This is a genomic window from Rhodococcus sp. ARC_M6 (assembly GCF_022810305.1).
Taxonomy (GTDB): domain Bacteria; phylum Actinomycetota; class Actinomycetes; order Mycobacteriales; family Mycobacteriaceae; genus Rhodococcus_F.
This window is the reverse complement of sequence record NZ_JALGQH010000004.1, coordinates 173,015-230,685: the sequence shown is the minus strand read 5'-3', so window position 1 is coordinate 230,685 and position 57,671 is coordinate 173,015. Positions and strand designations below refer to the sequence as shown.

The window sequence follows — 57,671 nt, the reverse complement described above, 5'->3', positions numbered from 1 at the left end:
CGAACACCGGTGAGATGGTCCAAAGACCCTTTTTAATGCACCTGGCGACTCTGACGCCAGGCCCTTCGTCACGGAACAATTCGAGGTGAGGCCCGCACTCGAGCCCCGACACACATCTTTGAATTCCGGTTCAAGCATCGGCACCAACAATCTGCGTGGAGGAATTGATGAGAGCCTTGGTCTCAGCTGCAAGTAGACACGGTTCGACGGACGAGATCGCCGAAGCACTCGCCGCCGCCCTCCGCGACAACGGTGCCGAAGTCGACCTCATCGAACCGGCCGCAGTCCACGAAATCACCGACTACGACACGATCGTCCTGGGCAGTGCGATCTACCTCGACCACTGGATGAAAGACGCAAAGAGCTTCGCGGAACGATTCGCCGACGCACTGCGCCTTCGACAGGTCTGGTTGTTCTCGTCCGGCCCTGTCGGCGACAATGACCCACCTGTCGGAGATCCGGCCGGCATCCCCGACTTGTTGAAAATGACAGGTGCAGTCGAACATCGCTTGTTCGCGGGCAAACTTGATCGTAGCGAACTCGGTTTCGGTGAACGAGTCGCCGTGAGGGTCGTACACGCTCCGGAGGGCGACTATCGCGATTGGAACGCGGTGCGCGACTGGGCAGAAGTGATTCTCGGTACGCCGAGATACACACGGCATTTGGAACCGGAAGGAACACCATGAATACGCGTGCACCCATCGTCGTCGGAGTTGACCGCTCCGACAGTGCGTTGAATGCCGTGTGGTGGGCAGCCCGCGAAGCCGCGCTGCGCCGTCGACCATTGCATTTGGTTGCTGCAATGCCTGGCTCCGCGAACACATTTCGACACGCAGTGCAGTTGGGAGCACCCGACTTTCCGGATCAACGGTACGAGGGCCGGGAACGGCTGTCGAAAGCGCATACAGTTGCGCTGGACTCTGTCGCCGACGCAGCAGTTGACAACAAAGCTGTGGGCAACACCCGAATCGCCGTGGTCGAGCATCTACGATTCGGGAACGCAGTCGAGATCCTTCTCGGTGAATCACGATACGCGGCAATGCTTGTCGTAGGCTCGCACGGACTTGATCAACTCGCCGACGGAATCCTCGGATCCGTCAGCGCCGCAGTAGTACTGCATGCACAGTGCCCGGTAGCGGTCATTCGTTACCTTCCCGAATCAGAACGACCACCACTCGACGGTCCCGTCGTGGTCGGTGTCGACGGCACTGAAAACAGTGAACCGGCAATCACGGAAGCGTTCGAAACGGCGTCCCTCCACGGAGTAGATCTTGTTGCCGTCCATGCGTGGAGCGATTCCCGTCTCTCAACAGCATTCCGCTCCGACCCCGACGGTGTTGCCTTGGACTGGAACGCGATCTCCACGGCCGAACATGCCGTGCTCTCCGAAAGACTTGCCGGTTGGCGGGAAAAGAATCCGGATGTCGCGATCCGGCAGGTTGTGGTGCATGACAGACCCGCCCGGCAATTGATCACCGAATCGAAATCTGCACAACTGGTTGTTGTCGGCAGGCGCGGTCGTGGTGGGTTCACCTCGATGCTCCTCGGTTCCACCAGTCGACGCCTCATGCATACGGTGGTGTGCCCGCTATTGATCGTGCACTCACCCCGCACACCTTGAACGAACATCCCAAACCCCCTGCACATCATATTGATCGGCTGAAAACATGACGATTCACTTCGATCCGTCCCATCACACGGATTCGATGACCAGCTCCGAACAACATGACCTGACCGTCCAGCGTCTCACCGCAGAGTTCTGCAACCTCATCTCCTCGGAATCCATCGGCATCGTCGTCGACGGTTGCGTGGCTGACTTGTCGTGGGCGTCAAAGCTTGCTCTGCCGGAACTGAGCGAACGCCTTGCGCGACAACGGATCATCGATTATCTCGACTGCAAGGAAAAAAACTTCGAGTAGACGAGTGAGGCGTCATGAACTCTGTAAGCGGCAGAAGTGCATTGGTCACCGGCGGTGCACACGGGATCGGAACAGCCATCGCCAAGTCCTTGTCGGAAGCAGGAATTGGAGTTCTCATCGGCGATCTCCTCGACAGCGACTGCGAGGAGCAGGCCGCGAAGTTGGGCAGCCGAGTCGCATTTCAACATCTCGACATCACCCAAACCGAAAGCTGGGAATCCGCGCTCGAAACCGCGGAAGAAACATTCGGGCCACTCATTGCTCTCGTCAACAATGCCCGACTTCTCGAGTTCGGCAGCATTCAGGAGCAACATCCGACCTCGTTCAGACACGTCCTGAACACCAACCTGTACGGCGCTTGGCTTGGAATGCACTGTGCTGCTGGGGCACTGATCAAATCTGGGGACGGTGTCATCGTCAACATCTCCTCGACCGCCGGATTGACCGGTTACGCCAATATCGGAGCGTATTGCGCGAGCCAATGGGGACTACGTGGTCTTACGAAAGCTGCAGCGCTTGACCTGGGCCCGCACAACATCCGAGTGTGCTCCGTCCATCCGGGACAGATCGACTCGGAAATGACTCCGGGATTCGGTTCCGTGCCCGTCACACAGCAACCGATCCCCCGGATCGGAAGACCGGAAGAAGTAGCCGCGATGGTTCGGTTCATCGTCTGCGAAGCAACGTATTCAACCGGCACCGAGTTCATCGTCGACGGAGGATGCACAGCCGGAGTGCCACCGCCGATTCCTGACGAAGAGTGACACTCTTCAATATTCTTGCGATCCAATGTCAGGACAACGCTCATGGGATTAACCACAATCAACGGATTACCCGCACACCCGCTTCTTATTCATTTCGTCGTTGTCCTGGTACTGATCTCCGCGATACTGCTGATCGTTGCGGTGTGCTGGCCCGCCGCCAGAGTTCGGTTGGGTTTGGCCCCGGCGGTGGTAGCGCTGGTCACGCTCGTGTTGGTCCCGATCACGACCGACGCCGGTCAATGGCTCAAGGATCAGTTACCACCCGATCCCCTGATCGACGCCCATGCCGAGCTGGGTGAACAGATGCTGTTCTGGTCCATCGCGGTATTCGTTCTTGCCGCTATCTGGTGGATCATTCATTCCAAACGATTCACTGAATGGCGAGCTGATCGCCCGTCAGCGCCGGTGTGGAAGGTGATCATGATCGCCGTTGCCGTCGTATCTGTTCTGGTCGCTGCAGGTTCGATGGTTCAGGTCTATCGAATCGGTGAAAGCGGCGCGAAAGCCGTGTGGAGTGATCAGATCGGATAGGGAGAATCTCTCTAGTCCGGGAGCAGCGGGACCGCGATGTCCGGGTCGCGGCCCAGCAGCACGCCGCGAGTGAGAGCGGCCGAGCCGAACTTCTTCCGAACGCTGTCCATCGCCGAGTCGAGGGCGGCCGTATCGGGACCACCGTCGAAGGGTAATTCGAGCTGCTCAGCGCCGTCGTTATCCAAATTCGATACGGCGACGCCAATCAACGTGATGCCTTTGTCCAAGATCATCGGTGCCGCGTCGGCAAGCAGGACCCTCGCAGCGTTCAACAATTCAGCTGTGTCCGCGGTAGAGCGTCGCAGTGTCTGAGAACGCGTAGCCCGTGTGAAATCAGCGAAGCGAAGTCGGAGCGTGATGGTGCGTCCGGTCCGCGTCGATGAGCGCATACGCCGGCTCACCCGATCTGTCAGCGACATCAGCGAGGCCTCCAGATCGGATCGCGAATGCATCCCGCTGCCCAACGCGTGCTGCGCTCCCATCGAACTGCGGCCTGCGTAAGCACGAACCGGCCGCGGATCTTGGTTGTGCGACAGCGCATACAGGTGACGCCCGGCGCCGCGGCCCAGAATCGAGATGATCGACGACTCGTCGTGCCGAGCAATATCCCCGACCGTTACGATGTCGAAATCGCGCAGCTTCTGCGCGGTAATTTTGCCGACGCCCCACAATTTCCCAACCGGTAGCGGATGAAGAAACGCAGTCTCACCGTCCGGTGGAACCAGCAGCAGCCCATCGGGTTTGGCGAATGCACTTGCGACCTTCGCCAAGAACTTGGTGCGGGCAATTCCCACGGTGATCGGCAAACCTACCTGCTCAGCGACATCGCGGCGAAGGTTCGCACCGATTTGCAGCGGTGTTCCGACGATCCGAGCCAGTCCCCCGACTTCGAGAAACGCCTCGTCAATCGAGATTCCTTCGACCAGCGGCGAGGTGTCGTGAAAGACCTCGAAAACATCTTTGCTCGCCTGCGAATAGGCTTCCATACGCGGCGGAACGACGATTGCCTGCGGGCACAGTGCCCGCGCCCGACCACCACTCATGGCAGTTCTGATACCGAAGGCCTTGGCCTCGTAGCTCGCCGCAAGGACCACTCCGCCGCCCACGATCACGGGACGACCGGCCAACCCTGGATCGTCCCGCTGCTCGACCGAGGCATAAAACGAATCGAGATCGGCATGCAGGATCGTGGCGTCACCGGACCGGTGCTCGCCTCGGGGTCCTGACAACGACGAGTCCACGAACCCAGGTTCCCACGAGGGTCCGACACTGATGATGTTCCTCGTCCCTCGACGATGCTTGACTGCGATACGGGAGCGTCGAGGACGGCCGCAATTCGAGTTTTACATCATGTTTCGAGTGCTGAAGTTCGATCCCACACCGCGCAGAAACAACTCGGCTGGAAGGGCCCGCAGCATGAGGTCTCGAATAACGGTAGAGCCAGCGCCGCGAGTGAGGATTACTCGAGCAGATTGGCGCGAGCGCGCTTGAAGGCGATGTGTTCTCCGGGTGCGCAGGTAATCGTAGGTCGCCACATCATCAGCATGCGCGCCGAGCGCAACGGCATCCTCGAGAGCCTGGCATGCGCCTTGACCGAGATGCGGTCCCATCGCATGCGCGGCATCACCCACGAGCACAACACTTTTCCGAACGAAGGACGGTAGTGCCGGAAGATCCCTGATGTCATGCCGAAGAATTTGATCCGGCGCGACAGCAGAGATAAGTTGAGGAATCGGACCCGGCCAGTCCAGAAAGTCGTCCAACGACGGGTCCGGCGTTTCCTTCGACAGTCGGGTGGCGGCGAAGACGTACAACCGCCCATTCCCCAGCGGAACGATTCCGAATTCGGTTCCGGTGCCAAGGATCCCACCAACATCGACATCGCCGACGTCATCAACGATCCACCTCCACGCGCGAATGCTCAGCGACTGCGGTACTGGATACTCAGGGAAAATCGTTTGTCGCGTGAGGCTGTCGATTCCGTCGGCGCCGACGATCAGATCGAAATTCTCAGTGCGATCACCACATCGAATCGCACCACCCACCTCAATCCCCGTGACCGGGGAGCCGAGCCGTACAGTTACCGACTCTGGAAGTGCTGTGCGGAGAACATCGACCAGATCGGCGCGATGCATCGCCACGAAGTTGCCGTGCATCGCGCGAAATCTCTCCTCACTGGTCCGCATCAACCACCGCCCCTGGCGATTACGTATCCCGCCTACCCAGCCTGGGGCGGCTCTCCTTCGGATGTCATCGCCTACTCCAAGGTGATCGAGTGCAGCGAGTGCGTTCGGCCACAAAGTGATTCCGGCACCCACCTCGGTAAGGGCCGGAGCTTGTTCGAACACTGTGACCGACCGGCCCGCGTCCGCAAGGGCTAGCGCCGTTGCCAGACCCCCGATACCGCCTCCGATGATTCCCGCTGTTCGCATCGTCGATCCTCTCCCCTTCGATTTGCCACAAATGTAGATGTGAGATCGCCTATCCGACAGCGTTCTCCCCATCGGCGAGTTCACCGTGCCCTGTTCGCAGTGTGGGGAATTTGCGGTCAGCCCTCCTGCAGCGACGACTCCATCCGGCGCTACGCCACCAGACAGCCATTGGGAGCATCTCGTTCACTCAGGTCGTCGTGGACAAGATTCAATTCTCCTGGCCTGCAAGGAGAATCGGGGCGGTCGGTTAACAGAGAATAGAATCTCGGAACGGTCGATTCAGCGTCACAAATCGCTCGAAATCAGCTCACATCAGGCCAACAAAGACGGTCACAAAAGTGATCTGCATCACATATAGGAGCAATTCTGTAACGTTTTCCGCGCCCGATTAACGGCAATTGACCTGCAAAAACACCAACCGATGCACATCCGTTGCAAAAAACTGCGCAAACACGCCGACCCGTGACCAATCCGTAATTGTTCTCTATCGTTGTTCTCAGCCCGAGCAACCGGGCAGCACCGAATCGCCGGCGCCACATCCCACCCCGCGATATCGGACAACATCATTCCTAGTGGTGGGAATTGAGACGGTCACCGTCTTCCAACGGCGGGACCCGAAAGGATTCACCCCGAATGACCAAGAACACCGTTACCCGCACCATCGCAACCGTCGCCGCAGCCGGAGCACTCGCAGCAGGAGCCCTCGGACTCAGCGCCGGCACCGCATCCGCCGCCACCCACGACTGGTCCGGCGTCGCAGAATGCGAATCATCGGGCAACTGGGCTGCAAACACCGGCAATGGCTTCTACGGCGGACTGCAGTTCACCCAGAGCACCTGGAACGCCTTCGGCGGATCCGGCAGCGCCCACAACGCCAGCCAGGCCGAGCAGGAACGCGTCGCCGAAAACGTCCTCGCCGGCCAGGGCGTCGGAGCATGGCCCGTCTGCGGTCAGTACCTCCGCTAACCCCACACCTTCACATATTTCTCGTCACTGCCCGGTGACCGTCGACGCCCGACGGTCACCGGGCAGTACCATTTCTTGACCGACATCACGTCTCGAAACAAACACCTACCATGCGAATTCCCCTGATCTGCAACGGTCAGGTGGTGACCAGGATGGCTGCGTTGCCCCACGTCTACGAAATACAGCGGACGAAATCCAGCGCCGATGCCGCTCTGATCGGGAAATGCCTTCGGCCCTACGTACGGGGCGAGACTGGGTCAGCATCAATCGTGGCCAGGTTGTCGAACTCGACCAACTCATTGAGGGCGACCGGGAATGACCGGCCCGACCACTTCGTCATTGAGCCGGGACATACTCATCGAGAAACTGCTGCGCCATCTCGGCAATCGCCGCCGCGTGGGCATGGAACAGGTAGTGGTGGCCGTCCATAATCGTGACCTGCTGGATCGCCGGGTTGCTAATTGCCGAGCGGTGCGAGGGTTCCCACTCCGGTTCCACCGCGAGGGAGGAGGCTGCGAGGATCGACAGGGCCGGTAGCGTCGACGGGAACACCGTACCCTCGGCCCCTCGCACGTTCTCCGCCCCGCGGGCAATCTCGTCCAGCGCGGTCGGGTTCAACACCCACGAGTACGCACGGAGGTACAGATCCTGCTGGTCCGAGGTGTACTGGGCCGCGTCGCCGAGACTCTCCCGGTAGTCAGCCACCAACTCCAGGTAGTCGGTGCTCTTGTCCAGGGCGATCAGATCTCGGATGCCGCCCACAGCGCTGACGCCGGCCATCCAACTTGGCCAGTCCGGGGAGCCCTGAGCACTGTCCGAGGTGTAGCGCTCGTCGTCCAAACCCACCACAGCTGCGACCTCGTCTGGGTGGTGGGTGGTCCACCACATCGCGTACAGACCCGAAATCGAGTGGGGCATCAGAACATAGGGACCACTGAGTCCCAATTCTCCGAGCGCGGCCCGGGTCTCGTCGACGATCGCCTCGCTGGTGCGGGGCGTGTCGGTGCCGTCGCTGAGGCCCAGCCCGAAAGGCTCGACGGTGACGACCGTGTTCTGCTCAGCCAGGCGCCGGGCCAGTGGGCCGAAGCTGAGGATCGGTTCCGGCGTGGCCAATCCCGGCATCAGGACGATAGTTCGCGACCCCGAACCCTGGACTGCGACGCTCATCCGGTGCCCGTTCACGTCGACATACCTGTGCTCGGGGCCGATCAACTGCTCGATGGCCTCCCTGTCGCGGGGTGTCTGCCACCAATGGACCGTCGCTGAAATTACAACGGCAACAACAACTACCGAGATCAACCCGACGAAGATCCATCCCGCTACACGAAATAGCATGCGCCATAGCCTCGGAGGCGTCGAATCCGCTACCCCACTCCGTAGATCGTCGTCGGCCTGCACTCCTGATTCCTCGTCGACGGTAGACGCATCAGGCTTCCCAAGTGTCCCCATGTCGTCAACCTAACCGACACCACTCTCACCGCGGAGCGTTTTACTACAATTTGTAGTAGATAGGCTTCCGCGCTATGTGCGCGCAGATGCGGTAAACAATGCGACCCCCTTCCACACTCCACCCCAACGAGGCACGATTGAGGTAGCCCGACGACTGGAACGCAGACACCGACGATCGGAGGCAACCGTGACCGACGTGCCTACCCGCCCCCGAACTTCTGCGTCGATGACTGCGTGGCAGGTATACAACCCTGGACCTGTCAAAACACATCCACTGATCGAAGCCCGCCAGCCGATACCTGCCCCTGCCGCCGACCAACTGCTGGTCCGCGTCCTCGCCTGCGGGGTGTGCCGCACTGACCTTCATGTGGCCGAAGGCGACCTCCCGATTCACCGTGCCAACGTAATCCCCGGACACGAAATCGTCGGTCGGGTCGAGGAGGTCGGAGATGCAGTCGAAGGTTTCATCCCTAATGATCGCGTCGGAATTCCGTGGCTGCACTACACGTGCGGGCGATGCGAGTTCTGCCTTCGCGACCGTGAGAACCTGTGCCCCAACTCCACGTACACGGGCTGGGATGTCGACGGCGGGTATGCCGAATACGCCTTGGCAACAGCAGGATTCGTACTCAAATTGCCCACCGGATATTCCGATGCAGAATTGGCGCCACTCCTCTGCGCCGGCATCATCGGGTTTCGCGCACTCCAACGAGCTGATGTCCCTGAGGGTGGGCGATTGGGAATCTACGGCTTCGGCGGGAGTGCCCACCTCGCGGCACAGGTAGCAATGGCACGCGGAGCGGAAGTCCATGTCATGACGCGGAGTAAATCGGCTCGCGCATTGGCCACCGAGTTGGGTGCCACCTCAGTGCAGGATGCGTATGAACCTCCGCCAGTAAAGCTCGACTCGGCCATCCTGTTCGCTCCCGTCGGCGACCTAGTTCCGACCGCCATGGAGGCATTGAATCGGGGCGGAATCCTGTCAATCGCCGGAATCCACCTCTCTGATATTCCGCGATTGAACTATCAGAAGCACCTGTTCTACGAACGTGAAATACGTTCGGTCACAGCGAATACAGGGGGCGATGCTCGGGAGTTCCTCGAGTTTGCCGGCGAGCATCATCTCGACGTCACCACCACCGAATATCCGCTTGCCCAAGCCAATTCGGCCTTGGCCGATCTGGCCGAGGACCGAGTCACCGGCGCTGCAGTCTTGATGCCCTGAGCGCGACAACTTCAATTCGGGAGGACGAAATGAACGCACCAATTGTCGTCGGAGTTGACGGATCCGAGCGCGCGTTGGACGCGGTTCGATGGGCCGCGCGTGAGGCACTGCTCCGCGACCTGCCGCTGCACCTGGTTGCCGTGATGCACACCGAATCGAATACCTTCGGAAATGCCTTCACCCTTGGCACACCGAAGTTTCCAGACCAGAGAAACGAAGGAAGGGAACGACTTTCCGACGCACACTCGGTTGCTGCACAGCTTAACGACGACCGTCTGATAATTACCGACCACTTGGCCCGCGGGCACCCGGTCGAAGCTCTCCTGGAGCAGTCCACGGACGCCGCGATGCTGGTCGTGGGATCGCGTGGCCAGGGCCGCTGGGCCGACGGCGTGCTCGGCTCCGTCAGCACCGCGACCGCAATGCACGCACGTTGTCCGGTAGCCGTCATTCGAGGAGTCCCGCCACACCCCGAGCCACCACTGGACGGCCCTGTCGTGGTCGGCGTCGACGGCACGGAGAACAGTGAACCCGCCATTGCCGAGGCTTTCGAGACCGCCTTTCTGCACGGAGTTGATGTTGTTGCGGTTCATGCTTGGGACGATTCACATCATTCAACAGCTTTCCGCTCCGCTCCCGACGGATCCGCCCTCGAATTACCTGCCATCGAGACTGCCGAACACGCGGTACTCGCTGAAAGGCTGGCCGGCTGGAAGCAAAAGTATCCGGATGTCGCGGTTCAGCGAGTTGTCGTGCGCGACAGTCCCGCACACCAACTCATCGCCGAATCGAAAGCTGCACAACTGGTGGTCGTCGGCCGACGAGGGCGTGGCGGTTTCACCTCGATGCTCCTCGGCTCCACGAGCCGGAACCTTCTACATCGAGCGGAGTGCCCACTGTTGATCGTCTCTTCTCACACATTCCCCTGAGTTGAGCCGAAAGGCCTCCACCATTTCCGCCGAATTGGCGGTGGCGGAGGTGCCGGCGCAGATATTCGGATTCAGTCTCGTCCGGCTCACGAAGCGGCAGTACACGGAAGCCGTGCATCATGATCAATGTGGGATCGAGGTCCGACGGTTGTGCCCGCGCTTCTCGAACAAATCCGAAGAGCGCACGCAATGCTTCTTCTCCGAAGTCCGTCGGAGTGAAGGGCAGGTCGCCGAAATCCTCGTAGCTGCTGGGAAGTCGATACACATCGTCGTATTCACCTGCCCAGAAAGGACGTTCACATTGTAGTAGTTCGCGATCACCGTCCTCGAACGAGCAGTCCCCGCCGATTCCACTGAGCTCTCGCCGATTGCCGAAACTCGTCCACGAAATCCAGATACACCGAATTGGTGACGCTCGTGAACTGCAAACGCATCGTGTTCCGATTACCGAATTGGCGAAGATTCCGCGTGAGGAAATCTCCGTCGCGGCAGTTGACCACGACACTCTCTCCGAACGTGCCGACGTAGATTTGCCCCTTGCCGACATAGACAGCACCATCCAGCGTGATGTCCGACAGCGACTCTCCAATCCGTCCGGGAAGACACACCTCGGCGACGGCACGCGACTTGTCAACCGAACCCAATGATTTCGTTTCGAGGTCGTCGCGCGGATAACCCCGCGAGACCCCGGCAATAACTGCTTTCCCCCCATAGTCACCAGTATCGCTCATGGCGAATTCGCGTGTCACACTACAAAGCGATAGCCCATCCCAGCCTCGGTGATCAGGTGTTTGGGGTGTGCCGGGTCGTCTTCGAGTTTGCGCCTCAGTTGAGCCAGGTACACACGCAGGTAGTGGGTTTCGGTGTCGTAGGCCGGACCCCACACCTCGCGCAGTAGTTCCTTCTGCCCCACCAGTTTCCCGCGATTACGGACCAGCATTTCGAGCATTCCCCACTCGGTGGGTGTCAGGTGGACCTGTTCGCCTCCGCGGCTGACGGTCTTGGCTGCCAGATCCACGGTGAACGACGCCGTCTCCACCGACGGCTCCGACGTATCAGTCGCGGATGTCCCCCGCCGTGCCGCTGCGCGTACGCGAGCCAGAAACTCGTCCATCCCGAAAGGCTTTGTCACGTAATCGTCGGCGCCCGCGTCGAGTGCCTCGACCTTATCGGCCGAGTCGGTTCGCGCCGACAACACGATGACCGGCGCGGTGCACCAGCCGCGCAGTCCGGCAAGCACTTCGGTGCCGTCCATGTCGGGAAGCCCGAGATCGAGTACCACGACGTCGGGTGGACGTTCCGCAGCGGCTCGCAATGCGCCGGCACCGGTCGACGCCGTCACTACGTCGTATCCCCGCACCGACAAATTGATGCGTAGTGCCCGCAAGATCTGCGGTTCGTCGTCAACTACCAGTATTCGGCTCATGACTCGCTTCCATTCGTACCTGCCGCGGCCAATTCCACGATCATCGTCAGCCCGCCACCCGGAGTATCGGTGGCACTGACCGTTCCACCCATCGCGTCAACGAAGCCCCGCACTACTGAAAGTCCGAGCCCGACGCCACCGGTATTGTCGCGGTCCCCCATCCGTTGGAACGGCTGGAACATTGCTTCGGCTTCGCCTCGCGGCACCCCCGGACCGGTGTCGGCGATGCTGATCACAGCCTGATTACCGATCCGTGCAGCGCCCACCCGTACCGGTGTGCCTCCCCCGTAACGCAGAGCGTTGTCCACGATGTTTGCAATCACTCGCTCGAGCAGGCCTTGATCGGCTTGCACTGCAACGGTTCCGACATCCACGATCACGCTCCGAGCCCGGGAGTCGGATCGTCCGCCGATACCGAGTCCGAGGAGCGCCCGGTGCACAACTTCTTCCAGATACACCGGCCGCAAGGTCGGCTTCACCACTCCGGCAGCCAATCTCGACGAATCGAGGAGGTTACCCACCAACGCGGTGAGCTGGTCGGCGGATTCTTCGATAGTTGCCAACAGTTCCGCAGTGTCTTCCGGTGAGAATTCGATGTCGTCGCTGCGCAGGCTGGATACCGCGGCCTTGACGCCGGCCAGCGGTGTCCGAAGGTCATGGCTCACAGCCGAAAGCAGTGCTCGGCGCAGTTGATCGGCCTCGGTCAACGCCGCCGCTTTGCTCGCTTCGATAGTCAGCACTTCTTGACGAATCATGCCGACAGCCTGATGCGCGACCACGGTCAGCACGCGGCGGTCACGGGCACTCAACTCGGGACCGGAGAGCAGCAGCAAGTACTCGCCGTCGTTGACCTCGCATACCGTGTCGGCTTCCGACTCCGTCGTCGGCGGTTCAGTTCCCACAGCCTCGATGACGCCCTCGTCGAGATGAACAACGGAAACCCCACGCTGCCGATAGATTTCGCGAGCCTTCTCCAAGAGTGTCGATAAATCAGCACCGCGCAGCACGGAACCCGCGAACAGCGCAAGAAGTTCGGCTTCCTCGGACGCCCGCTTCGCCTCCCGGGCCCGTTTGGCTGCAGCATCAACCAGAACTGCCACTGCCACAGCAACAATCAATAGCACCACTGTTGTGATGAAGTTGTCGGGCTCGGCAATCGTGAAACTGTATTTGGGGTCGGTGAAAAAGTAGTTGAGCAGCAAGCCAGAGATCAGTGCAGAAAGGATGGCCGGTCCAACGCCGCCGAGAAGTGCGACCAGGACGACCACAACAAAGAACAAGGCGTTCTCGCCGTTCACCCCGGAGAACCGGTCGACCAAGCCCATCATGCCCGCCGCGACCGTCGGAACCACCACTGCCGCAATCCACGACAGCAGGCGACGCTCCGAGCGTCCCAGAATCGAAATCCGGCGTCGGGCAGTTGCCTCCTCGTGAGTGACCATGTGAACGTCGATACCGCCGGACTGCTGGACTACGGCGGCGCCGATACCCTCGTCGAGAATGCGGGCCAAGCGCGAGCGCCGCGACGTACCCAGAACGAGCTGAGTGGCATTCTCCTCGCGCGCGAACTCGAGAAGCGTCGACGGCACGTCATCGCCCACCACCGTGTGGAGGGTGGCACCCACACCGTTTGCCAGCGCCCGCACCTTCCCCATCTCCGGTGCCGAGACACCGGTGAGGCCGTCGCCCCGAACGACGTGGACCACCATCAGTTCCGCACTGGATTTCGAGGCAATTCGGGATGCGCGTCGTACGAGGGTTTCCGACTCCGATCCCCCGGTCACTGCGACGACGACGCGTTCCCGCGCTTCCCAGGTATCGGTGATCTTGTTCTCTGCGCGATATTTCGCGAGAGCCGCGTCCACCTGATCGGCAACCCAGAGGAGTGCGAGTTCTCGTAGTGCCGTGAGGTTTCCGCGCCGGAAGTAATTTCCGAGAGCCGCGTCGACACGTTCGGGCGAATACACATTGCCGTGAGAGAGTCTGCGCCGCAGCGCTTCCGGAGTGATATCCACGAGCTCTACCTGAGCGGCACTGCGCACGACGTCATCGGGCACGGTCTCTTGCTGCACCACACCGGTGATATGCGCGACGACGTCGTTGAGACTTTCGAGGTGTTGCACATTGACTGTCGACAGGACGTCGATTCCGGCGTCGAGCAGTTCCTGCACGTCCTGCCACCGCTTGTGGTTCTTGCTCCCCGGAGTGTTCGTGTGCGCCAACTCATCGACCAATACCAGCGACGGGCGGCGCGCCAGGACTGCTTCGACGTCCAATTCCGGCATCCGAGTCCCGCGGTACTCCACCAACTTGGGCGCGATGATCTCCAAGTCACCGATCTGCGCCGCCGTGCGGGCGCGGCCGTGTGTTTCCACAACGGCCGCAACCACGTCACAACCACGATCCCGACGACGATGAGCTTCGCCGAGCATCGCGAAGGTCTTTCCGACGCCAGGTGCGGCGCCGAGGTAGATGCGCAGCTCACCTCGCTTGCGCTTACCGACCTTCTCAGAAGAACTCACGTGACAATCATCCACCAACGGGAGGTGTGGCACACGCTGGTGCCGTCAATCCGAGCGCCAGATTCAGTTCGAGAACGTTAATGCGTTCCATACCCAGGAACCCGAGTTGTCGTCCATCGGTGTGCTCCGCAACCAACCCTCGCACCTGGTCTTCGGACATCCCGTTGTTTGCAGCAACGCGGGGAACTTGCAGCGCAGCATAGGCCGGGCTGATGTGCGGATCGATGCCCGAGCCTGAACCGGTAACCGCGTCAACGGGAACGGATGCCGGGTCGACGCCTTCGCGGGCTGCGATAGCGGCTCGACGCTCGATGATGAAGCCGGCCAGGATCTCACTGCTGGGCCCCTGATTGGACGGCAGGGCAGCGGCGGGATCGCCGGTAGCAAAAGGATCCTCGTCGGATACCGAACCCACAACCCGGTTGTGGAAGAACGGGTCCTGCTGACCTTCGGCAACCTGCGGATCAACACCCACCCAGGCGCTTCCGACAACACAACCCGACGCATCGGTAACCGGGGAACCTTCGGCCGAGCCGGAACTGATCCGGCCCACTCCCCACACCGCGGCGGGATAGACCACGCCGAGAATCACAGTGAGGGCGAGCAAGACGAGAAGCCCCGCCCACGCCTGCTTGGCAAAACCGATAGTGAAACGCATGTCTATCTCACCCAATTCCGGGAATCAAACGAACAACAAGATCGATCAGCCAGATGCCGACGAACGGCGTGATCACACCACCGAGCCCGTAGACGAGCAGGTTGCGTCCGAGCAGCTTCGACGCCGTCGTCGGACGGTATCGAACGCCCTTGAGGGACAGCGGGATCAGCGCGATGATCACCAGCGCGTTGAAGATCACCGCAGAGACGATTGCCGACTCAGGTGTCGCCAATCGCATGATGTTCAGTGCGTCCAACTGCGGGTAGATGCCACTGAACAGTGCCGGCAGGATCGCGAAGTACTTCGCGAGGTCGTTTGCCAGCGAGAACGTGGTCAGAGCGCCACGGGTTATCAGCAACTGCTTGCCGATCTCCACGATCTCGATCAGCTTGGTCGGGTCGGAATCGAGATCGACCATGTTGCCGGCTTCTTTTGCCGCCGACGTACCCGTGTTCATTGCGACGCCGACATCCGATTGTGCCAGTGCCGGAGCGTCATTGGTGCCGTCGCCGGTCATTGCGACCAGTCGGCCGCCTTCCTGCTCCTTGCGGATCAGCGCAAGCTTGTCCTCGGGAGTTGCCTCCGCCATGAAGTCGTCGACACCTGCTTGGTCGGCAATAGCCTTGGCAGTCAAGGGATTGTCACCGGTAATCATGATGGTGCGGATGCCCATTGCGCGCAGTTCTGCGAACCGCTCGGCCATACCGGGCTTGACGACGTCCGAAAGTGCGATGACGCCCAGAACTGAAGCGCTACCACCTTCATTGACTGCCACGACGAGTGGCGTTCCACCGGCCTGAGCGATCTCGCTTACCGTATCGGTGACTGCGACATCAACGGTTCCTCCGCCGAGAGCCACCCAATTCAGTACTGCATCGGATGCACCCTTACGGATTTCACGTCCCGGAAGATCCAGCCCACTCATCCGCGTCTGCGCCGTGAACGGAACAAATTGTGCGTTCTCCTCGCCGGCGGTGGGCTCACTCGCCAGACCGAACTGCTCGCCGCACAAATCGACAATGCTGCGACCTTCGGGGGTTCCGTCGGCGAGGCTCGACAACCGTGCTGCGGCAGCAAGATCGGCGGCCGAGACACCCGGAGCCGGATGAAGTGCCGTCGCTCGGCGATTACCGAACGTGATGGTGCCGGTCTTGTCCATCAACAGTGTGTCGATGTCGCCGGCAGCCTCCACCGCGCGACCGGACATCGCCAGCACGTTGCGCTGAACCAGGCGATCCATGCCCGCGATACCGATCGCGGAGAGGAGCGCACCGATCGTGGTCGGAATGAGGCAGACGAGAAGTGCGATCAGCTTGACCGGATCCTGCTCGTGCCCGGCGTACAGACCCATCGGACCGATGGCCACGACGGCCAGAAGGAAGATCAGGGTCAACGACGCGAGGAGGATGTTGAGCGCAATCTCGTTGGGTGTCTTCTGACGAGAAGCACCCTCGACCAGTGCGATCATCCGGTCGACAAACGACTGCCCCGGTGCCGCAGTGATTTCCACGACGATGCGGTCGGAGAGAACCGTCGTACCGCCGGTGACCGCGCAACGGTCGCCACCGGATTCCCGCACAACGGGAGCGGATTCACCGGTGATAGCGGACTCGTCCACCGACGCGATGCCCTCGACGACGTCGCCGTCACCGGGGATGACCTCGCCGGCCACCACGATCACGCGGTCACCGACCACCAGATCGGTGCCGGAAACCGATTCGATCGCACCACTCACAGTGATACGGTGGGCTGTGGTGTCCTGCTTCACCTTTCGCAGGCTTGCTGCCTGCGCCTTGCCGCGTCCCTCGGCCACGGATTCGGCGAGGTTGGCAAAGATCACCGTGAACCAGAGCCACAGTGTGATTACCCAGGAGAACACCGACGGGTCGGCGACGGCCATCATCGTCGTGATGACGGAGCCCACGAACACAACGAACATCACGGGGTTACGCGCCAAATGCCGCGGGTCGAGCTTGCGTACGGCCCCGGGCAAGGCCGTGATCATCTGCCGAGGGTTGAAGGCACCGGCCTTGACGTGATGGCTCGAGCCTTCATTCTCGACCTTGTCTGCCACTACAGGCTTCTCTTCGATATGCACACTCATTGGAGAGCCTCCGCGATTGGGCCCAGTGCGAGGGCAGGGAAGAACGTCAGTGCGGCAACAAGAACGACGGTGCCGGTGAGAAGTCCGGTGAACATCGGTCCCGAGGTGGGCAGGGTGCCGGCCGTCGCGGCCACCTTCTTCTGCGAGGCCAACGCTCCGGCCAGAGCAAGCACGAAGATGATGGGCAGGAATCGGCCCAGCAGCATGCAAATACCGAGAGCGGACTGGAACCAGTCACTCGTGACAGTGAGGCCACCGAACGCACTGCCGTTGTTGTTCGACGCCGACGCAAAGGCATAGAGCACTTCACTGAATCCGTGGATCGATCCCGGAGTCCCCGGGTCTCCCCCGTTGCCTTGATATCCCAGCGTCGATCCGAGGATCACCGTGATGCCGGTGCCGATGAGGACCAGTGCCGGCATGACCAGTATCGACAAAGCTGCCAAGGTAATTTCGCGTCGGCCGAGTTTCTTGCCGAGGTACTCGGGGGTGCGGCCGACCAGGAGTCCACCGACAAACACTGCGATCAGTGCCATCACCAGGATGCCGTAAAGGCCGGTTCCGACGCCACCGGGAGCAATCTCACCGAGCAGCATGTTCAGCAGTACCGCGCCGCCGCCGAGAGGCGACATGCTGTCGTGTGCTGAATTGACTGCGCCGGTGGATGTTCCGGTGGTCGCGACGGCAAACAGCGCAGACCCCGGAATGCCGAAGCGAACTTCCTTGCCTTCCATCATCGATCCGGCCGCGGTGGCGGCAACGCCACGAGCGCCCGACTCTGCGGCCAGCGTGACTGCGAGCAGTCCGCTCCACAGAATTCCCATCACTGCGAGCAAGGTCAGCCCTTGACGACGGTCAGCGACCATCGTTCCGAAAGTCCTTGTCAGGCAGACGGGAATCAGCAGGATCGCCAGGATCTCGACGATATTGCTCAGCGGCGTGGGGTTCTCGAAGGGATGCGCCGAGTTGGCGGCAAGGATTCCGCCACCGTTGGTGCCGAGTTCCTTGATCGCTTCCTGCGACGCAACCGGCGCCAGAGCATTGGTGACGGAGTTGCCGTCGAGCCCGGTGGATGCAAATCCACTGTGGAAGGACTGGATAACACCCTGGCTCAACAGGATCAACGCAATCACGAAGGCGAATGGCAACAGGATGCGCAAGCACCCACGGGTGAGGTCAACCCAGAAATTTCCGATCTCACCTCCCCGGGATACCCGAATAAAGCCACGCACCAGTGCAATTGCCACAGCCATACCAACAGCTGCCGAGACAAAGTTCTGCACAGCCAAACCGACGGGCTGGACAAAGTTGCTCATCGTCGTTTCGGGTGTGTACGACTGCCAGTTGGTATTGGCCACAAAGGAAATCGCGGTATTGAAGGCTACGGCCGGGCTGACCCCGGACAAGCCGTCATTCAGGGGCAGCACACCCTGAATTCGCTGCAGGAAGTAGAGGAACAACGCGCTTGCCAGCGAGAATCCCAACACACTGGCGGCGTATCCGTACCACGTCTGCTCGGCGCGCGAGTCGATCCGACCGAAGCGGTAGATCACGCTCTCCACCCGCAGGTCGCGAGTCGAGGTGTAGACGCGTGCCATGTAGTCGCCGACGGGGACGTAGGCGGCCGCCAGGACTACAAGCACAAAAGCAATCTGCAGGCCGGCTGCAAGAGCGGGCGACATCAGAACCTCTCAGGATCTATGAGTGCAACAAGTAGATAGATGACCAGTGCCGCGGCTACGGCAATCAGCAGCGCGCTGACAACGCCGGCGACGGTCATTTGGGAGCACTCGACTGCAGGGCGCGCAGAACCAGCGCACACACGAGAAAACCACCGAGAATCAGAGCAACGTAGGCCAGATCGGCCATGAGCTTCCCTCTTCGACATCGAAATCCGTGCTGCAGTACATCGCAGCCATGACGCACGGTCCTAGAAGACCTAGTAGACCGCGGGCGCTCCTCCAGCTTTGACCTCGAAAACCTGGCATTGACGCTCTCTGACAATCCGTTTACGCGGCGACAAGGCGTCTTGATGAGATCTTGACGCGCAAAGGCACCTCGTCAATACTGAAATTCGTTACTGTTCGTTCGAACGAACAGTCCACCGAAAGGGAATGCGATGACGTCAGGACCGCACACCGAACCGAGCTATGCCCCATCTCTGGTCGATCAGGTGGCAAGTCTGGCGTCCGGCGCGACCACGTCCGTCGCCGCTACAACCTCGACCCTCGACCGCATCGACGCGTCGCAGTCCACCTTGAACGCATTCAAGATCGTGCGTCGGGAAAAGGCCCTCAAAGAAGCTGCCGACGCCGATCGTCGTCTCGCGCTGGGCGAGCGTCTCCCTCTGCTCGGTGTGCCCATCGCAGTCAAGGACGACGTCGACATTGTCGGCGAGCCCACCGCCTTCGGTTGCCCCGGCGAATTCCCCGTCAAGACAGAAGATTCCGAGATGGTTCGACGCCTCCGCGCCGCCGGCGCCGTGATCGTCGGCAAGACCAACAGCCCCGAACTGGGCCAGTGGCCGGTGACCAGTGGCAACGCCTTCGGATACACCCGCAATCCGTGGTCGCAGCACCATACTCCCGGTGGCTCGTCCGGTGGCACCGCAGCCGCCGTTGCCGCCGGATTGGTCAGTGCCGGAATCGGTTCCGACGGTGCCGGGTCGATCCGCATCCCGGCTGCCTGGACCCATCTGGTGGGCATCAAACCGCAACGAGGCCGAATTTCCACCTGGCCCGACGCCGAAGCGTTCTACGGACTGACCGTCAACGGACCACTCGCCCGAACCGTCGCCGACGCGGCACTGCTCCTCGACGTTGCAGCCGGAAATCACGAGGGCGATCTGCACAGACCGACACCCGTGACCGTCAGCGATGCTGTCGGACGCGACCCGGGCAAGCTGAACATCGCACTGTCCCTGCGCAATCCGTTCACCGCCACTCCGGTCGCCCTCGACCCTGAGGTCCGCCGAGCAGTGTACTCCTTGGCCGACACTCTGCGCAGCCTCGGACACCGCGTCGTCGTGGACGATCCCGCGTACGGACTGGTATTCGGCTTGAACTTTCTCCCACGCTCACTCGCCGGCGTGTACGACTGGCTCCAGCGCCTCCCGGATCCGTCGCTGGCAGATCCCCGAACTCTCGGAAATGCGCAGAACGGCAAGCTACTTCGCGGCGCACCGCTTCGTGCCGCACGCGCAGCCGAACCTCGGATGCGACGACGCATCGGAGCCATATTCGAGAAGTACGACGTAATCCTGGCGCCCACCACAGCAACGCCGCCGATCAAGGCAACCGCTATCGACAACATCGGTGCCTGGGAAACCGACAAGGTGATGACAGGAGCCTGCCCCTACGCCTGGCCGTGGAATGTTCTCGGCTGGCCGTCGATCAGTGTTCCCGCCGGGTTCAGCAAGGCCGGCCTGCCGATCGGCGCTCAGTTGATGGGCAACGAGAACACCGAACCGCTGTTGGTCTCCCTCGCAGCGCAATTGGAGTCGGTGCTGCGCTGGGATCAGGTTCGTCCCGAACCGTGGTGGTGAACCACATGAGCACACTCGATGTTCGCACCCGAATTCTCGATGCCGTTCTCCACATCGTCATCACCGACGGAATTGCCGGCGTCAGCAACAGGCGTATCGCCGCCCAGGCCGGGGTATCACTGGGATCGATCACGTACCATTTCCCGGCCCAGTCGGACATGCTGCGCGCCACCCTGTTCCGGTTCGTGACCGACGAAACCACACGATTGCTCGCACTGGCCGAGAAATACCGGTTCGCCGGATTGAGCATCGAAGACGCTGCCGCCATGACCGAGAGTGTCGCGCGCGATCTTTCGTTCTCCGCCGAGCGGATAGCGCCGTTCGAGATGTATATCGCCGCCGGACGTGATCACGAACTACACCAGGTGGCGATGGAATGCTTTGCCGCGTACGACAATCTGGCGGTCACGATCCTGACCGCACTCGGGGTACCCAATCCGCAGCCTGTCGCTTCCGCCATGGTCGCGTTGATTGCCGGCATCCAATTGAGACAGCTGGCAACAGGTATCGACGACCAGGACATCACGTCGTCGATCCTGTTGATCCTGAGAGGTGCTTCGCACCCGTGAGCCTTTTTGGTAGTTCGCCCTACCAGAAAGGCGCACCGGGGCGTAGCCCCTAGAAGCCCAGCTTGCCCAGCTGCTTGGGATCGCGCTGCCAGTCCTTGGCAACCTTCACGTGCAGCTCGAGGAAGATCCGCACACCGAACAGCTTCTCGATCTGCAGGCGAGCGCTGGTTCCGACCTCACGCAGTCGGGCGCCGCCCTTACCGATGACGATGCCCTTCTGGCTGGGCCGCTCGACGTACAGCAGAGCGTGGACGTCGAGCAGTTCGCCCTGCTTCTCGGTGCGGCCTTCACGCGGAATCACTTCTTCGATCACAACAGCGAGCGAGTGCGGCAATTCTTCGCCGAGGCCCTCTAGTGCAGCCTCACGGATGAGTTCTGCCATGAGGACTTCTTCGGGCTCGTCGGTCAGTTCGCCGTCCGGGTAGAAGGCCGGGCCCTCGTCCATCAGGCTTGCCAGCACGTCAACGAGTATCTCGACCTGCTCGCCGGACTGTGCCGAGACCGGCACAACCTCGGATTCGGGACCGAGCAGCGTGGACAATGCCAGCAGCTGCTTGCCGACGTCGTCGCGGCTGACCTTGTCGATCTTGGTGACGAGGCCGACCAGCTTGGTCTTGGGTGCCATCTGACGGATCTGCTGCAGGATCCAACGGTCGCCGGGACCGATGGTCTCGTCGGCCGGGATGCACAGGCAGATGACGTCGACCTCGGAGTACGTATCGCGCACCAGGTCGTTGAGTCGCTGACCGAGCAGAGTTCGCGGCTTGTGCAGGCCCGGCGTGTCCACAAGGATCAGCTGGGCATGCTCGCGGTGCACGATTCCACGGATGGTGTGGCGTGTCGTCTGCGGCCGTGACGAAGTGATGGCCACCTTGGCACCGACCAACGCATTGGTCAGCGTGGACTTACCCGTGTTGGGACGGCCCACGAAACATACGAACCCGGACCGGAATTCCTTTTTACTCATACTCGTACCACTCCTCGTTGAACTTCTCGCTCAGTCATCGTTGTCTTCTTTTTCTTCGTTTTCCGAGCGAGGTGCACGCTGCACAAAAACCGTGCTGATACGTACCCGTCCACGACCGGTGTTGGTTCCTTCGCCGCGCAATATCAAGCCGTCGTACTCCACCTCGGACCCGGGCAGCGGCACCCGGCCCAACACGTAACCGATCAGCCCGCCGACGGTTTCGACCTCGTCGTTCTCGAGTTCCAGATCGAACAGTTCGCCGAGATCCTCGATGGGGAGCCTCGCCGAAACCCGGAACATTCCGTCGCCGAGATCCTCGACGGGCGGTGTCTCGTCCTCGTCGTACTCGTCGGCGATTTCACCGACAATTTCTTCGATGACGTCCTCGATGGTGGCGAGTCCCGCGATTCCGCCGTACTCGTCGACGAGAATCGCCATGTGGTTGCGATCGCGCTGCATCTCAGCGAGCAGGCTGTCGAGTGGTTTCGAGTCCGGCACAAATACCGCCGGACGCATGACTTCGCAGACGTTGACGCTTCGCCCACCGTCGGGCAGGTGATACGTCTGCTTCACCAAATCCTTGAGGTAGACGACGCCGAGAACGTCGTCGACATTTTCACCGATGACGGGCAACCGCGAATGTCCGCTGCGCACGGCCAATGACGTTGCCTGCCCGGCACTCTTGTCGCTTTCGATCCAGACCATGTCGGTGCGAGGCACCATCACTTCGCGGGCCGAGGTGTCACCGAGATCGAAGACCGACTGGATCATCCGACGCTCTTCGTCATCCACGACGCCGCGGGCCTGCGCCATGTCCACCAGTTCGCGCAGTTCGATTTCGGACGCGAACGGCCCGTTCCGAAATCCCTTACCCGGCGTCAGAGCGTTACCCACCAGGATCAGGATTCGGCTGACCGGACCGAGCAGAACACCGATCCACAAGAGCGGCAACGACGCTGCCAGAGCGATGGAGTACGCGTGCTGACGACCGAGAGTCCTCGGTCCGACACCGATCACCACGTACGAGACCAAAACCATGACGACGGCCGTTGTTGTCAGTGCCCACCCCATCGACATCACATCGATGAGCCCACCCACCAACACGACCGTCGCGGTGATCTCGCACAGAATGCGAAGCAGCACCATCAGATTCACGTACCGCGGACGATCGGTGAGGATCCGTTGCACGCGAGCGGCGCCGGCTCGCTCTTCCTTGGCCATCTCGTCGATACGCGCCGACGAAATGGTGTTGAGAGCGGAATCCACGGCGGCAAATATTCCGCCGACGGGGACCAGAGCAACCGCCAGGACAAAGAGCGCGATGGCGCTACTCACTACACAACCCCCGCGAGAATATGATTATAGGTCCGCGCCGTCGACGAACCCGGTCTTGCCGAGCAACTTCTGATCTCGTTCGGCCATCGCAGCCTCGCGGTCGATACGACGCAGGTCTTCGTACCATTCTTCGAGGAGACTGTTCTGTAGTCCGAACATCTCCTTCTCTTCTTCCGGCTCGGCGTGGTCGTAGCCGAGAAGGTGCAGCACGCCATGGACGGTCAACAGCGCAAGTTCGTGGGCCAGTGAATGCCCGGCCTTGTCTGCCTGATCGGCCGCGAAGGACGGGCACAGGACGATATCGCCGAGCATGGACGGTCCGGGATCCGGAGAGTCCGGACGTCCACCGGGCTCGAGTTCGTCCATCGGGAAGGACATGACATCTGTCGGGCCCGGCAGATCCATCCACCGGACGTGCAGATCCGCCATCGTCGCGGAGTCGACGAGAACCATCGACAGCTCGGCCGCTGGATGGACATCCATCCGAGCGATCACGAAACGGGCAACGCTGATCAACTCCGGTTCGGAGATGTCCATGCCCGATTCGTTCGAGACCTCGATGCTCATGTGCGACGCTCTTTCCTGGGAAAAGTAGGGGTTGGTGCGTCGCTCAGCCTACCGTCGCGGTGAATGAACATGCGCAGCGCGGCGCTGCGCCCGATTACTGAACGTCGCTTCTCTGTCGTGATCGGACTCGTGGCGCTCATAGGCGTCGACGATGTCGCCGACCAATCGGTGACGCACGACGTCACTGCTGTCGAGCTTCGCGAAATGAATATCCTCGATGCCCGTGAGGATTTCGGCAGCGGCCCGCAGACCGGAGCGTGCTCCCCCGGGCAAGTCGACCTGCGTGACGTCTCCGGTAACGACGATCTTGGAACCGAATCCGAGGCGTGTGAGAAACATCTTCATCTGCTCGGCCGTAGTGTTCTGCGCCTCGTCCAAGATGATGAATGCGTCGTTGAGAGTGCGACCGCGCATGTATGCGAGCGGCGCAACCTCGATGACTCCGGCTGCCATCAACTTGGGGATCGCTTCGAGATCCATCATGTCGTGCAACGCATCGTGCAGGGGACGCAGATACGGGTCGATTTTCTCGTGCAGTGTGCCTGGTAGGAAGCCCAACCGCTCGCCCGCTTCGACGGCCGGACGCGTCAAGATGATGCGCGAAACCTGTTTGGCCTGCAGCGCCTGCACGGCCTTGGCCATCGCCAGGTACGTCTTGCCGGTGCCGGCGGGTCCGATTCCGAAAACAATGGTGTTCTCGTCGATGGCATCGACGTACCGCTTCTGGTTGAGCGTCTTGGGCCGAATGACCTTGCCACGACGCGAGAGGATATCGAGGGAAAGCACCTCGGCCGGAGATTCACCGACAGGGTGGGTGAGCATTCCGACGATTCGACGAACGGCGTCGGGCGCAATGGGTTGGCCACGTCCGGCGAGTGAAGCCAATTCCCCGAACACACGCTCGGCGAGTGCGACGTCGGCTGGTGTACCCGACAGCGTGATCATTCCGCCGCGGACGTGGATATCAGCCTCGAGCACATGCTCGAGTGCGGTCAGATTTTCGTCTGTCGACCCCAGGATCTGGCGCACGGTCTCCGGCGCCAGGTCAATGCTCGATCGGACAGTGCGCTCTGCAGGCAAAGCGCGCTCGGTAATGGTGGTTGCACGGTTCCTGCCGAATTCACTGTGTTCACTCACGTGGAGAATATGGCCTGCTTCCTGGTCCGAAAGAGCCCACTCGACTCGTGAGACTCGATACTTCGAAGTCTAGCGCCGGAGTCCGACACGGCCCACTTGTTAATCCGCAGGGCGAACCGGCGTCGGCAATTCTCGGCTCCCTGTCGTCGATTCCCGAATCCATGTCGCGGCTTCGACAACTACCTCTACGCTGCGGTCCGGGCTGATCCCGGCAAGTACGAGACAGGCAATCGCGAAGGACTCACCCGAGTCCGTGATCACCCCACTATTTGCCTGATCGAACAAGGTGATCGTAATCGCCTCGGTCATCGCGACCAGTGTTTCGGCCGGCAGATAAGTCGAGAAGGTCCCGTCGCGCTGGCCACGCTCCATCACCTCGACGCTCAGAGCCCGCGCAGGTTCCATGAGCTCGAAAATTCGCTGCTCCCCCAGTTCTCTACGCGCGAAGTTCAGCAGCACCCGAAACCGATCGCCGACCGGCCACGCCAGTAGAGCAAGAACGGCAGTCGCCACATCCGGACGCTCCGGCGGTTCGCCGGCCCCCTGTAGTGCAGTCACCAGATCCGCCGACGCCTCGTCCACGATGCCGTTGATCAACGCTTCTCGGCTCTCGAAATGAGCGTAGACAGTGCGTCGTACAACGCCGGCTGCCTTCGCCACGTCGTCCATGCTCGCGTCCGGATCGGCGGCGAAAGCAGAAATTGCGGCCTCGATGATGCGGTTGCGATTTATCCGGGCCTGGCTTCGCCGCTGGCGCGTCCCCGATGCAGCAGTTCCCGATTGCGTCACGCACTCTCCACCTTCCCAGTGTGATCTAGGTCAATGATAGTTGCACAACCGTGTGCAAGTTATTAACTTACACATCACTGTGCAATTACTTTTCGGAAACGGAGTCCAATCGTGACTACCTTGCAGACCACGCCGGTCCCAGAGATGGACCAGCCCTATTCCCGACGATGGGCGGCACTGGGCGTCCTCTGCCTGAGTTTGCTGATCGTTGTCATGGCAAACACGGCCCTGATCGTCGCGGCCCCCGACATGACTCGCGATCTCGGACTTACCAGCACCCAATTGCAATGGGTCATCGACGGATACACCGTCCCCTACGCGGCATTGATGCTGCTGTTCGGCGTGATCGGCGACAAATACAGCCGCCGCGGCGCACTCCTCGCCGGGCTCGCCGTCTTTGCGGCCGGCGCAGTGTTCGGCAGTATCGCGGACACGACCACCGCAGTCATCGCGGCACGGATGATCATGGGCGTCGGAGCCGCGATCATCATGCCCGCGACGCTCTCCCTGTTGGTCGCGACATTCCCCAAATCGGAACGATCACGAGCCATCGCGGCCTGGGCAGCCACATCTGGCCTGGCTATCGCACTCGGACCACTACTCGCCGGCTGGATTCTCGAAAGTCATTCCTGGAGCGCCACATTCCTGATCAACGTCCCGATTGCCGCTGCCGCCGCAATCGCCGCAGTCCTACTGGTCCCGCCGAGCAAAGCCGAGAACCTCGGCCGCATCGACTGGGTCGGCGGCGCACTCTCCGTCGTCACCATCGGCTCGCTCGTGTACTCGATCATCAACGGCTTCCACTTCGGTTGGAGCATCGGACCCCTCGGCGCAGCAGGCCTCTCGCTTGTCGGCCTGGCCTTGTTCATCACGTGGGAACTACGCCACCCGCAACCACTCCTCGACGTCCGTAAACTCGGACAGCGAATGGTCGGCGGCGCGACACTCGCAGTCCTCCTCCTCTTTCTCGCCGCATTCGGCGCGATCTACTACGTCTCTCAGCAGTTCCAGTTCATCCTCGGATACGGCGCACTCGAAACGGGTGTTCGACTCCTGCCCTTGGCAATTGCCGTCTCGATCGGCGCTGTGGTCAGCGGGCGAATCACACCACTCATCGGTGTTCGCGCCACGATTGTCGGCGGAATGTCGATCGCTGCGGCCGGTGTTCTCGTACTCACGCAGGTCGACGGCGATTCCGGATACTGGATGTTCGCGGTGCCGCTGATTCTGCTCGGACTGGGCATCGGCCTGAGTGAGCCGCCTGCCACCGACGCCATCATGGACAACTTCTCCGAAGATGACCTCGGCGCTGCGGGCGGGCTCAACGACACTGCCATCGAACTCGGCGGCTCGTTGGGAATCGCAATTCTCGGATCGATTCTCGCGGCAAGCTACAAGGATTCGATTGCCGGTTTCATCGAAGGCATGGCTGTCCCACAGCTGACCGGGGAACTCGCGCAGCAGGCCGCCTACGCAATGGAGGTCTCGAGAGAATCCGTCGGAGGTGCTTCGCTGGTTGCCCAAGAGATGGCCGGCAACCCGTTGGCTGCCGCGCAAGCTCAGCCACTGCTCGACGCGGCCGGTAGCGCCTACGCCGACGCGATCTCGGCGGCCAGTTGGGCCGGCGGTCTCGCGTTACTCGTGGGCGCAGTCGTCGTCGCGTTCATTCTTCCTGGCAAGAAGAAAGCTTTGTCAGCGTGACATGTTCGGAGTCAGCAGGTCTTCGGCAAGGATCAACTCACGGGAGAGCCGCCAACTCTCCGTCGAGGGCGAGAGAAACGCGTCGTGCCCCTCGCCTTCGACCACGTGCAACGCCACCGGATCGCCGAGCGCATCGGCCGCTGCCACATAGCGGGCACTAACCTTCGCTGACACCTGCAGATCTTCCTCACCCGTCACGCAGATAACGGGTACACCGATCGGCAAGCGATGTTGAGGTGACGCACTGCGATACAGATCAGGATCGGATTCGAACGGAACTCCGAAAAGGTCCTCGATGTAGCTGATACGCCGGCCACGCTCCGCCGCCGACGCCAAATCCAGCGCGGCAGCTTGCGCGACAACCCTCGCGGGGCGCGTGAACACGTCGTTCTCCCCCGCCAACCAGACCGCGAGATGCCCGCCGGCCGAGTGCCCGACCAGTCGAATCTGCTTGAGGTCGAAGTCAACCGAGGAAGCGTCGGCAACCATCCCGGGGATCGCGTCGTACGCGGCTTTCACATCCGCCGACATCTCCGGCCAGCCGCCGCCCGCCCCGAGGCGCCGGTATTCGATGTTCCAGACTGCGACTCCGCTGCGAGCAAGTTCGACGGCAAATGCCGTACCGAGACTCAGTCCGTACTGCCCACTCCAGTAGCCGCCATGGATCTGCATGACAACTGGGACAGGACCGTCTGCGCTGTCGGGCACATAGAGGTGCCCGAACTGCTGACTGTGGGAACCGTAGGAAATCTTGATGCGAGGCACAGGAAAAAATCTAGCTCAGCCGAGCGCGCTGCCTGCGGCCCACTGATCCCACGAGAGGCTCCAGTCGCCGTTCTGCCACACCTCGAGCGGTGCGCCGCCGGTGTTCTTGATCTCGACTACGTCGCCGGGCTGCGAGAAGTCGAAGAACCACTTGGCATTGGCCGCACTGAGATTAAGGCAACCGTGCGAGGTATCGGTGTTGCCCTGAGCCCAGACGGTGCTCTCGAGCTCGTGCAGGTAGATGCCGTCATTGCTGATGCGGGTCGCCCAGTTGATGGATTCCTTGTACCCGAGTCGCGAATTGATGGGCAGGCCGTAGGTCGACGAGTCCATGATGACCGGGTTGGCCTTGTCCAGGACGGTGTAGGTGCCAGGCTGTGTCCAGAACGAAAGTGTGATGCCGCCAATGGTTTCGGTGCCGCCCATGCCCATCGAGGTGGGCATTTCCTTGACTACCTGACCGTTCTCGTAGACGGTCACCATCTTGGTGTTGTCGTCGGCAATCGAGACATGCGAATCACCGATATTGAACGCAACGGTGTCGTCCTGCTCGCCGTAGAGCCCCTTACCCAGTTCCTTGCCGTAGATGTTCGCGTTCACCGAAACCGTTGTGCCAGGCGCGTAGTAGTTCTGCGGGCGCCAGTGAACGTTCTGACTGTCCACCCAGTACCAGGATCCCAGCACCGGCGGATTGGTGGTCACCGTCAGAGACTTCTCGGCTGCAGCTTTGTCACCGATCGACTCGTCGAAGTGAACAGCGACAACGGTGCCGACGCCGTACGTGCCCCCGTCGGAGATGGATGCTCCACCGGTGGTGTTGATGTACGCCCGCGTCTGATTGTCGGGCGCGACGGTCGTGAGCGTCGTATTCTTTGTTGTTGCAACATCATTCGCGTCGACGGCAGCAACCGTCAAGTCGTAGGTCTTGCCGTATCCGAGCGGCCCACTCGGCTTCCAGGCCGTCTCGTCCGGCGTGATGATTCCGGCGACGTCCTTACCCTCGGGGTTGGTGAGGGTGACACTCGTCAATGTTCCCTTGGCAACCTCGACGGTGACCGGATCCAGCGGATTGATCGGAGTACCGCCTTCGGCCGGTGACACCGTGACAACTGCGTCGCTGGTGACCGTGGTGGTAACTCCGGCGGCCGGCGGACTTGCCGTGTCGTCAGTGGAGACGGTGCACCCCGCTGCCAGCATCATTGCCGCGACGACCGCCACCGCACCGGCAACTCGCTTGTGCGTCTGTGAGCGCATCGTGCCTCCTGCAAATCTCCGAACGACTACCTCCGACGAGATGCCGTCGGCCACTCAACGATAGTGCCCACATCTGACACACCGCTGAGTGCAGGATCCGAACCACTCGAGATTGTGACTCACGGAACCCTGAACTGGGCCAGGTAGCGCTCCGGCATCTCCATGTAGGGCGTGCGGAACTGCGCCCACCGCGGCAGGTCGGCCATCGAGTAGATGTCCTGCTGGTTGTCCGGACGACGCGGCCACGACGGAACGTTCACCCAGAGTCGCATCAGGTGCCGCCGCTGGTCGACATTCTCATGGTCCTCGTACGGTGTGCGTCCATGGACGATCAGTCGGTTGTTGAGGAACTGGATGTCTCCGGGCGCAATACTCATGTCCAGGTAGAACTCCGGTGAGGAGGACAGTTCGCAGAACAGCTCCAACGCAGCTTCTTGCTCAGTCGTGATGTCGAAGTAACCTGCCCGGGCGGCGTCGCGGGTCTGGGCAATGTGGACACACGAGCTGAAAACGCCGTCGTTCTGGGAAAAGAGCGCAACACTATCCGAGGTCACGATTTTGCCGTCGCCGCGTTCGGCATCCATCTGCCCCCGCATCACCGGCATACCCTCGTAGAGCACACGGGCAAGGTCGGCGTTCGTCTCGATCATGCGGTCGTGGACCGCCGCCGCACTGGCGATCCTGCTGGCTCCGCCGTCCTTCGCCTCGCGCAAGCAGAGAAGCGAGACCACGTCATGTCCGTCGCAATGCATGTTCATCGACTGCGCCGACCGGTAACCACGGACCTGTTCGTCGACCAGGTCGGCCACGTTCAGCACATGGCCCAGGATCTCGCCATTTCCCGACTGCGGGATGATGACGCCCAGGTGAGCGCCGAGGCCGCAGTAGATCCGCGCCAGGTCGTCGTCGCAGTACCGTTCGCGTGACAGCCCGCGGATGAGCACGAAGCCCAAGCCCGACCACAGTTCGTCGCGCAGTCGAGACAGGAACCGTCCAACGGTGTGTAGCGGGAAAGTGTCGACGGTGATGTCGGCTAGGTCCAGGTCGCCGCGGGCCTTCAGTGTGGCCAATGCTGCGTCGATCTCGGTGAGCTCTGCTGCGGACAATTGCCGCAGGCCGTCCTGACGGTAGTCGATGGCGCTGCCGAGCCAGGCGCGGCGACCGCCGACCGGCGAGAGGGCGTCGTTCATAGTTCCTCCTGGATAGAGCGTGGAATTTTCAGGATGAGAGACGGGATGGTGCAGGTTGCGGGCCTCGAACCAGGTTCCCCGGCAAGGCACCGGTGTGCTGCCCGCCGCGGGTGACGACGGTGCCGTTGACGATGGTGGCGGTGTAGCCGCGCGCGTCCTGCATCAGGCGTCGGCCGCCAGCCGGTAGATCACGGACTACGCGCGGCAGCTCCAATTCGAGTTTCTCCAGATCGATGACGTTCAGGTCGGCTCGGTAGCCCGGCGCGATGAGGCCCCGATCCTGCAGGCCCATCACCTCGGCGCATCGCTTGGTCATCACATGGATCAGATAAGGAAGGGACAACCGTTCCCCCTGGACGCGGTCCCGGCCCCAGTGTGTGAGCAGGTGGGTGTAAATGCTGCCGTCGCAGATAACCCCGAGATGGGCACCACCGTCGCCCAAACCTGGAACGGCGTGGGCATTGAGGAGCATCTCGCGAGTCGGCTCGAGGGTGTAATCGGCGTAGTTCGAGAATGCCAAATAGAGGATATTGCGGCCGTCCTTGTCCAACAGCTTGTCGTAGACGAGGCTCTCGGGAGCGACACCCCAACGTTCGGCCTGCGCACCGATGCTGCTGCCGCGGGCGGGTTCGTAGTCGAAACCCTCACCCATCTCGTAGAGCTGACCGAAGTCGCGTACCCGCATTCCGATCGCCATATCCGGATCGGGGTCGTTACTCTCGGCGAGGATGCGCGCCTTGACCTCCGGTCTGCGCAGTTCGCGGACGCGGTCGGCAAGTGGCCAGTCAGCCATCGCCAGGTAGGTCTCGGTCGAGTAGAAGGGACTCAGGGTCAGCTCGAGACCCAGCAGGACACCCAACGGCCGCGGCAGGACCTGCATCGTGGCCTCGCCGCCCGCTGCGTTGAACGTGTCGAACTTGTCCACGACGGTGCGCCAGATCTTTGGATTACCGTGACTTTGGACCACCGACATGCTGAAGGGTCGGCCGAACTCCTTCGCCTGTCGCAAGCCCATGTCCAAGACTTGCTCCCAGTTGTCGTTGTACTCGATGACGAACTGGATCAGGCCCGCACCGGCTCGTCCGAGGGCAGCGGCCAGTCCGGCGTACTCTTCCTCAGTCGCGGCCACGGTCGGCGTGAGCTGGCCGTCGCTGGAACGGTGGAACATCGTCTGTGACGTGCCGAACCCGAAAGCGCCGGCACGGATCGCTTCCTCGAGAAGAGCAGCCATCTTCTCGATCTCCTCCGACGTAGCCGGTTCGCGGTGAAATGCCCTCTCCCCCATGACATAAGTGCGTAGGGCGGCATGCGGGACGTAGCTGCAGATGTCGGCGTCGAACTGACGCCGACTCAGGTAGTCGAGGTACTCGGGATAGGTGGTCCACTGCCAGTCCAACCCCTCACTGAGTACGACGTTCGGAATATCCTCGACACCTTCCATGAGCTTGATCAACATGTCGCGCTGCTCGGGCTTACACGGCGCAAATCCGACACCGCAGTTGCCCATGACTACAGTCGTCACCCCATGGTTGGTCGACGGAACCAGCCGGTTCTCCCACGTGGCCTGACCGTCGTAGTGCGTATGTACGTCGATGAATCCCGGGGTGACCAGTTGACCACGCGCATCGATCTCCTCGCGGCCGACGCCGGTCACGTCTCCTACTTCGACGATGACGCCGTCAGAGATAGCTACATCAGCGTGCTGTGGGGGTCGGCCCGAGCCGTCGACGACTGTGCCGTTTCGGATAACGAGATCAAAATTGTTCATGTCCACCTCTTCGCGAGTCACGATCCTGAACGCCCTCGCTGAGCTTGATCGCAAGTGCCGCAATAGAACTGCTCCCTCGATGCCCAGCGAACACGCATCAGATTAGCCGTGTGGCTAAGTTTGGCAAGGGCTTGTTCCATCAGGAGGGAAAAACAACGAGCGGGGCAGATCCGACACCCCACTACAGTGAAGATTGCTCTTCCAACCGAACGATCGATACGGGGCCCCGCTGTGACAGACACGACCACTTCGTCGGCCCGTGAGCGAGTAATCGCCCGTCTTGTTGCGGCTGCCCGCCCACTGTTCGCGGAGAAGGGGGCGAGCGACGTCTCGCTCCGAGAAGTTGCAACGGCTGCGGGGGTCAATTACGGACTGATCCACCATTACATCGGTACGAAGGACGATCTCCTCAAGATCGTGCTGCAACGAGCATCAGCCGAATGGGCAGACTATTTCGTCGACGCACCGACCGTTGACGACGCCGTCTCCACCATCATGAGACCGAAGTCGTCCGAGTATGCCCGCATGGTCGCGCAATCGATCCTCGCCGGCGGCGCACCCGAGACGCTCCTCGGTCAGTCTCCAGCGCTGGCCGCACTGAGCCAACGCATCGCGGGAGACATCGACCGTCCGTCCACCTCAGGCGATGACCCTCGAATCCTTGTTGCCGCGATCACGGGAATGGCTCTCGGCTGGGGTGTGTTCGGGCGGTTCGTTCAGGAGATCGCCGGACTCGGCGACCAGGACGAAGACGACGTCACCGAGGCGGTCTACGCATTGCTCCGCCGAGCAATCGACCAACAGTGATTGCGACTCACGGAACTCTCACCGTCACCGGCATGTCGTCAGCCCAGGGTTGCCGGTTGACCATGTCCGCAACCCGAACCGTGCCCCGTTCGAACTCACCGGTGGCGGCGTCCAGCAACCGATAAGCCTGGGTCTGCTTGTGGATCGGCTGAGCGTCCAAGACCAGCACCCGCAATTCACCGGGATCGAAGGCACACAGGCCACGGAGAGTCTCCATGAGCTGCTCGGAATGCAAGTGCCCGTCACCGAAGTTCCAGCCGAGAAGGACGCCGGCCACCGTCTCGCCGTCGAGTTCGACGTACTCGGTTGTGGGTTGGTCGGCGAGGAGTCGGGGCAGCAGAGCGGCGTGCGCGCGACCGTGCGTGTGGATCGCACGGAACGCGAAGCCGGTCAGGCGCGTGACTCGGGCTTCGTCCTCGCCGCCGTAGATCTTTTCCAGCTGTCGGTGCGGCAGCATCGCGAATCGGATGGTGCCGTCGGTCAGCTTCTGTTCTCCACTGGGCGACAGGCACCAGACGGTGGTGTCCCAGTTCCCCGCGTAGTACCGCATCCCGAGCAGGAAGCAGATCCGCTCTGGGAACAGGTTGCCGAGGATCACGAGAAGGAAGCTCACGGCCGGGATCAGCAGGACCGCGGGATGCACCAAGTCGTCGAGTCCCAGAGATGCCTTGTTCACGAACAGAGTCAGCACCGCGAAGATCATGAATACGTTCCACTCGAGCGGCGTCCCCATCGGGATCGTCAGGATGATGTGCAGATGGAACAGGATCATCACGATCGCGGCAACCGTCGTGACGGTGCCGCCGCTGGAAAGGATCAGCACGAGTGGAACGCCGAATTCGATCGCGGTTCCGCCGTGGGCGAGCAACTTCGAGAGCCGCGATGGGCGCAGATCATCAGGGTACGACTGGGTGAAGAGGTGCTTGATGCGCTTCGTTCGCCACAGCGGACTGTTCGCCTCCATCGCCTGCACGACCGACGGGAAGTGCACGTTGAGTTTCGAGACCGCCGCACCCCACCAGATGCACAGCAGCACGAACTTGGCTGCCACCAGGGAGTCGGGGAACGGTACGAGGAAGGTCATGGCAATCGCGCCGTAGACCTCGGCGCGGGCGGCCAGGAAGATCGTCCGGTCACGCAGTCCGATGAGAGCGAGTAGCCCCAACACGACGGCTACCTTCTGCCAGGGCAACTGAACCGTCCCGGCAGCGGTCGCGGAAACCAATGCCACCAGCAGCGAGACGAGCAGCGCGGCGTACAAAATGATGTCGGCGACGCCGCGCCGGTCTCCAGCGGTGAGCGGAACTCGCCTCGGCCACGGAGGCATCCGGATGGTTCCCCGGCGGAACCAGTAGAGGAACGAACCCAACGGCGGCAGAAATCGCAGGTTCAGGGGCCCGAATCCGCAGCCCAGACCGGTGACCTCGAAGAGGATGCACCAGAGCACGACCTTCTGCCACACGACCGGCATGGCCCACCACTCACTGACGTTGAACAGTCCGTCCACGCCGGGTGTGGTCAACGCGAAGAGTGCCGCGCCGAGGATGAACAGAGCAATCTTCAAGAGATATCCGACGTACACCACATCGGGCGTCCCGAAACCTTGTGAGAGGTAGTTCTCCGAGAGAATCCGCATCTGGGTGGGTCGCCGCCCGTCGCGCAACTCGTCCGCATCGATGTCCGGTTCCACCGGTAGCAGGAATCCCATAGGTCCTCCGTTGCGCTCACCGCCGCCGACACTACGTCGACGCGGTTGGCGACCGGGCCTCGTCGCGGCCGGTCCTGGTGGAGAACGTATTCCCAGTAGACACTTCTGCACAAGTGTCTACAAGAAGATTTCACAGAAGTCCCAGACGTCCTATGATCGAGCCGCCATGAACCCCCACTCCAGCGCCATTCGCGACCGCATCCTCGACGCCGCTGAACGCTGTCTCGCGCGCGACGGGATCCGCCGTACCACCGTGCGCGCTGTGGCTCAGGAAGCCGATGTCAGCCGCGCCTATCTGTACCGGTTCTTCAGCGACAAGGCGACACTGCTCTCGGCGGCCCTGATCCGCCGCGGCGCGGACTTCTGGGACGACGCAGCAGATCGAATTACGCGGCAGGACAGCGTGTCCGGCATGCTGACCGAGGCTGTTGTGCTGTCGAGGCAGGCCCCTTTAGGGCCGCTGGCCGTTGAACTGGCCGCCCGGGAACCGCGCGAGTACGCCGAGATCGTGGGCACCTACTCTCGCGACGTGGTCGCCCAGTTGTCCGACTTCTGGGTGGACCGACTACGCGACGCCCAGCAACGGGGACTGGCCCGCGAGGACCTCGACCTACCCGCGGCGGCGGAATGGCTGATCCGGATTCTCGTCTCCCTGGTGGGGACGCCGGGGTCAGCAGTCGACGTGGACGATCGGGAGGCTCTGTCGGCCTACCTGGAGGCGTTTCTCGGTCCGGCATTCAGCCCGAAATGAGCTTTGCCGGGCACATTGCTCCGCATACCTGCAGATCGGCTCAAGGTCGAGCTTGTTGCCATAGATTACCGCCGATCGAGTTCACGCTCTTGTGCAGCCCACGCCGTCGGACTCAGACCGAAGTATCGACGGAACCAACGCGAGAACGCGCTGAGGTCCGAGAACCCGAGTGCTGCGGCAGTATCGGTAAAGGTCCGGTCACCCCGTGCGAGATGTCGTCGCGCAAGATCCTCACGCACGGAATCGACGACAGACGAGTAGGTCTTACCCGACTTGGATAAGTGTCGATACAAGGTGCGCCGGTCCATGCCTAGACTGCGCGCGATCCGACTCGCTGTGCACCCCCCACCAGGTAGGAGCGCCTCGATCATATCGCGCACACGGTCGTCAACAGACGAGTCCTCCCGCGGCGCGAGCAGATCCAGATACTGTCGTGCATACGGTCGAAACAGTGGATCCGACAAGGGATTCGGCGTGTCCAGGTCACTCGAATAGAGCACCAGACCGTTGAAATCTCGCTCGAACGCGACGTTAGGTCCCAGCACGCGGTGGTGGATGTCGAGTGTCGTCGGCGCATCGTGGACGAAGCAGGTAGACAGCGGACTCCAATCATCTGGCAGAAATGTGCCGAGTATCCGGGAAATGGCAGCGACGGTCAGTTCGATCGACTGACGCCCGAGTGCCACATCAGTTTCCGACTCGATCTGCAGAGACACAAGTCCATTGAACTCGACGAGCCGTGGTCGAATGGCCTCGTTGTGAAACTGCATGTGACGCAACACTGTTGCCAGGGCACTCCGGACGTCGGGCTCTTCCCTGGCAACCAACCCGATCAGTCCGAGATTCGAGACTCGTCGTCCCTCTGCCATCCTGACTCCGAAGCTTTGACACTCCGTAACCACGGCCGTGCGCTCGAGTAACTCGTCTACCACTTGAGCAGCGAGCCACGCGTCCGGCGTGGCGAGAGTAGCCGGGTCGATACCCACCGCCCGCATCGTCGGATCCGGATCCGAACCTAGAGACTGCGCTACCTCCACGTACCCGTTCAGAACTGAACTTCGCACCTTCAGCACTTTCGCCATCGACTCCCTCTAATCGCCCCAAGATGCCAAGGAAAATGTCCCAATGGGACAAGACTAATTGACCCAATCGGTCTATCGTGACATGAGTCACCGAGCTTGTCACTCCCGTCGGTAAGTCAGGAGCACTACGGCTCGGATCGCTGTTCTGGGCACCACCCAGCATCGCCGACACCGCCCCGATCGAACACATTGTCAGCACAAGGCGGCCGACTCGACCCACGTCGGCCCGAACATACTACGCCGCAACGGTTCTCGAACGCCTGCTGTTTCAGGACCAGCGTCATATCGAAGACGTGCTCCAACGAACACGACTTCAGAACAAGGAGCACACATGGAACTGGAGACCCAGTCTCTCGCAACCGAAGCCGATTCCGGCGGCGGCCGTCGGTCCAGGATCTTTCCGTGGGCAGTGTTCGTACTGATCTTCGGGCTGATGATGTCGGACTACATGTCCCGCCAGGTTCTCAGTTCGGTCTTCCCCGTCCTCAAGGCCGATTGGAACCTGTCGGACTCGCAGCTTGCTGCTCTTACCAGCGTCGTAGCTCTGATGGTGGGCGTCTTGGCGCTCCCGATGTCACTCTTGGCGGACCGTTGGGGCCGCGTCCGTAGCGTCGTCCTGATGGCAGTCTTGTGGAGTATCGCGACCGTCCTGTGCGCCGCGGCGAGTAACTACACGCAGCTGCTCGGAGCCCGTTTTCTGATCGGATTCGGTGAAGCCGCATATGCAAGCGTGGGCTTGGCGGTCATGCTCGGAGTCTTCGCCCCACGACTCCATGCCTCGCTCGGCGGCGCATTCCTCGGTTCGGCATTTTTCGGCTCAGTCATCGGTGTCGCCCTCGGCGGCGTCATTGCCGATCGACTCGGCTGGCGCGCGGCGTTCTTGATCATGGCCGCTTTTGGGTTGAGCCTCGTCGTCCTCTTCCGGATCGTCGTCAGCGAGAATCGCTTGGCGCGCCATGCCTTTGATCAGTCGGTAGCCGGAGCCCCGGTCGCAGCTGGTGGACGCGCTCCGATCTCGAGCTTGTTCACCAATGCCTCTCTGACGTGCGCATACATCGGTGGCGGAATGCAGTTCTTCGTCGCGGGAGTGCTGCTCGCCTGGCTTCCCAGCTATTTCAACCGCTATCACGACATGGATGCAGCGAGTGCAGGTTTGGCCGCGTCGTTCTTCGTGCTCCTGATTGGAGCCGGAACAGTGCTCTGCGGCATCGCCGCAGACCGGTTCGGGCGTCGACAGCCTGAGCGGCGATGGAGTGCCGCCATCTCTTATGCCGTCATCGCAATGGTGTGCCTGATGATCGGATTCCAGCTGGAGAACGGCCCGGTCCAGTTGATTCTGCTGGGCACCGGAGCATTCTTCTGCTCCGGGTTCTCCGGTGCCACAACGGCGGTCGTTGCCAGCCTCTCTCACCCGTCGATCCATGCATCGTCCTTCGGCGTGGGCACCCTTGCCAACAACGTCTTCGGCCTGGCGCTCGGTCCAGTCGTCGTCGGCATTTTGTCCGACCGACTGGGACTGCTCGGCGCACTGCAATGGGTCCCCCTCGCATATGTCGTGTCGATTGCTGTCCTTGCATTCGGCATGAAGCTCTACCCCTCTGGTCTCCGCAAGCTCGCCTCAGTGCCGCTCAGGGGTTCGGAGATGGAGCCTGTAGTACCGAACACAGCCGGCGTTTCCGCCTAGATCCCGAACCACCTGATAAATACCTCGACACCTGCTGTAGGGCTGTCGTTTTCACCGATTCACCAAGAGGAGATCCAGAAATGCAGCTACTCGACAAAGTCGCCCTCGTGACCGGAGCAGCACAGGGATTGGGCCGTTCCATCGCCCTCGCCATGGCACACGAAGGCGCAAACCTTGTCCTCTGCGACTTGCAAGAAGACAAACTGGCGGAGGTCTCCGCCGAGATCGAAGCACTGGGCCGCAAGAGCCTGGCACTGCGCTGCGACGTCTCCTCCTCTGAGCAGGTCTCCGACGCCTTCGCCCGCGCCGCCGAACACTTCGGGACAATCCACATCCTGGTCAACAACGCTGCCCGCGTACCGAACTCACCCGCCGAGGAAGCACGACGCAACCGGCACTACGCGTACGTCACCACCCCCATGGAACGCCAGTCCATGGGCATCACCAGCAGCCTCACCGACGAAGACTGGCTCAAGTGGTGGGACGTCAACGTCCACGGCGTCTTCTACTGCACCCGTGAAGCATTGAAGTTCATGGAACCGCAGGGCTACGGCCGCATCATCAACATCGCCTCGATCGCCGGCATCTCTACCGGGAGCACGCACAGTCCCGGCTACTCGGCAGCCAAGGCTGCTGTTGTGAGCCTGACCAAGACAGTTGCTCTCGATGTCGCCGGCGCCGGAATCTACGTCAATGCCATCGCGTGTGGAGGAGTTCTCACCCCTCCCTTCCAGACGTATCTCGACAACGCCACCGAGGACGAGAAGCGCAACCTGTACCAGATGATTCCCGTCGGCCGCCTGGGAAGACCGGAAGAATATGCCTCCCTCGCTGTCTACCTGGCGGGCGAGAACCACTATCTGGTCGGTCAGATAATCAGCCCCAACGGCGGCGTGGTCATCTAACCAACACCAACCACAATCCACATCAAAAGACTTCTCTCACACGAGTTTTAGCCCTAGACAGGAGCTACACCATGTACTTCCACGACGATGCACTCTTCCCCGAGAACCAGGAAAAACTGGTCATCACCGTCGCCCCGTATGGCCCTGAGTGGGCGGTCGAGGACTTCCCCGAGGACCTGCCGCTCACGATGGATGAGCATATCCAACAGGCCGTGGACTGCTACGAAGCCGGCGCGTCCGTGCTGCACATCCACGTCCGCGAGCTCGATGGGAAGGGCTCAAAGCGCCTGTCCAAGTTCAACGAGCTGCTCGCCGGATTGCGTGAGGCCGTGCCGGATATGGTCCTGCAGGTCGGAGGTTCGATCTCCTTCGCTCCGGAAGGTGAAGGTGCAGAAGCGAAGTGGCTGTCGGATGATACCCGGCATATGCTCGCCGAGCTTGATCCGAAGCCGGACCAGGTGACGATCGCCATCAACACCAGTCAGATGAACATCACGGAGCTCCTGACCGAAGACGACATCGCCGGCACGTCCCTGGCGCGTCCGGAGATGTACGAGACCTACCGGGAGATGACGATTCCGGCCGGCCCCGGATGGGTCGAGGAGCATCTCCGGCGCCTGCAGGCAGCCGACATCCAGCCCTTGTTCGCGCTGACCGGTATCACCGGCCTCGAGAGCGTCGAACGGCTCATTCGCCGCGGCCACTACACCGGACCGCTGAATGTGACGTGGACCGGTATCGGCGGCGGTATGGAGGGTCCGAACCCGTACAACATCATGAACTTCATCCAGCGCGTTCCGGACGGTGCGGCACTGACGCTCGAGTCTCTGATGCGTGCAGTGTTGCCCGTCAATACGATGGCGATCGCGATGGGCCTGCACGCCCGCTGCGGCAACGAGGACACCATCTGGGGCCGTAAGGGCGAGAAGATGACCTCGGTTCAGCAGATTCAACAGCTCGTCCGCATCGCCGGTGAACTCGGCCGCGAGGTCGCCACCGGCAAGGACGCCCGCGATATCTACAAGATCGGGCAGACCTACACCGACGTGAACGAGACTCTGGCGAAACTCGGCTACGCACCGAACCGCCGCCCCGGCCAGGTCGGCTTCACCCACCACGCCTAGCAGTCCGGCTCGTTTACACGGTGGGGCACGAAACCAGGTTTCGTGCCCCACCTTCCGAGCGGTTCGTACCGCCCGGAAGGCCACATGCCGAGATCAGCGACAGATCCGCTACCGCAGAATTTCTCCCCACCCCACCCAGGAGCTCCACGTGACCAATGGCTTGACCATGGACAACTACCCCCTATCACTGACCGCTGTGGTCGAGCGCGCCGAACAATTCCACAGCACCAAAGACGTCATCTCCCGCCGACCCGACGGAAACATCGCCCGAACCACCCTCGGCGCATGCGCACACCGAGCACGAAGGCTGGCGACCGCCCTGACCGACCTCGGCATCGGCGACGGCGACAAAGTCGCAACCCTGCTGTGGAACCAAGCCGAACACCTCGAAATGTACTTCGCCGTCCCGGCAATGGGAGCGATCGTGCACACCCTCAACCCGCGCCTGCACGCGGACGAGCTGACCTTCATCGTCGGCGACGCCCAGGACCGGGTGATCGTCGTCGACGAATCCCTCCTCGACGTATTCGACAGCTTCCGACACACCCACCACTTCGACCACGTCATCGTCGTTGCCCACGATCGACCGGCGCCGACGGGAATGCTCGACTACGAAACCCTCATCGCTACCGCCGAACCAATGATGTGGCCTCTCATCGACGAACGACAAGCCGGCGCAATGTGTTACACGTCCGGCACCACCGGCCGACCCAAAGGCGTCGTCTACTCCCACCGTGCGATCGTGCTCCACTCGATGGCCGTCGCACTACCCGACGCACTCGGCGTCTCGACACAAGACACCCTGCTGCCAGTAGTACCGATGTTCCACGTCAACGCCTGGGGACTTCCCTACGCCGCCGCACTCCTCGGCGCCCGACTGGTCCTCCCCGGACCGAAACTCGACGCCGTCAGCATCCTCGACCTGATCGAAACCGAGAAAGTCACCATGACCGCCGGAGTCCCGACCGTGTGGATGACGATGCTCGACGCCCTCGACGCCCAACCGCAACGCTGGGACCTGCGCCACCTCGACCGGTTGATCGTCGGCGGAGCAGCAGCACCACGCAGCCTCCTCGAAGGATTCGACCGCCACGGACTGAGGGTCGTGCAGGCCTGGGGCATGACCGAGACCTCCCCGATGGGCACCGTCAGCCGCCTCCCCGCAGACCTCGAAAACTGCGACCACAACACAAAATACGACTTCCGAGCCCGACAGGGTGTCGCGATGCCGTTCTTCGACATCCGAGCCCGGAACGAGGACGACGGGTTCATCGAATGGGACGACGTCGCCATGGGTGAGCTCGAAGTGCGTGGACCCTGGGTGGCGTCCGGCTACCACAACGGCACGGGCGCAGACAATTTCACCGATGACGGCTGGTTCCGCACCGGGGACATCGTCCGCATCGACCACCGCGGCTGCATCCGGATCTGCGACCGCTCCAAGGACCTCGTCAAGTCCGGCGGCGAGTGGATTTCCTCGGTCGATCTCGAAAACCACCTCATGGCGCACCCTTCGGTTGCAGAGGCCGCAGTGATCGCCGTCCCCGACACCCGTTGGGGTGAAAGGCCGTTGGCTGTGCTCGTCCTCCGAACCGGCATGACTGCCGATCCGGAACAGCTTCGTGAACACCTCTCGAGCGAGTTCGCCCGGTGGCAACTGCCCGAGCGGTTCGAGTTCGTTTCCACCATTCCACGAACCGCGACCGGCAAGTTCAAGAAGCGGGATCTACGCGACCAATTCACCGCATAATCAAACAGCTGTGAAGGTGGTTCATCGATCCTCGGACAGTGAACTTCGTGCATGCATAGAACTGCTCCCCGGACGTTGGAACTGAATTTCTCAGTCCGACTTCCGGGGAGTAATTGTTTAGGGCCGAGAGAAACGACTAGTGGTGGACTATCTCCCCGATCAGTGCAGCGGGCGTGGACCCCAACGATCGGTCAGAACTCCGATAGCACCCAGCGCCACCGCGCCGGCCGTCGAGGTTCGTAAAACCGTCGGCCCCAACAACACTGGCGTCGCACCGACTTCCGAGAGTGCCGCGATCTCCGAATCATCAAGTCCGCCTTCAGGACCCACAACAAGGAAGACTTCGTTCGCACTTGCCAACGGAAGGGCAGCCAACGGCGTCGTCGCAGATTCGTGAAGAACTGCAACTACAGCGCCGCGTGAAACCGCTTCGCGAACCACAGCAACTACAGCTGGGGTCTTGTGCAGTTCAGCGATATCCGGAACGAATGCGCGGCGTGACTGCTTAGCCGCCGACACCGCGGCACTACGCCACCGCGCAACACCTTTGGCGAGCTTTGGACCCTCCCACTTTGCGACGCATCGCAATGACTGCCAGGGAATGACTGCGTCGACGCCGGCTTCTGTTGCCAACTCCACAGCCAACTCGGACCGCTCAGCTTTGGGCAAAGCCTGAACGAGAGTGACCAGCGGTTTCGGCTGCTCGAGCACCTGAACGTCCGAGACCAGAAGTTCGAGTCGATCCTTCCCGACGCTTGTTACCTCGGCATCGGCTACGCGACCCCGGCCGTCGGCGAGCACAAGGCGCTCGCCGACGCCGATCCGGCGGACGGTCGCCGCGTGGCGACCTTCCTGGCCGTCGAGAACCGCTGTCTCCCCGACACCCGGAACGGGGTCGAGGAAAAAGACTGTTGCAGCCACTGTCAGCGGCCGCTGAATGCTTCGCGCAGACGCGAGAACAACCCGCCGCTGTTCTGCGATCCGGATGAGACGACCTCGGCCTCGTCGCGATCGCGGAGCAACTTGAATTCCTTGAGCAGCTTGGCCTGCTTGTGATCGAGGCGGCTCGGGACAACTACCTCGAGGTGAGCGTGGATGTCGCCCCGCGCACCGGACCGCAACTTCGGCATTCCGTGTCCACGCAGGACAGCGACATGGCCGGGCTGAGTTCCGGGCTCGATAGTGATGTCCTTGGGGCCGTCCATGATGGTGTCGACGGTGACCGTGGTGCCCAATGCCGCATCGATCATAGGAACGCGGATGGTGCAGTGCAGGTCTTCGCCGTCACGGACGAAGATCTCATGCTGCTGTTCGACGATTTCGACATACAGGTCGCCGGGGTGTCCGCCGCCGGGGCCAACTTCACCCTGTGCGGTCAACCGGATACGCATACCGCCGGCAACACCGGCCGGAACCTTCACGGTGATATCGCGCTTGGCGCGGACGCGTCCGTCGCCACCACACTTGTGGCAGGGATCGGGAATGGTTTCGCCGGCGCCGCGGCATGTCGGGCAGGGACGCGAGGTCATAACCTGGCCGAGGAAAGAACGCTGAATGGACTGCACTTCGCCGGCACCATTGCAGGTCTCACAACGAACGGGTTTGGAATCGCCGTTGGTTCCGGCACCGGTGCAACCGTCACACAGGATTGCCGTCTCGACGGTGACGTGCTTGCTGACGCCCGTCGCACATTCAGCGAGGGTCAGCTTGGTACGAAGCAACGAGTCGGCTCCGGGCTGCACGCGCCCACGCGGTCCACGGCCTGCGCCGCCACCGCCGCCGAAGAATGCCTCGAAGACGTCACCCAGGCCGCCGCCTCCACCGAATCCACCGCCGAAGCCGCCACCGCCGCCTCCGCCTGATTCAAGGGGATCGCCGCCGAGGTCCACGATGCGGCGCTTCTCCGGATCGGTCAGAACCTCGTACGCGGTCGAGATCTCCTTGAACCGGGCCTGCGCTTCTTCGTCAGGGTTGACGTCGGGGTGCAGTTCGCGGGCAAGTTTGCGGTATGCGCGCTTGAGTTCTTGGTCGGTCGCGTTCTGGTTGACGCCGAGCAATCCGTAGTAATCCCGTGCCACGTTTTTTCTCTCGTCCTTCTCTTACTTCTAGTTTTCCTCGAACCTCACGAAGAGGAGTGCCGACTGGTGTCGACGCCCCGTCATCGCTCGGAGAGAACTTCGCCGATGTATCTGGCAACGGCGGCAACCGATGCAATTGTTCCCGGATAGTCCATCCGAGTGGGGCCGAGCACACCGACACCACCGAAAACGGTACCGGCTGCGCCGTAGCCCGTCGAAATCACGGAGGTCCCGCGCATTTGTTCGACCTGGGTTTCTTCGCCGATCCGGACGGTGACCATGCCGGCATTCTGCGTCGACGCCAGCAGTTTGAGCACTACAACCTGCTCTTCGAGCGCTTCGAGAACTGCCCGCAGTGAACCCGGGAATCCTGCCAGCCCCGAGAAGTCGGATGCGTTGCGCGTCAGGTTGGACGTGCCGCCGAGCACCAGACGCTCTTCCGGGTGCTCGACCAGTGTCTCGACCAGGATCGTCGCGGACCGGATGACGGCGTCGCGCAGATCGTCGGGAGACTCTTCGGCCAATTCGGACACTGCGATGGACGCGGCAGCCAGACGCTTACCTTCGAGTGCGTCACCGAGGAGCGTTCGCAGACGGACGAGGTCCTCGTCGTCGAGCACGTCACCCAACTCGACGATGCGCTGGTCGACTCGTCCGGAGTCGGTGATCAGCACGAGGAGCAGGCGGGCCGGTGTCAACGCCACAACTTCGAGGTGGCGGACCGACGACGCCGACAGCGTCGGGTACTGAACCACGGCAACCTGGCGGGTCAGTTGAGCAAGCAGACGCACACCGCGTCGGAGCACGTCGTCGAGGTCGACGCCGGATTCCAGAAATTCGAGAATGGCACGACGCTCGGGTCCGGACAGCGGCTTGACGTCGGCAATGCGATCGACGAACTCGCGATAACCCTTGTCCGTCGGAACACGTCCGGAACTGGTGTGAGGTTGTGCGATGTATCCCTCAGCTTCGAGAAATGCCATGTCATTGCGCACCGTGGCACTCGACACACCGAGGTTGTGACGCTCGACCAAAGCTTTCGATCCGACCGGATCTTGCGTGGAGACGTAATCAGCGACGATAGCCCGCAGGACCTCGAATCGCCTGTCGTCGGTACTCGACATCGTTGCGACCTCCGTTCCCTACGTTCTGTGTGCACTGTCCCAACTGGCAGTCTAATCGCCCGAGCGCCAGTCTCGGGTGTTGCCCTTACTCTGGAGTCATGATCTTCAAGGGCGTCATGGACGGCAAGCCGTATCCCGACCACGGACTGTCTCTGCGCGACTGGGCCAAGTTTCCGCCGCGCCAGGTCCGACTCGACGAAATCGTGACAACAACCAAAGTCCTCGAATTGGACCGCTTGCTGTCCGAGGACTCAACCTTCTACGGCGATCTTTTTCCGCACGCAGTTCAGTGGAAGGGCACGCTCTATCTCGAGGACGGCCTGCATCGTGCCGTGCGTTCGGCACTGCGAAATCGTGTTGTCCTGCACGCCCGCGTTTTCGACTTCGATGCCATGCCCGGCGTCATCGAGAGTGCCCGCTAAGCGATCCGCATCGACGCCAGCAGCGCCGGATCCGTCTGGTCTGGCCAGGTACCCGTCAAGGTGAAGCCACCCGAAGTCCGCTCGGGATCGACCACTCGCACCACCGTCAACTCCGTCGTACCGGCCGAAATCTTGGTACCCCCAGCGGCGGGCGAACATGTTGCGGCGCCAATTTCCGGCAAAACGGAACCCACTGCACCGCTACCGAATACGTGAGTAGTGACCTCGCGGGCATCATCTGGATTCGCGAACTCCAACGTTGCCTCGGAACCACCGGTGATGATCGTCGTCGCAAGTGCGCGAACATACACCGGGTCGCCGCACGCGTCGTAGACCCACCGCTCCCCCAGAACGGAATGGTCCATCGTCCGGATAAGAAACGCTTCTGCCCCGACGATGGGAGCAGCACGATAGGTGAGCGGAACCTGTAGGACCGTGCCGTCCGCAGCGCGAAGGAGGTGGGTCTCGATACCGACCTCACCGGCCGGATCGTCGAAACGATAGGCACCGATCGGTTCGAGGCTCGAGGCATCAGTAGATCCCAGCCACGACTGCTCGGGAACCCATGCCCTGAGCAACTCGATCTTCGACGGATTCAATTGCGCACTGTAGATGAGGGCCACGGAAGTGACGTTACCCGCCGAAACCGACCGCCGTATGACGATGCGAGGCGGTGCAATGTACGTGTCCAGGACACGACCGGGAGATCGAACAAGCCACCAGCCTCGCGGCCACGCACCTGCACGAATGACGACGCAACTTCTAGGCCGGCACCGCCACGTTTATGCCAGCACCGTACGAATCACAGCATCGGCAAGTAGACGCCCACGATCGGTCAGAACCAGATGATCGTTCTCGATTACAGCCAGACCGTCAACCACAACCTGATCAGCCGAAAGTCGTTCGGACGCATCCAATTCCGACAACGGAAGGCCGGTACGCAGCCTGGCGGTCAGCATCACCCGCTCCATGTGAATATCGTCGGCAGTCAGTTCTTCACTGCCACCGACGGGCAGTTCACCCTGCGCGAGTTGCTCGGCATAGCGCGCGGGATGTTTGACGTTCCACCAGCGGACTCCGCCGACATGGCTGTGCGCGCCGGGGCCGGCGCCCCACCAATCGCCACCGTCCCAGTAGCCGAGGTTGTGACGGCACCGGGTGTCGCCGGATTCGGCGGTTTCGGCCTTCGCCCAGTTGGACACCTCGTACCAAGACAGGCCGGCCTCGGACAGCCGTGAGTCGATCCGTTCGTAACGCGTCGCCAACACGTCGTCGTCGGGGGCCGGCAACTCACCGCGGCGGACCTTGCGCGCCATGGCAGTTCCGTCCTCGACGATGAGCGCGTAGGCAGACACATGGTCGACGTCGGCGGAGAGAACTGCATCCAGGGACGCGTCGAGATCAATGTCCCGCTCCCCCGGCGTTCCGTAGATCAAGTCGAGGTTCACATGCGAAAAGCCCGCTGCGCGAGCCTCTTTCGCGGCCGCCACCGCGCGGCCCGGAGTATGGGTGCGGTCGAGGATCTTGAGTACATGCTGCGCGGCAGACTGCATACCGAGCGAGATGCGGGTAAATCCGCCGGCACGGAGAGCATCGAAGAACTCCGGCGACGTCGACTCCGGATTCGATTCCGTCGTCACCTCGGCACCGGGAGCAAGTCCGAAACTGCTGCGCACTGCCGCCAACACTTCGGTGAGTCCGTCGCCACCGAGCAACGACGGCGTACCGCCACCGACAAATACCGTCTCCGCTGCCGGAGCCCCCGTCATCTCGGCCGCGAGGTCGAGTTCACGTTTGAGCCCTTCCATCCAGGACTGCGGCGACGCGGAGGTGCCCAACTCACCGGCTGTGTAGGTGTTGAAGTCGCAGTAGCCGCACCGCGTCGCACAGAACGGAACGTGGATGTAGATCCCGAACGGCCGCTTTCCGACGCCCTCCAGCGACTGTGCGGGCAACGCGAACGGAGCCGCAGTCTGTTGAGCAGGAGTTGTACCGGTGACATTCACTCCACCAGTCTCCCAGCATTCGCAGCGTCGTCCTACTCCACTTGCGCCGACAGCCTGAGCAGTGCATTTCCCCCAATTTTGGTGGAAATAGGTACCCGGGTCGGAATTATCGATTTGACGTGGCACAATGGTCGTCATGACCGGACTCGGAGTACGACTTGTGGCGCGTCGCCACGTCGACTTCAAGCGTGTGTGCAGCTCTACGTGTCTGCCCTCCTGTTGCTGTTGATCTTCACCTGATCAATCAGCCTTCCCGCTCATCTTCATCTGCTTCACCAGTCGTCAGCATTGATAGCTGACTTTCTTCGTGAGCACATCTGCCGGCCCAGAGCCTTCCGAGAACGAGGACAGCCCCCTCGCTCGATACGGACCGGTGCACCCCGATCGGACACCAACACGGACTTACCGCCGTGCGTACCGGTCAACACCGCCCAGATCCAGGAGATCATCGATGACGTCGACGACCGACGCCGCTACAGCTGCTGATGACGCAGCTGCCGCACCAGCACGGCCTGCCCGTTCTCCTCGCCCGACGAAGTCTCGCGCCGAAGGTCAGTGGGCCCTCGGATACCGCGAGCCCCTCAACGCCAACGAGCAGGCGAAGAAGGACGACAACCCGCTGAACGTGCGGGCGCGCATCGAGAACATCTACTCCAAGCAGGGGTTCGACAGCATCGACAAGAGCGACCTGCGTGGACGCTTCCGTTGGTGGGGCCTCTACACACAGCGCGAAGAGGGATACGACGCCACCTTCACCGGTGACGAGAACCTCGACCTCCTCGAGGCCAAGTACTTCATGATGCGAGTGCGTTGCGACGCGGGCGCTCTCAACGTCGAGCAGCTGCGCACCATCGCCGGCATCTCACAGGAGTTCGGCCGCAATACCGCCGACCTGTCCGACCGCGAGAACGTCCAGTTCCATTGGATCGAGGTCGAGAACGTCCCGGAGATCTGGAACCGTCTCGAAGCTGTCGGCCTCAAGACCACGGAAGCGTGCGGCGACTGCCCCCGCGTCGTTCTCGGTTCTCCCCTGGCCGGCGAATCCCTCGACGAGGTACTCGATCCCACCCCCGCGATCGACGAGATCGTCCGCCGCTACATCGGCGATCCCCGCTACTCCAACCTGCCCCGCAAGTTCAAGACCGCAATCTCCGGCCAGCAGGACGTAGTCCACGAGATCAACGACGTCGCGTTCATCGGCGTGAACCACCCGGAACACGGTCCCGGACTTGATCTCTGGGTCGGCGGCGGCCTGTCCACCAACCCGATGCTCGCTCAGCGCGTCGGCGCCTGGATTCCGCTCGACGAGGTCCCCGACGTCTGGGAAGGCGTTGTCTCGATCTTCCGCGACTACGGATACCGCCGTCTGCGCGCCAAGGCCAGGCTCAAGTTCCTCATCAAGGACTGGGGCATCGAGAAGTTCCGCGAAGTCCTCGAGACCGAGTACCTGAAGCGTCCCCTCATCGACGGCCCGGCACCCGAGAAGCCGACGCGTCCCATCGACCACGTCGGTATCCAGAAGACCCAGAACGGTCTCAACGCAGTCGGTTTCGCGCCGATCGCCGGCCGCGTCTCGGGAACCATCCTGGCTCAGGTTGCCGACGCAGCCGAGAAGGCCGGAAGTGACCGGATCCGCTTCACGCCCTTCCAGAAGCTGATCATTCTCGACGTGGCCGAAGAAACTCTCGAACCCCTGATCGCCGACCTCGACGCCCTGGGCCTGCCGGCTCGGCCGTCGCACTGGCGCAAGAACCTGATGGCCTGCTCCGGCATCGAGTTCTGCAAGCTGTCGTTTGCCGAAACACGCAAGCGTTCACAGGTTCTCGTACCCGAACTCGAAGAGCGTTTGGCGGACATCAACGCCCAGCTCGACGTGCCTATCACGATCAACATCAACGGTTGCCCCAACTCCTGTGCCCGCTCGCAGGTCGCGGACATCGGCTTCAAGGGCCAGTTGGTCGACGACGGTGAAGGCAACCAGGTCGAAGGCTTCCAGGTTCACCTGGGCGGCAGCCTCGGCTTCGACACCGCCTTCGGGCGAAAGCTACGCCAGCACAAGGTCACGAGCGTCGAAATGGGTGACTACATCGATCGAGTCGTCCGGCAGTTCGTGAAGAACCGCAACGAGGGCGAACGTTTCGCCGAATGGGCAGTGCGAGCAGACGAAGGAGATTTGCGATGACTGTAGACATCACGAGGGCCACCGCCGACGAACTGCGCGCGATCGCCGAGAAGGGTGCCGCAGAACTCGAAGGCGCCACCGCGCAAGAACTGTTGCAGTGGACCGAAGATACGTTCGGCAGCAACTACATTGTTGCGTCGAACATGCAGGACGGGGTGCTCGTTCACCTTGCCGCACAGGTGCATCCGGGCGTCGACGTCTTGTTCCTCGACACCGGCTACCACTTCCCCGAGACCATCGGAACGCGTGACGCGGTCGAGCAGGTGTACGGCGTCAACGTCATCAATGCCCGCGCACTGGCCAGTGTTGCCGAGCAGGACGTCGCAGAAGGCAAGGATCTGTTTGCCCGAGATCCCAACCGCTGCTGCGCACTTCGCAAGGTCGCACCGCTCAAGCAGACTCTGTCCGGTTACGGGGCCTGGGTGACCGGCATCCGCCGCGTCGAAGCCCCCACCCGCGCCAACGCACCTCTGATCTCCTTCGACGAGGGCTTCGGACTCGTGAAGATCAATCCGATCGCTCCCTGGTCAGACGAAGAAATGCAGAGCTACATCGATACCCATTCCATCCTCGTCAATCCTCTTGTCGACGAGGGCTATCCGTCCATCGGCTGCGCACCTTGCACCAATAAGCCAGCCCCCGGCAGCGATCCGCGTAGCGGTCGTTGGGCCGGCGCCTCCAAGACAGAATGCGGGTTGCACGCATCATGACCATTGAATTGACACCTACTGCATTGACACCTTCACGGCCTCAGCTCGACGGGACACAGTTCGACACCCTTGACGCCCTCGAGTCCGAAGCCATCCACATCTTCCGTGAGGTGGCAGGCGAGTTCGAACGCCCGGTCATTCTGTTCTCTGGCGGCAAGGACTCCACGGTGCTGCTGCACCTGGCGATCAAGGCATTCTGGCCGGCACCGGTGCCGTTCACGCTGCTTCACGTCGATACCGGCCACAACCTGCAGGAAGTTCTCGACTTCCGCGATCACGTCGTGGCCAAGTACAACCTGCGTCTGCAGGTTGCCAGCGTCGAGGAGTACCTCGCGGACGGTCGTCTCACCGAGCGTCCCGACGGTATCCGCAACCCGCTGCAGACCGTGCCGTTGCTGGATTCCATCGCCGAGAACCGCTTCGATGCGATCTTCGGTGGCGCCCGGCGCGACGAGGAGCGTGCTCGCGCGAAGGAGCGGATCTTCTCCTTGCGCAACTCCTTCGGCCAGTGGGATCCGAAGAAGCAGCGCCCGGAACTGTGGAACCTGTACAACGGTCGCCACTCCCCCGGCGAGCAGGTTCGCGTGTTCCCACTCAGCAACTTCACCGAGTTGGACATCTGGCGTTACATTGCCCGCGACAACATCGAACTGGCCAGCATCTACTACGCCCACCAGCGTCCGGTGTACCAGCGCGACGGCATGTGGATGACCCCCGGCGTGTGGGGCGGCCCAGCTGAAGGCGAAGAGCTGCAGACCCTTTCGGTGCGTTACCGCACTGTCGGTGACGGCTCGACCACCGGTGCAGTCCTTTCGGAAGCATCTGACAACGAGGCGATTCTCGCCGAGGTTGCCGCATCACGTTTGACCGAGCGCGGCGCGACCCGTGGCGACGACCGAGTTTCCGAAGCGGCCATGGAAGACCGCAAGCGAGAGGGCTACTTCTGATGAGCGACCTACAAGCGCGGAGCAACCATTCTGCTCAGCTTCTGCGACTAGCCACGGCCGGCAGCGTCGACGACGGAAAGTCCACTCTCGTGGGCCGTCTGTTGTACGACACAAAATCCGTTCTCGCCGACCAGATCGACGCCGTCACACGCGCCTCGGTTGACCGCGGCCTGGACACGCCGGACCTCTCGTTGCTGGTAGACGGTCTGCGCGCCGAGCGTGAGCAGGGCATCACCATCGACGTGGCGTACCGCTACTTCGCGACCCCGAATCGCACGTTCGTGCTGGCCGATACACCGGGACACGTGCAGTACACCCGCAACACCGTTTCGGGTGCGTCCACGGCACAGTTGGTAATTCTGCTGGTCGATGCCCGCAAGGGTGTCATCTCCCAGACTCGCAGGCATGCAGCGGTTCTCGCGTTGCTCGGCGTACCGAAGCTGGTTCTCGCCGTCAACAAGATCGACCTCGTCGAGAACCCGGAAGAGGTCTTCACGTCGATCTCCGCCGAGTTCAACGAGCTCACCAGCTCCTTGGGCTGGGCGAGCGAAGACGTCGTCGAGATCCCGGTGTCGGCTCTGCACGGCGACAACGTTGCCATCCGCTCGGACAAGACCCCGTACTACACCGGTCCCACGCTGATCGAGCACCTCGAGTCGATTCCTGTCGACGCCGAGCCGCATCGCGTCGGCCTGCGTTTCCCGGTGCAGTACGTGATCCGCCCCCGAACCGCAGAGTTCTTGGACTACCGCGGCTATGCCGGTCAGATTGCTGCCGGCAGCGTCGTACCCGGCGACGAAGTGGTGATCCTGCCCTCAGGCACCCGCACCACAGTTGTCCGGATCGACACCGCCGACGGTGAACTGGATATCGCTCACGCCGGACGCAGTGTCACGCTGATTCTGGCCGACGACGTCGACGTCTCGCGCGGCGACACCATCGCTTCGCCCTCCGATGCACCGGAACCGATCGGCGAGTTCGACGCCACCGTCTGCTGGCTGGCCGAGAAGCCGCTGCGTCCCGGCGCACGCTTGCTGCTCAAGCACGGCACGCGTACGACGCAGGCAATCGTGGGTAGCTTGGTGGAGCGTTTCAACGAGCAGGATCTCACCACCGATCCCAGCCCGGAAACCCTCGAGCTCAACGAGATCGGCAAGATCTCGGTGCGCGTCGCCGAGCCGATCGTGGCCGACGATTACACCGTGAACCGCCACACCGGCAGCTTTCTGCTCATCGATCCGGCCGGCGGAAATACGCTCGCCGCCGGACTCGTGGGCGATGTCATCGCTGCAGTCGAACTGGGCGAGCGCGTCTAACTCGATGATGCCGTTGATCGCTGTCGCACACGGCAGCCGTGATCCCCGATCCGCTCGGGTGATCGCGGCTGCCGTCGCGGCGCTTCGCGAGCGCCGACCCGATCTCGATATCAGGCTGGCGTTTCTCGACCTCAATGCTCCGTCACTCGACCAGGTGCTGGACGGGGTTGCTTCCGACGGGTACACCCAGGCCGTCGTAGTTCCGATGTTGCTGGGCAACGCTTTCCATGCGCGAGTCGATCTACCCGGCCTCCTCGCCGCCGCTCGGCAGCGTCACCCGCAGTTGGCCGTATTCCAGGCCGATGTTCTCGGCCGTGACAAACGCCTCGTATCTGCGGTGCGTCATCGCATCCTCGATGCCGGCGCACACCCCGACGATCCGTCCGTCGGGGTTGCCCTCGCTGCCGTCGGTTCATCCGGAGCACTCGCCAACGCAGCCACCACAAAACTTGCCGATCTTCTGGCGTCGGGAACCACATGGTCCGGCGTTCAGATCTGTTTTGCGACGTCCACCCAACCCACCGTTGCGCAGGCAATGTCCGCGCTGCGAGAGAGTGGTGCCCACCGCATCGTCGTCGCCCCCTGGTTCCTCGCGCCCGGTCTTTTGACCGATCGACTCGGCGCGGCCGCCACAGCGGCCGACGATCGAGCCGTGTTCGCTGACACCATCGGTGCGCATCCACTCTTGATCGAGACGATGATCGACCGGTACCAGCAGGCTGTAGAACGCCTGACCGATCGCCTGGTTCGCTCCGCCTGAGCACTTTCCACAGGCCGTTATCAGATTGTTACCGTACTGTTGGATATGTCCAGCAGACGAGAGCTCGTGCGTCGCCTGCGACAGTATCGCGACAGGGAGCCTCACGATCACTCACAATTTTCGCCTCGGCGCAGCGGGCATCGCCTGGGTCCTCTCCATTCTCTACCTACTGGTCGAGATCTTCACCGCTGGTGCTTGGAAAACCCCGTACAGCTTCGCTCGCGACTCCATCAGTTCGCTCGGCGTCACAACCTGTAGTGCAGATTCCTGTTCACCACTCCACGACGTGATGAACGCTGCGTTCATGATCCTGGGCGCACTCACCATCCTCGGAGCAGCGTTGCTGCACAAGTACATTCCGGACGGTCGCGCCAAAAAATGGATCATGGGACTCGCCGTTGTTGTTGCCCTGAGTACCGCGGCAACCGGTCTTTTCCCCGCGAACGACGGAACCTTTGTCCACTGGACAGCAGTACTTCCCGGCTTCGTCGCCCGTCACGCCGTTCTAGTCCTCCTGGCTGTTTCGTTCTGGAATCACAAGCGATGGATCGCAGTGTGGTCCGGACTGTGCGCAGCCACCGGAATCGTCGGCGCCGTACTTCTACTCGCCCGAACCCTCACCTTCGGATTGGGAGAGCGCCTGACGCTGTATCCCCTGCCCATGTGGATGGCAGTTACCGGCGTCGCCGCACTGCTCGCCCTGATGCGTCGCACCGTCTTGAAGGACGTCGAATTCAGGCTTCCCGGTAACGAATTGATCTCTGCAGCACGCTCATTGCTCCCACATCGATCGCTGCCCACGGTCTCTACCGATGTTCTGGCCACACGAGTAAAGACTTCCGTGTAGCGAACCTGAGGTAAGCAGGGACACACTGGTAGGAGGCAACGTGAGGAGACTCCCATGACCAGTGCATCTGTTCGCCACGGAATCGTGGCCGGCATCGACGGCTCTGCCAGCGCGGTGAATGCCGCACGGTGGGCTGCGTCGGCGGCCCGACAATTCGACGAGCCGCTGCGTCTCACCCACATACTGCCCGGGCGCCCGAAGTCGACGTCGGTAACCGTCACCGATGAAGAGATGTTCAATCATCACACCCGCGCAGACGGTGCCAAGCTACTCGACGAGGCCGAAAACGCCATTCGTGACGACCATACCGATGTCACGATCGAACGCAGCCTCGTAGCCGGTACACCGGCAACCAGCCTCGTCGAACTCTCGAAATCTGCCCGCATCCTCGCGCTGGGTCAGGCCGCTACTACCGAGATGCAATCAGTTTTCCTGGGTTCCCACGCCATCCGAATAGTGAACCGCGCGCACTGCCCGGTAGCCGTCTTCCGTGGGTCCAGCGACCACGCCGTAGCCGACAAGCGGCCCATCGTCGTCGGCGTCGACGGCAGCAAACTCAGCGAATTGGCCATCGCCCACGCCTTCGAGTTTGCCGCGTTTCTCGAGGCGCCCCTCGTCGCCGTTCACACCTGGGACGACAGTGCCTCGCTCGGCGGTTACTCGGAAGCGAGGCGTTTCACGGATTGGGGACCGTACGAGGAGCATGAGAACGCACTGCTCGCCGAAAGCCTGGCGGGGATGTGTGACAAGTACCCGGAGGTCGAGGTCACCCGCAGCGTTCAACGAAGTGGTCCGATGAAGGCACTTCTCGAGCATTCCGCCGAAGCCCAGTTGGTGGTGGTCGGCAGCCACGGGCGCAGCCCGTTCATGGCCTCGATCGTGGGCTCCACCAGCCAGAGTCTGATTCACCACGCCCAGTGCCCGGTATTGGTCTGCCGGGAGGGCTGACCTGCCTGCCCTTTCCCACCTCACCCCACCCCCTTCCCACCCGTGCCCCCGCCCCGCCCTCCTGAGGTGAACGTATCGCTCCCCTTGTCAGACAAGGGGAGCGATACGTTCACTCGAAAGCGAAGGTGCGCAAAGCCGTCAAACCGCCCCGACGATGCTGACTGTCAGTGGAGCTTCCAGCGGCGCTTCGGGCAGATTCGGCACCCTCGTCGCGCGGGCGTAGACCGTCTCCCCCGCTTCGAGATGTAGGGCTGCACTGTCGCCACGGGTGACCTGGGCTGAGAACAACTCCCCCGTCGCCTCGTTGCGCAGATCGACGCGAACCTCGAAGCCCAGGTATACGACGCGTTCGACCGTTGCCCGGGTGACACCGAGTGATTCGGCAGTTCCCGCTTCCTGCGCCAGTGCCATGCTGGGATCGCGGCCGAGACGGATGTCGTGCGGTCGCACCAATTGCCCGTTGAGTTTCGCGACAGATCCGAGGAATGACATCACGAAATCGTTGGCCGGACGGTCGTAGAGGTCGGCAGGTTCGCCGATCTGCTCGATCCGACCCTTGTTGAGTACCGCGATGCGGTCCGCGACGTCGAGTGCTTCTTCCTGATCATGGGTGACCAGCACAGTCGTGACGTGCACTTCATCGTGCAAACGACGCAGCCAAGTACGAAGGTCTGCACGAACTTTCGCGTCGAGAGCACCGAAGGGCTCGTCCAGCAAGAGCACCTGCGGATCGACGGCCAATGCCCGGGCCAATGCCATGCGTTGACGCTGACCGCCGGAAAGCTGTGCGGGATAACGATGCTGAAATCCGTCGAGGCCGACGATCTCGAGAAGTTCGTTGACCTTCTTCTCGATCTCAGGCTTGGGACGCTTACGGATCTTGAGACCGAAGGCCACGTTGTCGCGGACGGTCATGTGTTTGAACGCTGCGTAGTGCTGGAAGACGAAGCCGATGTCGCGCTTCTGCGGCGAGACGCCGGTGACGTCCTTGCCGGCAATGGTGATGGTTCCGGAATCGAGTTCTTCGAGCCCGGCGATCGACCGCAGGAGCGTCGACTTTCCCGAGCCACTGGGCCCGAGCAGAGCCGTCAGCGAACCTGACGGAATGTTGATGGAGACGTCGTTGAGAGCCGCAAAATCACCGTAGTTCTTGCGGGCGCCGGTCACAGTGATCATGTGGTGCTCCTCTTGCGGTCCAGAAGCGTCATCAGCAAAAGGACGATGATGGCGATGCCCATCAGCAATGTGGCTGCCGAGTACGCACCAAAGGTGTTGTGGTCGTCGATGTATCGTGAATGCACGAGCAACGTCAATGTCTGGGATACCCCGGGGAAACCTGAGGACACCATGATGACGGCACCGAATTCGCCGAGGGAACGTGCGACTGTCAGCACGATTCCGTAGGTCAAGCCCCAACGGATGGCGGGCAACGTGATTCGCCAGAAGGTCTGCCAGCCCGACGCACCGAGCGTCGCGGCAGCTTGTTCCTGTTCGTCGCCGATCTCGTGAAGGACGGGTTCGACCTCACGAACCACGAACGGCAGCGTCACGAAGATCGTGGCGATCACCATGCCTGGTAACCCGAAAATGATCTTGAAGCCCAGCGATTCGATACCTCCGAACCAGCCGTTGGCGCCCCACAGCAGGATCAGCGAAACACCAACCACCACTGGGGATACTGCGAACGGCAGGTCCACTACCGACTGCAACACACCGCGCCCGGGAAAACGCCCACGCACCAAGGCAAGTGCGGTGACGATGCCGAATACGACGTTGATCGGTACGACGATCGCGACGATGATCAGCGACAAGTTCAGAGCCGAAATGGCCGCCGGCGTCGTGATCGAATCGATGAATGCACCGATCCCATGCTCGAATGTGCGCGTCAAGATCACGCCGATCGGAACGACCACCAGCACAAAGAGATAGACGAGAGCGACGGTACGCAGACCGAGTTTGGAACTCCGGGAAATATTCATCAGGACTTCTCCTCCCGGCGCTGGCCCCGG

The 57,671-nt window shown here is 61.8% G+C and carries 55 protein-coding genes and 2 pseudogenes (1 of these 57 cut by a window edge); 27 read left to right on the top strand and 30 right to left on the bottom strand.

Features of this window, described 5'->3' with window-relative positions:
• Positions 1–167 precede the first annotated feature (167 nt).
• The 5 genes from MTX36_RS07750 to MTX36_RS07730 are packed head-to-tail and all read left to right on the top strand — an operon-like array spanning position 168 to position 3,214.
• Entirely contained in the window at positions 168–686 is a 519-nt protein-coding gene (locus tag MTX36_RS07750; RefSeq protein ID WP_243619143.1) for a flavodoxin domain-containing protein, read from the top strand.
• Positions 683–1,621 (top strand): universal stress protein, encoded by a 939-nt coding sequence (locus tag MTX36_RS07745; protein WP_243619142.1) that lies wholly within the window; start codon positions 683–685, stop codon positions 1,619–1,621. The genes MTX36_RS07750 and MTX36_RS07745 overlap by 4 nt, the downstream gene beginning before the upstream one ends.
• A 46-nt stretch (positions 1,622–1,667) precedes the next feature.
• A complete protein-coding gene (locus tag MTX36_RS07740; RefSeq protein WP_243619141.1) occupies positions 1,668–1,919 on the top strand; it encodes a hypothetical protein in 252 nt (83 codons plus the stop codon).
• A 14-nt stretch (positions 1,920–1,933) separates the two neighbouring features.
• Complete coding sequence (locus tag MTX36_RS07735) at positions 1,934–2,683, top strand: SDR family NAD(P)-dependent oxidoreductase (protein ID WP_243619140.1); 750 nt, start codon at positions 1,934–1,936, stop codon at positions 2,681–2,683.
• A gap of 42 nt (positions 2,684–2,725) precedes the next feature.
• Complete coding sequence (locus MTX36_RS07730; protein ID WP_243619139.1) at positions 2,726–3,214, top strand: DUF2231 domain-containing protein; 489 nt, start codon at positions 2,726–2,728, stop codon at positions 3,212–3,214.
• 11 nt (positions 3,215–3,225) lie between these two features.
• Here the strand turns inward: MTX36_RS07730 and dinB are convergent, their stop codons facing one another.
• Together dinB and MTX36_RS07720 are read right to left on the bottom strand one after the other, a co-directional pair.
• Positions 3,226–4,455, bottom strand: a complete 1,230-nt coding sequence (gene dinB, locus MTX36_RS07725) for a DNA polymerase IV (RefSeq protein WP_243619138.1) — start codon at positions 4,453–4,455, stop codon at positions 3,226–3,228.
• A 102-nt stretch (positions 4,456–4,557) separates the two neighbouring features.
• On the bottom strand, positions 4,558–5,646 hold the full coding sequence (locus MTX36_RS07720) for an FAD-dependent monooxygenase (protein ID WP_243619137.1): 1,089 nt from the start codon (positions 5,644–5,646) through the stop codon (positions 4,558–4,560).
• A gap of 633 nt (positions 5,647–6,279) precedes the next feature.
• Between MTX36_RS07720 and MTX36_RS07715 the strand changes: the two are divergent.
• A pseudogene (locus tag MTX36_RS07715) lies at positions 6,280–6,606 on the top strand (transglycosylase family protein); the annotation flags it as partial.
• A 146-nt stretch (positions 6,607–6,752) separates the two neighbouring features.
• A pseudogene (locus MTX36_RS07710) lies at positions 6,753–6,931 on the top strand (hypothetical protein); the annotation flags it as partial.
• 17 nt (positions 6,932–6,948) lie between these two features.
• Here the strand turns inward: MTX36_RS07710 and MTX36_RS07705 are convergent.
• On the bottom strand, positions 6,949–8,061 hold the full coding sequence (locus MTX36_RS07705; protein ID WP_243619136.1) for an alpha/beta fold hydrolase: 1,113 nt from the start codon (positions 8,059–8,061) through the stop codon (positions 6,949–6,951).
• Positions 8,062–8,287: 226 nt separating this feature from the next.
• On the opposite strand from MTX36_RS07705, the gene MTX36_RS07700 reads away from it, so the two are divergent.
• Entirely contained in the window at positions 8,288–9,286 is a 999-nt protein-coding gene (locus MTX36_RS07700) for a zinc-binding alcohol dehydrogenase family protein (protein WP_243619232.1), read from the top strand.
• 29 nt (positions 9,287–9,315) lie between these two features.
• Positions 9,316–10,215, top strand: coding sequence for a universal stress protein (locus MTX36_RS07695; protein WP_243619135.1), 900 nt, complete (start codon positions 9,316–9,318; stop codon positions 10,213–10,215).
• On the opposite strand, the gene MTX36_RS30530 is transcribed toward MTX36_RS07695, so the two are convergent.
• From MTX36_RS30530 to kdpF, 8 genes are all read right to left on the bottom strand, one after another.
• A complete protein-coding gene (locus MTX36_RS30530) occupies positions 10,124–10,564 on the bottom strand; it encodes a hypothetical protein (protein WP_374230449.1) in 441 nt (146 codons plus the stop codon). The genes MTX36_RS07695 and MTX36_RS30530 overlap by 92 nt on opposite strands.
• Positions 10,533–10,946, bottom strand: a complete 414-nt coding sequence (locus MTX36_RS07690) for a hypothetical protein (RefSeq protein ID WP_243619134.1) — start codon at positions 10,944–10,946, stop codon at positions 10,533–10,535. The genes MTX36_RS30530 and MTX36_RS07690 overlap by 32 nt, the downstream gene beginning before the upstream one ends.
• A 14-nt stretch (positions 10,947–10,960) precedes the next feature.
• Positions 10,961–11,641 (bottom strand): response regulator, encoded by a 681-nt coding sequence (locus MTX36_RS07685; protein WP_243619133.1) that lies wholly within the window; start codon positions 11,639–11,641, stop codon positions 10,961–10,963.
• Positions 11,638–14,163 (bottom strand): sensor histidine kinase KdpD, encoded by a 2,526-nt coding sequence (locus MTX36_RS07680; protein WP_243619132.1) that lies wholly within the window; start codon positions 14,161–14,163, stop codon positions 11,638–11,640. The genes MTX36_RS07685 and MTX36_RS07680 overlap by 4 nt, the downstream gene beginning before the upstream one ends.
• Positions 14,164–14,170: 7 nt before the next feature.
• Positions 14,171–14,821, bottom strand: coding sequence for a potassium-transporting ATPase subunit C (locus MTX36_RS07675; protein WP_243619131.1), 651 nt, complete (start codon positions 14,819–14,821; stop codon positions 14,171–14,173).
• 7 nt (positions 14,822–14,828) lie between these two features.
• A complete protein-coding gene (kdpB, locus tag MTX36_RS07670) occupies positions 14,829–16,826 on the bottom strand; it encodes a potassium-transporting ATPase subunit KdpB (protein ID WP_374230448.1) in 1,998 nt (665 codons plus the stop codon).
• 95 nt (positions 16,827–16,921) lie between these two features.
• Positions 16,922–18,607, bottom strand: a complete 1,686-nt coding sequence (kdpA, locus tag MTX36_RS07665) for a potassium-transporting ATPase subunit KdpA (protein WP_243619129.1) — start codon at positions 18,605–18,607, stop codon at positions 16,922–16,924.
• Positions 18,607–18,705 (bottom strand): K(+)-transporting ATPase subunit F, encoded by a 99-nt coding sequence (gene kdpF / locus MTX36_RS07660; RefSeq protein WP_094273883.1) that lies wholly within the window; start codon positions 18,703–18,705, stop codon positions 18,607–18,609. Before kdpF ends, kdpA begins: the two co-directional genes overlap by 1 nt.
• A gap of 339 nt (positions 18,706–19,044) precedes the next feature.
• Between kdpF and MTX36_RS07655 the strand changes: the two genes are divergently transcribed.
• Together MTX36_RS07655 and MTX36_RS07650 are read left to right on the top strand one after the other, a co-directional pair.
• Positions 19,045–20,469 (top strand): amidase, encoded by a 1,425-nt coding sequence (locus tag MTX36_RS07655; RefSeq protein WP_243619128.1) that lies wholly within the window; start codon positions 19,045–19,047, stop codon positions 20,467–20,469.
• A gap of 5 nt (positions 20,470–20,474) precedes the next feature.
• Positions 20,475–21,038 (top strand): TetR/AcrR family transcriptional regulator, encoded by a 564-nt coding sequence (locus tag MTX36_RS07650; RefSeq protein WP_243619127.1) that lies wholly within the window; start codon positions 20,475–20,477, stop codon positions 21,036–21,038.
• A gap of 49 nt (positions 21,039–21,087) precedes the next feature.
• On the opposite strand, the gene era is transcribed toward MTX36_RS07650, so the two are convergent.
• From era to MTX36_RS07625, 5 genes are all read right to left on the bottom strand, one after another.
• Positions 21,088–22,005, bottom strand: a complete 918-nt coding sequence (era, locus tag MTX36_RS07645; protein ID WP_243619126.1) for a GTPase Era — start codon at positions 22,003–22,005, stop codon at positions 21,088–21,090.
• 30 nt (positions 22,006–22,035) lie between these two features.
• Positions 22,036–23,340, bottom strand: coding sequence for a hemolysin family protein (locus MTX36_RS07640; RefSeq protein ID WP_243619125.1), 1,305 nt, complete (start codon positions 23,338–23,340; stop codon positions 22,036–22,038).
• Between the two features lie 24 nt (positions 23,341–23,364).
• Complete coding sequence (gene ybeY, locus MTX36_RS07635; RefSeq protein ID WP_243619124.1) at positions 23,365–23,907, bottom strand: rRNA maturation RNase YbeY; 543 nt, start codon at positions 23,905–23,907, stop codon at positions 23,365–23,367.
• Positions 23,908–23,955: 48 nt separating this feature from the next.
• Positions 23,956–25,044, bottom strand: coding sequence for a PhoH family protein (locus MTX36_RS07630; protein WP_374230446.1), 1,089 nt, complete (start codon positions 25,042–25,044; stop codon positions 23,956–23,958).
• A 99-nt stretch (positions 25,045–25,143) separates the two neighbouring features.
• Positions 25,144–25,833, bottom strand: a complete 690-nt coding sequence (locus tag MTX36_RS07625) for a TetR/AcrR family transcriptional regulator (RefSeq protein WP_243619123.1) — start codon at positions 25,831–25,833, stop codon at positions 25,144–25,146.
• Positions 25,834–25,944: 111 nt separating this feature from the next.
• Here MTX36_RS07625 and MTX36_RS07620 point away from each other — a divergent pair, with 111 nt between their 5' ends.
• On the top strand, positions 25,945–27,534 hold the full coding sequence (locus MTX36_RS07620) for an MFS transporter (RefSeq protein WP_243619122.1): 1,590 nt from the start codon (positions 25,945–25,947) through the stop codon (positions 27,532–27,534).
• Here MTX36_RS07620 and MTX36_RS07615 read toward each other — a convergent pair.
• The 4 genes from MTX36_RS07615 to MTX36_RS07600 all read right to left on the bottom strand — a co-directional run bounded on the left by MTX36_RS07615 (position 27,526) and on the right by MTX36_RS07600 (position 32,511).
• The gene (locus MTX36_RS07615) at positions 27,526–28,299 is read right to left on the bottom strand and encodes an alpha/beta hydrolase (protein WP_243619121.1); all 774 of its coding nucleotides are present in this window, start codon (positions 28,297–28,299) and stop codon (positions 27,526–27,528) included. The genes MTX36_RS07620 and MTX36_RS07615 overlap by 9 nt on opposite strands.
• Positions 28,300–28,314: 15 nt before the next feature.
• The gene (locus tag MTX36_RS07610) at positions 28,315–29,553 is read right to left on the bottom strand and encodes an Ig-like domain-containing protein (protein ID WP_243619120.1); all 1,239 of its coding nucleotides are present in this window, start codon (positions 29,551–29,553) and stop codon (positions 28,315–28,317) included.
• A gap of 119 nt (positions 29,554–29,672) precedes the next feature.
• Complete coding sequence (locus MTX36_RS07605) at positions 29,673–30,743, bottom strand: TauD/TfdA family dioxygenase (protein WP_243619119.1); 1,071 nt, start codon at positions 30,741–30,743, stop codon at positions 29,673–29,675.
• 28 nt (positions 30,744–30,771) lie between these two features.
• The gene (locus MTX36_RS07600) at positions 30,772–32,511 is read right to left on the bottom strand and encodes an amidohydrolase family protein (protein ID WP_243619118.1); all 1,740 of its coding nucleotides are present in this window, start codon (positions 32,509–32,511) and stop codon (positions 30,772–30,774) included.
• Positions 32,512–32,742: 231 nt separating this feature from the next.
• On the opposite strand from MTX36_RS07600, the gene MTX36_RS07595 reads away from it, so the two are divergent.
• Positions 32,743–33,318, top strand: coding sequence for a TetR/AcrR family transcriptional regulator (locus MTX36_RS07595; protein WP_243619117.1), 576 nt, complete (start codon positions 32,743–32,745; stop codon positions 33,316–33,318).
• 7 nt (positions 33,319–33,325) lie between these two features.
• On the opposite strand, the gene MTX36_RS07590 is transcribed toward MTX36_RS07595, so the two are convergent.
• Positions 33,326–35,026 carry a DUF3556 domain-containing protein gene (locus tag MTX36_RS07590; RefSeq protein WP_243619116.1) on the bottom strand — a complete coding sequence of 567 codons (1,701 nt, stop codon included), beginning with the start codon at positions 35,024–35,026 and terminating at the stop codon, positions 33,326–33,328.
• Between the two features lie 10 nt (positions 35,027–35,036).
• Here MTX36_RS07590 and MTX36_RS07585 point away from each other — a divergent pair, with 10 nt between their 5' ends.
• Positions 35,037–35,777: a TetR/AcrR family transcriptional regulator gene (locus tag MTX36_RS07585; protein ID WP_243619115.1), complete on the top strand. Its 741-nt coding sequence runs from the start codon at positions 35,037–35,039 to the stop codon at positions 35,775–35,777.
• Positions 35,778–35,842: 65 nt separating this feature from the next.
• Here MTX36_RS07585 and MTX36_RS07580 read toward each other — a convergent pair whose 3' ends face one another.
• Positions 35,843–36,841 (bottom strand): AraC family transcriptional regulator, encoded by a 999-nt coding sequence (locus tag MTX36_RS07580; protein WP_217902148.1) that lies wholly within the window; start codon positions 36,839–36,841, stop codon positions 35,843–35,845.
• A 349-nt stretch (positions 36,842–37,190) separates the two neighbouring features.
• Here MTX36_RS07580 and MTX36_RS07575 point away from each other — a divergent pair, with 349 nt between their 5' ends.
• The 4 genes from MTX36_RS07575 to MTX36_RS07560 all read left to right on the top strand — a co-directional run bounded on the left by MTX36_RS07575 (position 37,191) and on the right by MTX36_RS07560 (position 42,322).
• Positions 37,191–38,543 carry an MFS transporter gene (locus tag MTX36_RS07575; RefSeq protein ID WP_243619114.1) on the top strand — a complete coding sequence of 451 codons (1,353 nt, stop codon included), beginning with the start codon at positions 37,191–37,193 and terminating at the stop codon, positions 38,541–38,543.
• Between the two features lie 80 nt (positions 38,544–38,623).
• Positions 38,624–39,448, top strand: a complete 825-nt coding sequence (locus MTX36_RS07570; RefSeq protein ID WP_243619113.1) for an SDR family NAD(P)-dependent oxidoreductase — start codon at positions 38,624–38,626, stop codon at positions 39,446–39,448.
• A 71-nt stretch (positions 39,449–39,519) separates the two neighbouring features.
• Positions 39,520–40,572 carry a 3-keto-5-aminohexanoate cleavage protein gene (locus MTX36_RS07565; protein WP_243619112.1) on the top strand — a complete coding sequence of 351 codons (1,053 nt, stop codon included), beginning with the start codon at positions 39,520–39,522 and terminating at the stop codon, positions 40,570–40,572.
• Positions 40,573–40,720: 148 nt separating this feature from the next.
• Positions 40,721–42,322: a long-chain fatty acid--CoA ligase gene (locus tag MTX36_RS07560; protein WP_243619111.1), complete on the top strand. Its 1,602-nt coding sequence runs from the start codon at positions 40,721–40,723 to the stop codon at positions 42,320–42,322.
• 159 nt (positions 42,323–42,481) lie between these two features.
• On the opposite strand, the gene MTX36_RS07555 is transcribed toward MTX36_RS07560, so the two are convergent.
• The 3 genes from MTX36_RS07555 to hrcA all read right to left on the bottom strand — a co-directional run bounded on the left by MTX36_RS07555 (position 42,482) and on the right by hrcA (position 45,524).
• Positions 42,482–43,243, bottom strand: a complete 762-nt coding sequence (locus tag MTX36_RS07555) for a 16S rRNA (uracil(1498)-N(3))-methyltransferase (protein WP_243619110.1) — start codon at positions 43,241–43,243, stop codon at positions 42,482–42,484.
• 2 nt (positions 43,244–43,245) lie between these two features.
• Positions 43,246–44,400: a molecular chaperone DnaJ gene (gene dnaJ, locus MTX36_RS07550; RefSeq protein ID WP_094273903.1), complete on the bottom strand. Its 1,155-nt coding sequence runs from the start codon at positions 44,398–44,400 to the stop codon at positions 43,246–43,248.
• An 80-nt stretch (positions 44,401–44,480) separates the two neighbouring features.
• Positions 44,481–45,524, bottom strand: a complete 1,044-nt coding sequence (hrcA, locus tag MTX36_RS07545; protein WP_243619109.1) for a heat-inducible transcriptional repressor HrcA — start codon at positions 45,522–45,524, stop codon at positions 44,481–44,483.
• A gap of 98 nt (positions 45,525–45,622) precedes the next feature.
• Here hrcA and MTX36_RS07540 point away from each other — a divergent pair, with 98 nt between their 5' ends.
• Positions 45,623–45,946, top strand: a complete 324-nt coding sequence (locus MTX36_RS07540; RefSeq protein WP_243619108.1) for a type II toxin-antitoxin system VapB family antitoxin — start codon at positions 45,623–45,625, stop codon at positions 45,944–45,946.
• On the opposite strand, the gene MTX36_RS07535 is transcribed toward MTX36_RS07540, so the two are convergent.
• A complete protein-coding gene (locus tag MTX36_RS07535) occupies positions 45,943–46,569 on the bottom strand; it encodes a hypothetical protein (protein WP_243619107.1) in 627 nt (208 codons plus the stop codon). The genes MTX36_RS07540 and MTX36_RS07535 overlap by 4 nt on opposite strands.
• A gap of 159 nt (positions 46,570–46,728) precedes the next feature.
• On the bottom strand, positions 46,729–47,952 hold the full coding sequence (hemW, locus tag MTX36_RS07530) for a radical SAM family heme chaperone HemW (RefSeq protein WP_243619106.1): 1,224 nt from the start codon (positions 47,950–47,952) through the stop codon (positions 46,729–46,731).
• A 127-nt stretch (positions 47,953–48,079) separates the two neighbouring features.
• On the opposite strand from hemW, the gene MTX36_RS30525 reads away from it, so the two are divergent.
• From MTX36_RS30525 to MTX36_RS07495, 8 genes are all read left to right on the top strand, one after another.
• Positions 48,080–48,181 (top strand): Ms4527A family Cys-rich leader peptide, encoded by a 102-nt coding sequence (locus MTX36_RS30525; RefSeq protein WP_374230445.1) that lies wholly within the window; start codon positions 48,080–48,082, stop codon positions 48,179–48,181.
• A gap of 222 nt (positions 48,182–48,403) precedes the next feature.
• Positions 48,404–50,134 (top strand): nitrite/sulfite reductase, encoded by a 1,731-nt coding sequence (locus MTX36_RS07525; RefSeq protein WP_243619105.1) that lies wholly within the window; start codon positions 48,404–48,406, stop codon positions 50,132–50,134.
• Positions 50,131–50,844, top strand: a complete 714-nt coding sequence (locus MTX36_RS07520; protein WP_243619104.1) for a phosphoadenylyl-sulfate reductase — start codon at positions 50,131–50,133, stop codon at positions 50,842–50,844. The genes MTX36_RS07525 and MTX36_RS07520 overlap by 4 nt, the downstream gene beginning before the upstream one ends.
• Positions 50,841–51,791, top strand: coding sequence for a sulfate adenylyltransferase subunit CysD (gene cysD, locus MTX36_RS07515; RefSeq protein ID WP_243619103.1), 951 nt, complete (start codon positions 50,841–50,843; stop codon positions 51,789–51,791). Before MTX36_RS07520 ends, cysD begins: the two co-directional genes overlap by 4 nt.
• Positions 51,791–53,107 (top strand): sulfate adenylyltransferase subunit 1, encoded by a 1,317-nt coding sequence (locus MTX36_RS07510; protein ID WP_243619102.1) that lies wholly within the window; start codon positions 51,791–51,793, stop codon positions 53,105–53,107. Before cysD ends, MTX36_RS07510 begins: the two co-directional genes overlap by 1 nt.
• 4 nt (positions 53,108–53,111) lie before the next feature.
• On the top strand, positions 53,112–53,867 hold the full coding sequence (locus MTX36_RS07505; protein WP_243619101.1) for a sirohydrochlorin chelatase: 756 nt from the start codon (positions 53,112–53,114) through the stop codon (positions 53,865–53,867).
• Between the two features lie 139 nt (positions 53,868–54,006).
• Positions 54,007–54,714, top strand: coding sequence for a DUF998 domain-containing protein (locus MTX36_RS07500; RefSeq protein ID WP_243619230.1), 708 nt, complete (start codon positions 54,007–54,009; stop codon positions 54,712–54,714).
• A 54-nt stretch (positions 54,715–54,768) separates the two neighbouring features.
• Positions 54,769–55,662 carry a universal stress protein gene (locus MTX36_RS07495; RefSeq protein WP_243619100.1) on the top strand — a complete coding sequence of 298 codons (894 nt, stop codon included), beginning with the start codon at positions 54,769–54,771 and terminating at the stop codon, positions 55,660–55,662.
• A 138-nt stretch (positions 55,663–55,800) separates the two neighbouring features.
• Here the strand turns inward: MTX36_RS07495 and MTX36_RS07490 are convergent, their stop codons facing one another.
• The 3 genes in view from MTX36_RS07490 to cysT are tightly spaced (each overlapping or abutting the next) and all read right to left on the bottom strand, a layout consistent with a single transcriptional unit that may run on beyond the window.
• The gene (locus tag MTX36_RS07490) at positions 55,801–56,838 is read right to left on the bottom strand and encodes a sulfate/molybdate ABC transporter ATP-binding protein (protein ID WP_243619099.1); all 1,038 of its coding nucleotides are present in this window, start codon (positions 56,836–56,838) and stop codon (positions 55,801–55,803) included.
• Positions 56,835–57,641, bottom strand: coding sequence for a sulfate ABC transporter permease subunit CysW (gene cysW, locus MTX36_RS07485; RefSeq protein WP_094273916.1), 807 nt, complete (start codon positions 57,639–57,641; stop codon positions 56,835–56,837). The genes MTX36_RS07490 and cysW overlap by 4 nt, the downstream gene beginning before the upstream one ends.
• Positions 57,641–57,671: the 3' portion of a sulfate ABC transporter permease subunit CysT gene (cysT, locus tag MTX36_RS07480; RefSeq protein WP_243619098.1), read on the bottom strand. The gene runs 815 nt beyond the window's last position; 31 of the gene's 846 nt are visible here — the last part of the coding sequence; its start codon lies off the right edge, out of view; it ends in the stop codon at positions 57,641–57,643. The genes cysW and cysT overlap by 1 nt, the downstream gene beginning before the upstream one ends.

Coding starts and splice junctions, on each gene's coding strand:
- MTX36_RS07750 (WP_243619143.1), top strand. CDS start 168: ATGAGAGCCTTGGTCTCAGCTGCAAGTAGACACGGTTCGACGGACGAG.
- MTX36_RS07745 (WP_243619142.1), top strand. CDS start 683: ATGAATACGCGTGCACCCATCGTCGTCGGAGTTGACCGCTCCGACAGT.
- MTX36_RS07740 (WP_243619141.1), top strand. CDS start 1,668: ATGACGATTCACTTCGATCCGTCCCATCACACGGATTCGATGACCAGC.
- MTX36_RS07735 (WP_243619140.1), top strand. CDS start 1,934: ATGAACTCTGTAAGCGGCAGAAGTGCATTGGTCACCGGCGGTGCACAC.
- MTX36_RS07730 (WP_243619139.1), top strand. CDS start 2,726: ATGGGATTAACCACAATCAACGGATTACCCGCACACCCGCTTCTTATT.
- MTX36_RS07720 (WP_243619137.1), bottom strand. CDS start 5,646: ATGCGAACAGCGGGAATCATCGGAGGCGGTATCGGGGGTCTGGCAACG.
- MTX36_RS07705 (WP_243619136.1), bottom strand. CDS start 8,061: ATGGGGACACTTGGGAAGCCTGATGCGTCTACCGTCGACGAGGAATCA.
- MTX36_RS07700 (WP_243619232.1), top strand. CDS start 8,288: ATGACTGCGTGGCAGGTATACAACCCTGGACCTGTCAAAACACATCCA.
- MTX36_RS07695 (WP_243619135.1), top strand. CDS start 9,316: ATGAACGCACCAATTGTCGTCGGAGTTGACGGATCCGAGCGCGCGTTG.
- MTX36_RS07690 (WP_243619134.1), bottom strand. CDS start 10,946: ATGAGCGATACTGGTGACTATGGGGGGAAAGCAGTTATTGCCGGGGTC.
- MTX36_RS07685 (WP_243619133.1), bottom strand. CDS start 11,641: ATGAGCCGAATACTGGTAGTTGACGACGAACCGCAGATCTTGCGGGCA.
- MTX36_RS07675 (WP_243619131.1), bottom strand. CDS start 14,821: ATGCGTTTCACTATCGGTTTTGCCAAGCAGGCGTGGGCGGGGCTTCTC.
- kdpB (WP_374230448.1), bottom strand. CDS start 16,826: ATGATCACGGCCTTGCCCGGGGCCGTACGCAAGCTCGACCCGCGGCAT.
- kdpA (WP_243619129.1), bottom strand. CDS start 18,607: ATGTCGCCCGCTCTTGCAGCCGGCCTGCAGATTGCTTTTGTGCTTGTA.
- kdpF (WP_094273883.1), bottom strand. CDS start 18,705: ATGACCGTCGCCGGCGTTGTCAGCGCGCTGCTGATTGCCGTAGCCGCG.
- MTX36_RS07655 (WP_243619128.1), top strand. CDS start 19,045: ATGACGTCAGGACCGCACACCGAACCGAGCTATGCCCCATCTCTGGTC.
- MTX36_RS07650 (WP_243619127.1), top strand. CDS start 20,475: ATGAGCACACTCGATGTTCGCACCCGAATTCTCGATGCCGTTCTCCAC.
- era (WP_243619126.1), bottom strand. CDS start 22,005: ATGAGTAAAAAGGAATTCCGGTCCGGGTTCGTATGTTTCGTGGGCCGT.
- ybeY (WP_243619124.1), bottom strand. CDS start 23,907: ATGAGCATCGAGGTCTCGAACGAATCGGGCATGGACATCTCCGAACCG.
- MTX36_RS07610 (WP_243619120.1), bottom strand. CDS start 29,553: ATGCGCTCACAGACGCACAAGCGAGTTGCCGGTGCGGTGGCGGTCGTC.
- MTX36_RS07605 (WP_243619119.1), bottom strand. CDS start 30,743: ATGAACGACGCCCTCTCGCCGGTCGGCGGTCGCCGCGCCTGGCTCGGC.
- MTX36_RS07600 (WP_243619118.1), bottom strand. CDS start 32,511: ATGAACAATTTTGATCTCGTTATCCGAAACGGCACAGTCGTCGACGGC.
- MTX36_RS07590 (WP_243619116.1), bottom strand. CDS start 35,026: ATGGGATTCCTGCTACCGGTGGAACCGGACATCGATGCGGACGAGTTG.
- MTX36_RS07575 (WP_243619114.1), top strand. CDS start 37,191: ATGGAACTGGAGACCCAGTCTCTCGCAACCGAAGCCGATTCCGGCGGC.
- MTX36_RS07570 (WP_243619113.1), top strand. CDS start 38,624: ATGCAGCTACTCGACAAAGTCGCCCTCGTGACCGGAGCAGCACAGGGA.
- MTX36_RS07565 (WP_243619112.1), top strand. CDS start 39,520: ATGTACTTCCACGACGATGCACTCTTCCCCGAGAACCAGGAAAAACTG.
- hrcA (WP_243619109.1), bottom strand. CDS start 45,524: ATGTCGAGTACCGACGACAGGCGATTCGAGGTCCTGCGGGCTATCGTC.
- MTX36_RS07540 (WP_243619108.1), top strand. CDS start 45,623: ATGATCTTCAAGGGCGTCATGGACGGCAAGCCGTATCCCGACCACGGA.
- MTX36_RS30525 (WP_374230445.1), top strand. CDS start 48,080: ATGGTCGTCATGACCGGACTCGGAGTACGACTTGTGGCGCGTCGCCAC.
- MTX36_RS07525 (WP_243619105.1), top strand. CDS start 48,404: ATGACGTCGACGACCGACGCCGCTACAGCTGCTGATGACGCAGCTGCC.
- MTX36_RS07520 (WP_243619104.1), top strand. CDS start 50,131: ATGACTGTAGACATCACGAGGGCCACCGCCGACGAACTGCGCGCGATC.
- cysD (WP_243619103.1), top strand. CDS start 50,841: ATGACCATTGAATTGACACCTACTGCATTGACACCTTCACGGCCTCAG.
- MTX36_RS07510 (WP_243619102.1), top strand. CDS start 51,791: ATGAGCGACCTACAAGCGCGGAGCAACCATTCTGCTCAGCTTCTGCGA.
- MTX36_RS07505 (WP_243619101.1), top strand. CDS start 53,112: ATGATGCCGTTGATCGCTGTCGCACACGGCAGCCGTGATCCCCGATCC.
- MTX36_RS07495 (WP_243619100.1), top strand. CDS start 54,769: ATGACCAGTGCATCTGTTCGCCACGGAATCGTGGCCGGCATCGACGGC.
- MTX36_RS07490 (WP_243619099.1), bottom strand. CDS start 56,838: ATGATCACTGTGACCGGCGCCCGCAAGAACTACGGTGATTTTGCGGCT.
- cysW (WP_094273916.1), bottom strand. CDS start 57,641: ATGAATATTTCCCGGAGTTCCAAACTCGGTCTGCGTACCGTCGCTCTC.